Annotated in this window: 52 protein-coding genes and 1 pseudogene; 19 read left to right on the top strand and 34 right to left on the bottom strand. The window is 68.9% G+C overall.

The window, feature by feature from the left end; genetic code table 11:
* Nucleotides 1–195 precede the first annotated feature (195 nt).
* Complete coding sequence (locus tag ACFWFI_RS08945; RefSeq protein WP_387387304.1) at nt 196–792, top strand: hypothetical protein; 597 nt, start codon at nt 196–198, stop codon at nt 790–792.
* Between the two features lie 93 nt (nt 793–885).
* Here ACFWFI_RS08945 and ACFWFI_RS08940 read toward each other — a convergent pair whose 3' ends face one another.
* The 8 genes from ACFWFI_RS08940 to ACFWFI_RS08905 form a co-directional block, all read right to left on the bottom strand.
* Nucleotides 886–2,055, bottom strand: a complete 1,170-nt coding sequence (locus tag ACFWFI_RS08940; protein ID WP_387387302.1) for a hypothetical protein — start codon at nt 2,053–2,055, stop codon at nt 886–888.
* Nucleotides 2,056–2,173: 118 nt separating this feature from the next.
* A complete protein-coding gene (locus ACFWFI_RS08935) occupies nt 2,174–3,208 on the bottom strand; it encodes a 2-hydroxyacid dehydrogenase (protein WP_387387300.1) in 1,035 nt (344 codons plus the stop codon).
* Nucleotides 3,205–3,828, bottom strand: a complete 624-nt coding sequence (locus ACFWFI_RS08930) for a histidine phosphatase family protein (RefSeq protein WP_387387298.1) — start codon at nt 3,826–3,828, stop codon at nt 3,205–3,207. Before ACFWFI_RS08930 ends, ACFWFI_RS08935 begins: the two co-directional genes overlap by 4 nt.
* On the bottom strand, nt 3,825–5,321 hold the full coding sequence (locus ACFWFI_RS08925) for an FGGY-family carbohydrate kinase (RefSeq protein WP_387387296.1): 1,497 nt from the start codon (nt 5,319–5,321) through the stop codon (nt 3,825–3,827). The genes ACFWFI_RS08930 and ACFWFI_RS08925 overlap by 4 nt, the downstream gene beginning before the upstream one ends.
* A complete protein-coding gene (locus ACFWFI_RS08920; RefSeq protein ID WP_387387294.1) occupies nt 5,318–6,829 on the bottom strand; it encodes an FGGY family carbohydrate kinase in 1,512 nt (503 codons plus the stop codon). Before ACFWFI_RS08920 ends, ACFWFI_RS08925 begins: the two co-directional genes overlap by 4 nt.
* A 4-nt stretch (nt 6,830–6,833) precedes the next feature.
* Nucleotides 6,834–8,084 (bottom strand): sugar ABC transporter permease, encoded by a 1,251-nt coding sequence (locus ACFWFI_RS08915; protein ID WP_387387292.1) that lies wholly within the window; start codon nt 8,082–8,084, stop codon nt 6,834–6,836.
* Nucleotides 8,081–8,935, bottom strand: coding sequence for an ATP-binding cassette domain-containing protein (locus ACFWFI_RS08910; protein WP_387387290.1), 855 nt, complete (start codon nt 8,933–8,935; stop codon nt 8,081–8,083). Before ACFWFI_RS08910 ends, ACFWFI_RS08915 begins: the two co-directional genes overlap by 4 nt.
* 33 nt (nt 8,936–8,968) lie before the next feature.
* Nucleotides 8,969–10,036, bottom strand: a complete 1,068-nt coding sequence (locus ACFWFI_RS08905) for an ABC transporter substrate-binding protein (RefSeq protein ID WP_387387289.1) — start codon at nt 10,034–10,036, stop codon at nt 8,969–8,971.
* 324 nt (nt 10,037–10,360) lie between these two features.
* Between ACFWFI_RS08905 and ACFWFI_RS08900 the strand changes: the two genes are divergently transcribed.
* Complete coding sequence (locus ACFWFI_RS08900; protein ID WP_387387306.1) at nt 10,361–11,149, top strand: DeoR/GlpR family DNA-binding transcription regulator; 789 nt, start codon at nt 10,361–10,363, stop codon at nt 11,147–11,149.
* A gap of 117 nt (nt 11,150–11,266) precedes the next feature.
* The gene (locus ACFWFI_RS08895) at nt 11,267–12,550 is read left to right on the top strand and encodes an MFS transporter (RefSeq protein ID WP_387387288.1); all 1,284 of its coding nucleotides are present in this window, start codon (nt 11,267–11,269) and stop codon (nt 12,548–12,550) included.
* 406 nt (nt 12,551–12,956) lie between these two features.
* Here the strand turns inward: ACFWFI_RS08895 and ACFWFI_RS08890 are convergent, their stop codons facing one another.
* Nucleotides 12,957–13,310: a DoxX family protein gene (locus tag ACFWFI_RS08890; protein ID WP_387387286.1), complete on the bottom strand. Its 354-nt coding sequence runs from the start codon at nt 13,308–13,310 to the stop codon at nt 12,957–12,959.
* A 376-nt stretch (nt 13,311–13,686) separates the two neighbouring features.
* Between ACFWFI_RS08890 and ACFWFI_RS08885 the strand changes: the two genes are divergently transcribed.
* Nucleotides 13,687–14,553 (top strand): sigma-70 family RNA polymerase sigma factor, encoded by an 867-nt coding sequence (locus ACFWFI_RS08885; protein WP_387387284.1) that lies wholly within the window; start codon nt 13,687–13,689, stop codon nt 14,551–14,553.
* Nucleotides 14,554–14,727: 174 nt separating this feature from the next.
* On the opposite strand, the gene ACFWFI_RS08880 is transcribed toward ACFWFI_RS08885, so the two are convergent.
* The 3 genes from ACFWFI_RS08880 to ACFWFI_RS08870 form a co-directional block, all read right to left on the bottom strand.
* Nucleotides 14,728–15,276: a GNAT family N-acetyltransferase gene (locus ACFWFI_RS08880; RefSeq protein ID WP_387387282.1), complete on the bottom strand. Its 549-nt coding sequence runs from the start codon at nt 15,274–15,276 to the stop codon at nt 14,728–14,730.
* A 181-nt stretch (nt 15,277–15,457) separates the two neighbouring features.
* On the bottom strand, nt 15,458–16,420 hold the full coding sequence (locus ACFWFI_RS08875) for an SDR family NAD(P)-dependent oxidoreductase (RefSeq protein WP_387387280.1): 963 nt from the start codon (nt 16,418–16,420) through the stop codon (nt 15,458–15,460).
* Nucleotides 16,421–16,656: 236 nt separating this feature from the next.
* Nucleotides 16,657–18,054 (bottom strand): NAD(P)-binding domain-containing protein, encoded by a 1,398-nt coding sequence (locus tag ACFWFI_RS08870; RefSeq protein ID WP_387387278.1) that lies wholly within the window; start codon nt 18,052–18,054, stop codon nt 16,657–16,659.
* A gap of 228 nt (nt 18,055–18,282) precedes the next feature.
* Between ACFWFI_RS08870 and ACFWFI_RS08865 the strand changes: the two genes are divergently transcribed.
* Nucleotides 18,283–18,639, top strand: a complete 357-nt coding sequence (locus ACFWFI_RS08865; RefSeq protein ID WP_387387276.1) for an ArsR/SmtB family transcription factor — start codon at nt 18,283–18,285, stop codon at nt 18,637–18,639.
* 536 nt (nt 18,640–19,175) lie between these two features.
* Here the strand turns inward: ACFWFI_RS08865 and arsB are convergent.
* Both arsB and ACFWFI_RS08855 read right to left on the bottom strand, forming a co-directional pair.
* Nucleotides 19,176–20,300 carry an ACR3 family arsenite efflux transporter gene (arsB, locus tag ACFWFI_RS08860; RefSeq protein WP_387387274.1) on the bottom strand — a complete coding sequence of 375 codons (1,125 nt, stop codon included), beginning with the start codon at nt 20,298–20,300 and terminating at the stop codon, nt 19,176–19,178.
* Nucleotides 20,297–20,605: an ArsR/SmtB family transcription factor gene (locus tag ACFWFI_RS08855; protein WP_387387272.1), complete on the bottom strand. Its 309-nt coding sequence runs from the start codon at nt 20,603–20,605 to the stop codon at nt 20,297–20,299. Before ACFWFI_RS08855 ends, arsB begins: the two co-directional genes overlap by 4 nt.
* Nucleotides 20,606–20,697: 92 nt before the next feature.
* On the opposite strand from ACFWFI_RS08855, the gene ACFWFI_RS08850 reads away from it, so the two are divergent.
* The 7 genes from ACFWFI_RS08850 to ACFWFI_RS08820 all read left to right on the top strand — a co-directional run bounded on the left by ACFWFI_RS08850 (nt 20,698) and on the right by ACFWFI_RS08820 (nt 24,813).
* The gene (locus tag ACFWFI_RS08850) at nt 20,698–21,108 is read left to right on the top strand and encodes an arsenate reductase ArsC (RefSeq protein ID WP_387387270.1); all 411 of its coding nucleotides are present in this window, start codon (nt 20,698–20,700) and stop codon (nt 21,106–21,108) included.
* 65 nt (nt 21,109–21,173) lie between these two features.
* Entirely contained in the window at nt 21,174–21,422 is a 249-nt protein-coding gene (locus tag ACFWFI_RS08845) for an aldehyde dehydrogenase family protein (protein ID WP_387387268.1), read from the top strand.
* Between the two features lie 128 nt (nt 21,423–21,550).
* Nucleotides 21,551–21,922 (top strand): hypothetical protein, encoded by a 372-nt coding sequence (locus ACFWFI_RS08840; RefSeq protein WP_387387266.1) that lies wholly within the window; start codon nt 21,551–21,553, stop codon nt 21,920–21,922.
* A gap of 10 nt (nt 21,923–21,932) precedes the next feature.
* Nucleotides 21,933–23,516, top strand: coding sequence for a peptidoglycan-binding protein (locus ACFWFI_RS08835; RefSeq protein WP_387387265.1), 1,584 nt, complete (start codon nt 21,933–21,935; stop codon nt 23,514–23,516).
* 13 nt (nt 23,517–23,529) lie between these two features.
* Nucleotides 23,530–24,006, top strand: a complete 477-nt coding sequence (locus tag ACFWFI_RS08830) for a protease inhibitor I42 family protein (protein WP_387387263.1) — start codon at nt 23,530–23,532, stop codon at nt 24,004–24,006.
* 46 nt (nt 24,007–24,052) lie between these two features.
* Entirely contained in the window at nt 24,053–24,463 is a 411-nt protein-coding gene (locus ACFWFI_RS08825) for a hypothetical protein (protein WP_387387262.1), read from the top strand.
* Between the two features lie 32 nt (nt 24,464–24,495).
* On the top strand, nt 24,496–24,813 hold the full coding sequence (locus ACFWFI_RS08820; protein WP_387387261.1) for a hypothetical protein: 318 nt from the start codon (nt 24,496–24,498) through the stop codon (nt 24,811–24,813).
* Nucleotides 24,814–25,314: 501 nt separating this feature from the next.
* On the opposite strand, the gene ACFWFI_RS08815 is transcribed toward ACFWFI_RS08820, so the two are convergent.
* Nucleotides 25,315–25,941: a TetR/AcrR family transcriptional regulator gene (locus ACFWFI_RS08815; RefSeq protein ID WP_387387259.1), complete on the bottom strand. Its 627-nt coding sequence runs from the start codon at nt 25,939–25,941 to the stop codon at nt 25,315–25,317.
* A 105-nt stretch (nt 25,942–26,046) separates the two neighbouring features.
* On the opposite strand from ACFWFI_RS08815, the gene ACFWFI_RS08810 reads away from it, so the two are divergent.
* The gene (locus tag ACFWFI_RS08810; protein WP_387387257.1) at nt 26,047–26,781 is read left to right on the top strand and encodes an SDR family NAD(P)-dependent oxidoreductase; all 735 of its coding nucleotides are present in this window, start codon (nt 26,047–26,049) and stop codon (nt 26,779–26,781) included.
* 87 nt (nt 26,782–26,868) lie between these two features.
* Nucleotides 26,869–27,492 (top strand): NADPH-dependent F420 reductase, encoded by a 624-nt coding sequence (locus ACFWFI_RS08805; protein WP_387387256.1) that lies wholly within the window; start codon nt 26,869–26,871, stop codon nt 27,490–27,492.
* A gap of 141 nt (nt 27,493–27,633) precedes the next feature.
* Here ACFWFI_RS08805 and ACFWFI_RS08800 read toward each other — a convergent pair whose 3' ends face one another.
* From ACFWFI_RS08800 to ACFWFI_RS08735, 14 genes are read right to left on the bottom strand one after another with little or no spacing between them, the layout of a single operon-like run.
* The gene (locus tag ACFWFI_RS08800) at nt 27,634–28,425 is read right to left on the bottom strand and encodes a DUF6390 family protein (protein ID WP_387387255.1); all 792 of its coding nucleotides are present in this window, start codon (nt 28,423–28,425) and stop codon (nt 27,634–27,636) included.
* Entirely contained in the window at nt 28,426–29,532 is a 1,107-nt protein-coding gene (gene hypE / locus ACFWFI_RS08795) for a hydrogenase expression/formation protein HypE (protein ID WP_387387253.1), read from the bottom strand.
* Between the two features lie 8 nt (nt 29,533–29,540).
* Nucleotides 29,541–30,644, bottom strand: a complete 1,104-nt coding sequence (hypD, locus tag ACFWFI_RS08790) for a hydrogenase formation protein HypD (protein WP_387387252.1) — start codon at nt 30,642–30,644, stop codon at nt 29,541–29,543.
* Nucleotides 30,641–30,937, bottom strand: coding sequence for a HypC/HybG/HupF family hydrogenase formation chaperone (locus ACFWFI_RS08785; protein WP_387387250.1), 297 nt, complete (start codon nt 30,935–30,937; stop codon nt 30,641–30,643). Before ACFWFI_RS08785 ends, hypD begins: the two co-directional genes overlap by 4 nt.
* Nucleotides 30,938–30,985: 48 nt before the next feature.
* Nucleotides 30,986–33,541: a carbamoyltransferase HypF gene (hypF, locus tag ACFWFI_RS08780; protein ID WP_387387248.1), complete on the bottom strand. Its 2,556-nt coding sequence runs from the start codon at nt 33,539–33,541 to the stop codon at nt 30,986–30,988.
* Nucleotides 33,542–33,543: 2 nt separating this feature from the next.
* Nucleotides 33,544–34,065: a hydrogenase maturation protease gene (locus ACFWFI_RS08775; protein WP_387387247.1), complete on the bottom strand. Its 522-nt coding sequence runs from the start codon at nt 34,063–34,065 to the stop codon at nt 33,544–33,546.
* A 7-nt stretch (nt 34,066–34,072) separates the two neighbouring features.
* Nucleotides 34,073–34,285, bottom strand: coding sequence for a hypothetical protein (locus ACFWFI_RS08770; RefSeq protein WP_387387245.1), 213 nt, complete (start codon nt 34,283–34,285; stop codon nt 34,073–34,075).
* Nucleotides 34,286–34,322: 37 nt separating this feature from the next.
* A complete protein-coding gene (locus ACFWFI_RS08765; RefSeq protein ID WP_387387244.1) occupies nt 34,323–34,442 on the bottom strand; it encodes a DUF6893 family small protein in 120 nt (39 codons plus the stop codon).
* Entirely contained in the window at nt 34,439–35,842 is a 1,404-nt protein-coding gene (locus tag ACFWFI_RS08760) for a hypothetical protein (RefSeq protein ID WP_387387242.1), read from the bottom strand. The genes ACFWFI_RS08765 and ACFWFI_RS08760 overlap by 4 nt, the downstream gene beginning before the upstream one ends.
* Nucleotides 35,839–36,480 (bottom strand): DUF6084 family protein, encoded by a 642-nt coding sequence (locus ACFWFI_RS08755; protein WP_387387240.1) that lies wholly within the window; start codon nt 36,478–36,480, stop codon nt 35,839–35,841. The genes ACFWFI_RS08760 and ACFWFI_RS08755 overlap by 4 nt, the downstream gene beginning before the upstream one ends.
* Nucleotides 36,477–37,130, bottom strand: coding sequence for a DUF5947 family protein (locus ACFWFI_RS08750; protein ID WP_387387238.1), 654 nt, complete (start codon nt 37,128–37,130; stop codon nt 36,477–36,479). The genes ACFWFI_RS08755 and ACFWFI_RS08750 overlap by 4 nt, the downstream gene beginning before the upstream one ends.
* Nucleotides 37,127–38,068, bottom strand: a complete 942-nt coding sequence (locus tag ACFWFI_RS08745) for a NifU family protein (protein ID WP_387387236.1) — start codon at nt 38,066–38,068, stop codon at nt 37,127–37,129. Before ACFWFI_RS08745 ends, ACFWFI_RS08750 begins: the two co-directional genes overlap by 4 nt.
* On the bottom strand, nt 38,068–39,861 hold the full coding sequence (locus tag ACFWFI_RS08740; RefSeq protein ID WP_387387235.1) for a nickel-dependent hydrogenase large subunit: 1,794 nt from the start codon (nt 39,859–39,861) through the stop codon (nt 38,068–38,070). The genes ACFWFI_RS08745 and ACFWFI_RS08740 overlap by 1 nt, the downstream gene beginning before the upstream one ends.
* A 45-nt stretch (nt 39,862–39,906) precedes the next feature.
* Nucleotides 39,907–40,962, bottom strand: coding sequence for an NADH-quinone oxidoreductase subunit B family protein (locus ACFWFI_RS08735; protein WP_387387233.1), 1,056 nt, complete (start codon nt 40,960–40,962; stop codon nt 39,907–39,909).
* Nucleotides 40,963–41,224: 262 nt separating this feature from the next.
* Here ACFWFI_RS08735 and ACFWFI_RS08730 point away from each other — a divergent pair, with 262 nt between their 5' ends.
* Together ACFWFI_RS08730 and hypB are read left to right on the top strand one after the other, a co-directional pair.
* Nucleotides 41,225–41,554, top strand: coding sequence for a hydrogenase maturation nickel metallochaperone HypA/HybF (locus ACFWFI_RS08730; RefSeq protein WP_387387232.1), 330 nt, complete (start codon nt 41,225–41,227; stop codon nt 41,552–41,554).
* 54 nt (nt 41,555–41,608) lie between these two features.
* Nucleotides 41,609–42,337, top strand: coding sequence for a hydrogenase nickel incorporation protein HypB (gene hypB, locus ACFWFI_RS08725; RefSeq protein WP_387387230.1), 729 nt, complete (start codon nt 41,609–41,611; stop codon nt 42,335–42,337).
* Nucleotides 42,338–42,359: 22 nt separating this feature from the next.
* Here the strand turns inward: hypB and ACFWFI_RS08720 are convergent, their stop codons facing one another.
* The 5 genes and pseudogenes from ACFWFI_RS08720 to ACFWFI_RS08700 form a co-directional block, all read right to left on the bottom strand.
* Entirely contained in the window at nt 42,360–44,039 is a 1,680-nt protein-coding gene (locus ACFWFI_RS08720) for a hydrogenase maturation protein (RefSeq protein WP_387387229.1), read from the bottom strand.
* 417 nt (nt 44,040–44,456) lie between these two features.
* Nucleotides 44,457–45,125 (bottom strand): peptidase E, encoded by a 669-nt coding sequence (locus ACFWFI_RS08715; RefSeq protein ID WP_387387227.1) that lies wholly within the window; start codon nt 45,123–45,125, stop codon nt 44,457–44,459.
* Between the two features lie 129 nt (nt 45,126–45,254).
* On the bottom strand, nt 45,255–46,244 hold the full coding sequence (locus tag ACFWFI_RS08710) for a CehA/McbA family metallohydrolase (RefSeq protein WP_387387226.1): 990 nt from the start codon (nt 46,242–46,244) through the stop codon (nt 45,255–45,257).
* Between the two features lie 381 nt (nt 46,245–46,625).
* A pseudogene (locus ACFWFI_RS08705) lies at nt 46,626–46,890 on the bottom strand (transcriptional regulator); the annotation flags it as partial.
* A gap of 22 nt (nt 46,891–46,912) precedes the next feature.
* The gene (locus ACFWFI_RS08700; protein WP_387387225.1) at nt 46,913–47,578 is read right to left on the bottom strand and encodes a TetR/AcrR family transcriptional regulator; all 666 of its coding nucleotides are present in this window, start codon (nt 47,576–47,578) and stop codon (nt 46,913–46,915) included.
* 109 nt (nt 47,579–47,687) lie between these two features.
* On the opposite strand from ACFWFI_RS08700, the gene ACFWFI_RS08695 reads away from it, so the two are divergent.
* The 3 genes from ACFWFI_RS08695 to ACFWFI_RS08685 all read left to right on the top strand — a co-directional run bounded on the left by ACFWFI_RS08695 (nt 47,688) and on the right by ACFWFI_RS08685 (nt 50,993).
* Nucleotides 47,688–48,635, top strand: coding sequence for an SDR family NAD(P)-dependent oxidoreductase (locus ACFWFI_RS08695; protein WP_387387223.1), 948 nt, complete (start codon nt 47,688–47,690; stop codon nt 48,633–48,635).
* A 1,061-nt stretch (nt 48,636–49,696) separates the two neighbouring features.
* Nucleotides 49,697–50,314 carry a hypothetical protein gene (locus ACFWFI_RS08690; protein ID WP_387387221.1) on the top strand — a complete coding sequence of 206 codons (618 nt, stop codon included), beginning with the start codon at nt 49,697–49,699 and terminating at the stop codon, nt 50,312–50,314.
* 232 nt (nt 50,315–50,546) lie between these two features.
* On the top strand, nt 50,547–50,993 hold the full coding sequence (locus ACFWFI_RS08685; protein WP_387387219.1) for a hypothetical protein: 447 nt from the start codon (nt 50,547–50,549) through the stop codon (nt 50,991–50,993).
* Nucleotides 50,994–51,111: the final 118 nt, after the last annotated feature.

The raw sequence follows: 51,111 nt of genomic DNA, 5'->3' as shown, positions 1-51,111 counted from the left end.
GCCCTGCCGGTCCTCTGGCGCCTGCCGGAGACGGCACCGGCGCGGCCAGCATGGCCACCGCGGGCACTGGTCGCCAGGGCCTGTTCTGAGCCCGGACCGCGGGGGTGGCCGGCAGTCGCCGGCATAGCCGGCCTCTTGTCGGACACCGCTGTTACGTTGACGTGAGGATCTTGCTTCGACCTCTGGAGAGGGCGTATGTACGACGAACGGCTCGCCGAGTTCTCCCGCGAGCGGCTGGACGGCCGTCCGATACCCGACGATCTGCGCGTTCTGCTGGTGGCGCAGTGGGAAGGCCGCACCGACTTCACCCGCCTTCTCGACCTCGACTTCTTCGAGGTGGGAGAGGTCCACCCGCTCCTGGACACCAGCTATCTGAGCGACAAGGAACTCGCGGACCCGGAGCTGCAGGCCGTCAACGCCGCAGCCGCGGAAATGGCCAAGTACGTCAAGCTCGTGGCGAAGGGCGGAAAGGGGTGGATCGGCTACTGGCTGCACCCCGACGAGCCCGCGGACCGTGCCTGGCACCTCATAGAGCTGGACACCGAGTTCACCTTCTGGAGCCTGGTCGGCCTCACCCTGACCGATGGGGCCGGTGCGGAGCGGGCAAGCTACCAGGATGAGCCCGACGAACGAATCGCGTTCACACAACTGGCCGCCGAACTTGCCGGGTTCGGCCTACCGCTGAGCACCCAGGACTACGACGCGCTTGATGACACCGAGTACAGGGTGGACCCGGAGGGACTCATGGAGGAGCTGGTCGAAGCCGAGCGCGAGAAGCGCGGTCTTCGCTGAGCGGGGGACGCCGGCGCCCCGGGCAGTCGCATGCTCTTTGCGCCTTGCACCCGTGCAGGCGGAGGGCCGGTGTCCCGAGCCCGGCGGGTACCGTCAGCCGAGGGGATCGAACGGGCCCGGGGTCCCGCCCGTCCAGCGGTGCAGACGGATCTCGCCCTCCTGCTCGATGACGCCGTCCTCCTCCACGGTCCGGCCCTCCGCCACGTAGTAGCGTCCGTCGCCCAACGCGTCGAATCCGTAGCTGCCGTGGAACTCCCAGCCACGGATGCCGGTCGCGGCATCGCGCAGGCCTGCCTCGCGGAGGGTGAGGAGGTTTCCGGTCTCCGGCTTGGGCTGTCCCTCGATCTCGCCGCGTACCGGCTCGGCGGAGCCGTCGACGGTGAAGAAGGAGTAGTTGGGGAACCCCTCCTTCCTGCCCTTGTAGACCGCCATCATCCAGTTCCTGGTGTACGGGTCGTACTGGAGGTTCTGCACGCCGTAGGTGGTGTTGCCGGTGTGGACGAAGAACTTGCCGTCGTGGTGCCCGGGGCCGCTGTGGTGCGGGGCGTCCTGGGAGAGCGGTCGCGCGTACCTGCCCCAGGTGCTGATGTCGTACTGCAGGATCACCTGGTGGTCGTTGTCTGTCCGGCCGGTGTGGGAGTAGATGCCGTAGGCGACCTTCAGTGTCTGCTTGCCGCCCCGCTTGCCGAACTCGGGGCCGAACGAAACGCCGTCGATGCCACTGCACCCGTAGCGGTGGTCGGGGGTGTCGGCGGTGTCGCCGTCGAACACGCCGTTGCCGTCCATGTCGGCGGTGAAGTCCTCAGCCACCTCGTCGAGATGGACCGTGGTCATCACGCCGTCCCGCTCGGCGTTCATCCCCGTCCGGTCGATCTCGTGGGCGTCGAAGACGGCGATGTAGAACGATTCCGCCGCCTTGTACTCGAGCGATCCGTAGACCCTGCCGTCCCGTTCGTCGACGTCGATGTCGCCGAGGTGGCCGGTGAGGCCCTCGACGGTCCCGACGACCTTGCCGCCGAGATCGGTCTTGACCAGCATCTGGGTGAACGACCAGTAGACGAAGCCGCGTTTGCGGTCCACGGTGACGCCTTGCAGATGGCTGGTCGGCCAGGCACCGCCGTATACGTAGGAGGGCAGCTCGGGCAGTCGGCCGCCGAGGTCGCCCCCGGCGGCGATGCCGGGGGAAGGGGCAGCAAGGAGGAGGACCGGGACACTGATCCCGGCGACGAGAGCGGTTCGGAACGTCAGGAGCTTGCCGCGCACGCGATTTCCTTTCCACGAGATCAGGAGTTGTGCTCCACCGGAGCGTCCCGCCGCGTCCGAGGGGCGCGCACGAGGCGAGCGGGTGGTGCCCGAGCCGGGAGCACTCTTCGTGTATCGGTCAGGAACAGGTCCGCAGCACCTCCGGGTTCGCGCAGTGGGCCGGGGCGCGGCCGGCCAGGAACCGGGCGACCTCACCGGCCACGAGGGCGGACGCGTTATGGGCGGTCTGCTTGCTGGCGCCGGCCAGATGCGGGGTCATGACGACGTTGGGGGTACGCCGCAGCCGGGAGCCGGCCGGGAGCGGCTCCTCGGGGAAGACGTCGAAGGCGGCGCCGAAGAGCCGGCCCTCGTCGAGGGCGTCGCAGACGGCGTCGTAGTCGAGCAGGGAGCCGCGGGCGCAGTTGACGAGCACACCGCCGGGAGGCATGAGGCCGATCAGTTCGCGGGAGAGCAGCCCCTCGGTCTTCGGGGTGGCCCGGGCGTGCACGGTCACGAAGTTGGACCGGCGCATCAGTTCGGGCAGCTCCACCCGGTCCGCCGGGGCCGGGTCGGTCCGGCCGATGTACGGGTCGGCGACCAGGACACGGGCGCCGAATCCGTGGACGATGCGAGCCACCCGGGAGCCGATGGCGCCGTATCCCACGATGCCGACCGTGCTGCCCTCCAGTTCGGGGCCGACGCGGTCGTAGCGGTAGTAGTCGCCCCGCCAGATGCCCTCGGCGAGGTCCTGGTGGGTGGCGGGGACCCGGCGGGTGGCCGCCAGCATCAGGGCGACCGTGTGCTCGGCGGTGGCGGTGGCGTTGCGGCCGGGTGCGAAGGTGACCGTGACACCGTGCCGGGTGGCCGCCGCGAGATTGGCGTTGACCGGGCCGCCCCGGCCGACGCAGAACAGGCGGAGCCCGGGGCTCGCATCGAGGACCCGTTCCGTCAGCGGTGCCATCTGGGTGACGCAGATGTCCACACCGTCCAGGGCCTCGATGAGCTGGTCCTCGGTACCGGAGGCCTCGTGGACCTCGGCCACCGCGCCGAAGGGCTCGACCGGCCAGGGCAGGGTGAGTTCACGGAAGCCTGCCTCGGGTGCGACCGGCCGGAGGTGGTCGGTGAACAGGGAGTTGCGGACGAAGTGGTCGCCGGCCGCGAGGATGATGGTCACTCCGGTACTCCTGGGGTCACGTGCTGGTTCAGCGTCAGCAGCGAGGGTGTGCCGTCGCGGAGGATCAGTTCGTTCAACGCGCAGTTGGCCAGGTGGGGGAAGACACGGCGGTAGTCCCGCAGCGGCACACCGAGCAATCGGCAGAGGGTGAGCCGGATCGCGGTGGAGTGGGCCACGACGAGGACGCGTCCCTCCTGGTGACCGGCCCGCAGACCGGTGAGGAAGTCGGCATAGCGTTCGCCGGCGGCGACGGGATCCTCTCCCTCCGGGAAGTGGCTGCCGACCGGGTCGGCCTCGAAGGCCTTGAGCGTGCCGGGGAAGCGCTCCCGCATCTCGGCGCGGGTCATCCCCTCGGCGATGCCGAAATCGAGTTCGCGCAGACGTGGTTCGAGGATCAGGGGCAGGCCGGTGAGGGTCGCGCTCCCCTCCGCGGTCCGGCGGCAGCGCCGCATGGGGGAGGACCACACGGCCGTGAGATCCGCCCGCGCCGCCCAGGAAGCGAGCCGCGCGGCCTGGGCACGGCCGTGCTCGGAGAGATCGATGTCGGTGACCCCGGCGTAGCGGTTCTCGTCGTGCCAGACACTCTCACCGTGCCGGACGAGGAAGACATGGAGGCTCATTGGGCGGTCCTTTCTCGTGCGTGCGCCGAGACGGTCTCGGACAGCCAGCCACGCTGGACCAGCAGACCGAGCAGCCGGGCGTAGCCCTCGTCATGGGCGGATCTGTGCGAGAGCCGCGGCTCCAGGACCCGGTCGGGCCGCACCATCGCCGCGGCGGCACGGTCCAGACCCCCCGGATCCCCGCAGGCGGAGGCGGCGAGCACGGCCATGCCCAGCGCGGGCTGGGCATGGCGGGGCAGAGAAAGAGGCCGGCGCAGCACATCGGCGCGGAGCTGGTTCCACACCGGATTGCGGGTCGCGCCGCCGGTGAGGACGACGGCACCGTCTGTGGGGGCGCCGAGCAGGTCCACGTAGTCGAAGCAGAGGCGTTCGAGGTACGCGACGCCCTGCATCAGGGCGGCGAAGTCCTCGGCTCGGCCCGCCGGTTCCCGGCTGCTGAAAGCGATGGCGTCCGGGGCGACGAAGGGGAACCGCTCTCCGGGCGAGACCAGCGGATAGCGCAGCAGCCCGGTGGGCAGAAGGGGCGCCGCCTCGTCGGTCAGCCGGTCCAGGCCGGCGTCGGCGAACTCCCGTGCGACCAGGCCCGCACCGGTGCTGGAGGCACCGCCGGGCAGCCAGTGGCCGGACGGCGAGCGGTGGGAGTAGACGACGCCGTTCGGGTCGTGCAGCAGGTCCTCGGTGACCCCCTTGAGGACGAGCGTGGTGCCCAGGGCCGAGTTCCAGCTGCCGACCGCGGTCGCTCCGGAGCCCAGTTGGGCCGCACAGCCGTCGGTCATTCCGGCGACCACGGGAATGCCCGGGACGAGCCCGCACTCCGCCGCGGCACCGGCGCAGACCTCGCCGATCAAGGTGCCTGGCATCACCAGGCCGGGCAGGATCGCGGTGGGGATACCCAGCGCGGCGAAGACCTGTTCGGGCCAGGTCACCGCCGCGGCGTCGGCCCCGGACTTGAGGGCGTTGCTGGTGTCGGTGGGTACCTCGTGCCCGACGAGATTGCGGTTGATCACGTCGTTCTGGTGGGCAAGGCGCCAGCCGTCCGCCACCGCGTGCGGGTACCGGTCGAGCAGCCAGCGGAGCTTGGGAAGCCCCCAGGAACGCTGCATCCGCCGGTAGCCGGCCTTGGCCCACTGCTGTTCGCCGAGCGCGTTGACCTGCTCCGTCTCCACGGTGGCGCGGCCGTCGTCGTACATGAGGCCGGGGGCGACGCACCTGCCGTGCCGGTCGGTCAGAGTGAGGGTTCCGGAGGTCGCGTCGACGGCCACGGCCCTGATACGGCGCGGGTCGGCGCCCGCGGCGCAGGTCTGCCCGACGGCCGAGCAGACCGCACGCCACCACTGTCCTGGGTCCTGTTCATGGCGTTCGCCCCGGCGGTGACTGGTCAGCGGCGACGACCCCGTGCCGAGCAGCCGGCCGTCCGAGGTCACGGCGACCGCGCGGACTCCTTGCGTGCCCAGGTCGATGCCCAGCCACACGTCCGGGTCGGCGCCGGTCACGCGCCGGCTCCGTCGGCGAGGCCCGCGCCACCGCGGCCGAGGGCCCAGATCGGCCGGTGCAGCTCCCGCAGCCGCAGGAACTCCGCATAGCGGTCGCCGACGGCGCTGCCCTTGGCGGGGTCCGGCTCGCAGGTGGCGGAGATCCGCACGTGCCGTGCCGCCGCGGTGGCGAAGTCCGGCTCGCGGCCGGTCGCGACCATGCCGGTCAGCCAGGCGCCTCGGGCCCCGGTCTCCGTGTCGGCGGGGATCGCCACCGGCAGGCCGACGACGTCCGCGATCAGCCGCGTCCAGTACGCGCTCCGGGAACCGCCGCCGCTGAGGGTCAACAGTTCCGGGGTGGCCGCGGAGGCGGCGAGACAGTCCCGGATGGCCATGGTGACGCCCTCCACCACCGCGCGGGCAACGTCCTCCCGGCCGCTGTCCAGCGACAGACCGGACAGGGAACCCCGGGCTCCCGGGTCGAAGAACGGGGCGCGTTCCCCGGCCGAGGAGACATAGGGCAGGAACCGCACTCCGGCCGTGTTCTCGGCGCCGCGCTCGGCCAGGACCATCAGATCGGTGACGGAGTCGAGTCCGAGAAGCCGTGCGCCCCAGTGCAGCATGTCGCCGCCGCTCATGGTGGGGAAGGCGCGCAGATAGTGCCCGGGGACGCCCAGGGTGACGGTGATGCCCACCGGTTCGTCGGTGAGCGCGCAGCCCGCGGAGTCGGTGACGATCTCGGTGGACAGCGTGGTGCCGAGCACGGTGCAGGCCCGGCCGGTGCTGACCGCGCCGGAGCCGATGGCGGTGGCGCAGATGTCGTAGGGCGCCAGCACCACCGGGATGCCCGCGGGCAGCCCCGTCTCGGCGGTGGCGCTGGCGCTGAGCGCGGTCACACGGTGGTCGTCGTCCCGGAGCGGAGGCAGCAGGTCACGGGCCCACTCCACGCCGTACAGCTCGAACAGCCGCTCGGACCATGTGCGTTGGCCGATGTCCAGGAAGGGAGCCGACGCCTCGGACTCGTCCACGGCCGCTTCTCCGGTGAGCCTGAGGAAGAGCCATCCGCCACAGGTCAGCAGGTGCCGGGAACGGCGTGTCCGGTCCGGGTCGTGCTCCCGCATCCAGGCCAGTACGGCGTTCGGCATGCCGGTGGACAGCCGGGAGCCGCAGATCCTGAAGGCCTGCTCCAGGGTGCCGTCGCGCTCCCACATGGTGACCAGGTCGGCGGCCCGGCCGTCGTTCCACAGCACGGCGGGCCCGGTGGGGCGGCCCCGGTCGTCGACGAGCCACGCTCCGTCGCCCTGCCCGGTGACAGCGACGAGCTCGGGCGGCTCGGGCAGCGCGGCCACCACCTCGCGGGTGGCGGAGGCGACCGCCTCCCAGACGTGGCCCATGTCCTGCTCCGCCCAGCCCGCCCGGGGCCGCAGTACCCGGGTCGACCGGTGACTGACCGTCAACTCCGATCCGTCCGAGCCGTATCCGACCACCTTGACCGTGGTGGTGCCCGCGTCGATGGCCAGCGAAGTCATGCCCTCAGCCCCTTCCGTGTGCCTGCCGCGAGCGGCGGGCGGCGGAGTCCAGGGCGACGGCGACCAGCAGCACGCAACCCGTGATGATGAAGCGGTACGAGGAATCGAGATTGAGCAGGGTGAGCCCGCTCGAGATCGACTGGATGACGAGGACGCCGAGCAGGGCGGCGAAGGCGGAGCCACGGCCGCCGAAGAGGCTGGTCCCGCCGATCACCGCGGCGGCGATGGCATTGAGGTTCACGTCCGCGGTGCCGGTGCTCTGGTTCGCCGCCGCGAGCCGTGCGGCGGCCAGGACCCCACCGGTCGCGGCGAGCGTGGAACACATGACGAACGCAGCGGTGTACACGGCGCGTACGTCGATCCCGGCCCTGCGGGCCGCCTCGGCGTTGCCGCCCACCGCGTACAGGGACCGGCCGAACCTGGTGCGGGTGAGGACGTAGTGCAGGATCAGGACCAGGGCGACGAAGAGCACGAACATCCACGGCACACCGCGGGTGCGGTTCAGGTAGTACACCGCGAACAGCAGCGCCGCCGCCAGCACGAGGGACTGCACCGCCAGCCACCGCGGTGAGACGGACGACAGTCCGGCACGGCGGCGACTTCGGGCGCGGACCAGGCCGACAGCGAGGAAGCCGCCGGCCGCCAGGAGCATGAAGGCGTAGGCAAGCGCCTCGGGGACGAACCACACCTGGGCGAACTTCACCAGGGCGGAGTCGTACGGCAGGTTGATGGCGTTCTGGCGGCGCAGGAGCCAGAGTTGGGTGCCGAGGAACGCCAGCAGGCCGCCAAGGGTGACGACGAAGCTGGGCACTCCGAAGCGGTTGAGCACCTGCCCGTAGAGCCAGCCGATCAGCGCGCCGACGCCGGCCGCCACAAGGATCGCCAGCCACACCGACTGTTCATGACGGACCATCACCACGCCCGTGACAGCGGCGGCCACACCGCTCACGGAGCCGACCGACAGGTCGATCTGGCCGACCAGCAGGACGCACACGATGCCGAGCGCGATCACGCCCAGGGACACCATGTCGAAGGCCAGGTTCACCAGGTTGGTGCTGGACAGGAAGGTCCGGTTCAGCGACTGGAAGATCGTCCAGATCACCACGACACCGGCGACGACCGGCAGCATGCCCAGGTCGCCGTCCCGGGCCCGGCGGACCGTACCGCGGACGCTGTCGCGGAAGCCGTGCTGTGCCGCCGGTGGTTCGTCCTGCCGGCCGGTGGCCGCCGCCACCGGAGAACCGAGAGAGGTCACGGCTGTTCCTCCTCTTCCCGAGAGGTGGCCGCGCGGCGCGCGGCACGCTGTGAAACGGCGTTGTCGGCGGCGCCGGTGATCGCGGCGACGACCTCTTCGGAGGAGACCTCCCGGGCGTCGAACACACCGTTGTTGCGGCCGAGCCGGAGCACGGCCACCCGGTCGGCGACCGCCCGGACGTCCTCCATGTTGTGGCTGATCATGACGACGCCGAGCCCGTTGCTCTTCAGCCGCTCGATGAGGTTGAGCACCTCGGCCGTCTGCGCGACACCGAGTGCGGCCGTCGGTTCGTCGAGCAGGACGACCTCCGGCCGGCCGAGCAGAGCCCGGGCGATCGCCACCGTCTGCCGTTGGCCGCCCGACAGAGCGGCCACCGGGACGTCGAGCGTGGGAATCCTGGCCCGCAGCTCACGCAGCAGCTCCCAGGACCGCTTCTCCATGGCGACGTCGTCCAGCATCCAGGGCCGGAGCTCCTGGCCCAGGAAGAGGTTCGCCTTGACGTCGAGGTTCTCGCACAGCGCCAGGTCCTGGTAGACGGTCGCGATGCCCAGTGCGTGCGCGGCGCTCGGAGAGTCGAACGAGACCTCCCTGCCGTGGAAGAGCACCGTCCCGGCGTCGGGGGCGTACACCCCCGAAAGGACCTTCACGAGGGTGGATTTGCCCGCGCCGTTGTCCCCGACCACGGCGACCACCTCACCGGCCGTGACATCGAGGTCGATCCCGCTGAGCGCGGCGACGGCGCCGAACTGCTTGCTCACACCGCTCAGCGACAGCACGCCGGTCCCGTCGGTTCCAGGGGGCGTACCGGTGGACGTACCGGGGGCCGTTCCGGGGATCGCGGAGCTTGTCATGGGCACCCTCTCTCGCTCGGGCACAGGACGCCGCTACTCGATGCCCAGGCGCCGGCAGTCGTCGGCGTACACGCGGGTGCAGACGTCCTCGGCCTTGAGCACCCCATCGGGGCCGAAGACGACCTCCTTGAGGTTCTCCCGCGTCACCACCGTCGGTTCGAACAGCTGCGAAGGCGTGTCGAAGAGCGTCGAGTCCGCCTTGGGCGTCTCACCCTCCATCAGCTGGTGGGCGGCCTCCGCCGCCGCCTCCGCGACCGTCTTGATGGGCTTGGAGATCGTGTTGTACTGATCGCCCGAGACGACCCGCTGGACCGCCGCCAGCTCGGCGTCGTTGCCGGTGACCGGAGGGACTTTCACCTCGGCACCCTTGAAGGCCGCGATCGTCCCGCCCCCGGTGCCGTCGTTGGCGGCCACCACACCGGCGATCCGGCCGGGATACTGGGCGATCTGTCCGCTCACCCACTGCTGCGCCTTCTCCGGTGACCAGTCCGGGGTGTCGTACTCGGCGAGCAGATCGAACCCGCTGTCGTCGACAGCCTTGTGGATTCCCTTCTTGATCAGCCCGGCAGCGGCGTCGGTCGGAGAGCCGTTGACCTGTAGCAGTCCGCCCTTCGCTCCCGTCTTCTCGAGATAGCCGACCAGCGACCGGCCGATGGATTCGCCTATCGCCTCGTTGTCGAACGAGACATAGAAGTCCGCAGGCTTCTTGGTCACCGGGCGGTCGTAGGCGATCACCTTGACGCCCTGGGAATGTGCCATCTGCACAATGGTGGACGCCGAGTCGGAGTCGACCGGGTCCAGCACGATGACCTTGGCGCCCTGCGCCATCGCGGAGTTGGCCTGCTGCTGTTGCAGCGACGCGTCGCTGTCGGCGTTCTGGTAGATGACCTTGCATTCCTGGCAGAGCGCCCCCATGCGCTTCTTGAAGAGTGGGGCGTCGTACTGCTCGTACCGGGTGGAGGCGAGGTCAGGCATCAGGAACGCGACCTTGCCCACGCTGCTGCCGCCGCCGGAGCCGGTCGTGCCGGGTTCCTCCGCGCACGATACGAGCGCGCCCATGGCGAGGATCCCGGTGAGAGCAAGACGGGCCGGTCGTCTCATGTTCCACTCCTTGCTCTTGGACGCTGAAGGCAACGCTCAGGAAACTCAGATGTTTCATTTGTGTCAACGGACCGCAGTAATTGAACAATTGCCGTGCTGCTTCTCCAGCCGTCGATGTTCGCTCGGCGTGCGGGACCCGGGATGCGGGATGCGGAGTCCGGCCGACGGTCATCGTTACGAAGCGCGGCGACAGTGTCGGCAGCCGCACACGCGGCTCTCCGGAAGGAGTGACGAACGAGGCGGAGGGGGCAGGTCCGGGGATGTTCACTTCACAGAAAATGAACAGGAGCATTTATGGGAGCAGAGGACAGGCAGCCGGCCGACATGAGCGGCAGGAAACCCCGCGAACGGAGGGAGCGGATCAAAGGCCGCGTCGTGGACCGGGGTTTCGTCCGGATCGATCAGCTGGCCGACGAACTGGGTGTGACAGCCATGACCATCCGCCGGGACCTCGACTACCTCCAGGACCGGGGCTGGCTGAGAAAGGTCCGCGGGGGCGCGACCGCTCAGCCTTCGACCGCCTTCCACGGCGACGTCCGCCATCGTGCCCGCGCCATGACAGCGGAGAAGGACGCCATCGCCCGCGCCGCCCTGCCTCTGGTCAAGCCCGGGCAAGCGGTCGTCATCGACGACAGTACGACGGCTCTGGCGCTCACCCGTCTCCTGGACCGGCACGCCCCGTTGACCGTCATCACCAACTTCGGCCCCGTCACCCAGGCGCTGGCCGGAAGTCCGGGCATCGAGCTCATCTCCCTGGGCGGTACCTACTACCCCGCCTACGACGCCTTCCTCGGCCTGCGCACCGTGGACGCCGTGACCAGCCTCAGCGCCGACACGCTCTTCGCCTCCACGACCGCAATCACCCGTGGCCACTGCTACCACCAGTCGCAGGAGACGGTGGCGGTGAAGCGGGCTCTGATGGATGCCTGTGCGCGCAAGGTCCTTCTGGTCGACCACACGAAGTTCCGCCGCCGCGGCCTCTACCAGCTGGCCCCCGTGACCGCCTTCGACCTCGTCATCGTCGACTCCGGTATCCCGGCTTTCGACCTCGACGCACTCCAGGCCGACGGCGTCGAGGTCATCGTGGCCCGCCAGGAGCACCCGCGGCCGTAGCCATTACCCGGGACCGGCATCCGCACCGGCACCGGACCGCATATGGGGTTGAGGGCCACCGGCATCCCTGTTACAAACGAGGGCCGGCCACCACGTGACAGGGCGGCGGTGCATCTCATGGCAGGGGCCACGGCGGGCGACGGTACGGGCCGAGGCGGCTCAAGGCGGTGGCCGCTCTTGGCAGCGGTGGCGGTCGATTCAATGGGCACGGGCCTTTATCTGCCGCTGTCACTGCTGTACTTCCTGAGGGTTACCGATCTGGACCTGGCGGCGATCGGTGTGCTCACGAGTGTGAGCACCGCGCTGACCTCGCCCCTGCCGTTGGCTGTCGGACGACTGGTCGACCGGCTCGGTCCGCGGCTGGTGGTTGCCTGCGGTCAGGCGCTGCAAGGGTTCGGTTTCCTGCTCTACCTGGCGGTCTCCGGCGCGGGTTCGCTGGTGGCCGCAGTCCTGGTGACGACGGCAGGCCTTCGGGTCTACTGGTCCTCGGTCTTCACGCTCATCGCCGACCAGGCCGACGCCGAGGGGGCGGACGCAAAAGATCACTGGTTCGCCCGGACCGGGATGATCCGGGAGGCAGGCGCCGGTGCCGGGGCGCTGCTCGCGGGCACGGTGCTCGCCGTTGACTCCGCGCGCGTCTACGACGGGCTGATCCTCGCCTGCGCGCTGGCCTTCCTGGCTGCCGCGCTGGTCGTCGTCCTCGCGGTGCCCTCCATCCCGCACGCCCCGCCACCGACCGAGGGCCACTTCGGTCACCGGGCCCTGCTGCGGGACCGGCCCTACCTCGCGCTGATCGCGATATGCACGATCTTCGCCCTCTGCAGCTCGTTTCTGGCCCTGTCTCTGCCCGTCTACGTCGTCCAGGGCCTGTCCGGACCGGACTGGGCGCCCGGCCCCCTCCTGGCCCTGAACACCCTGCTGCTGGCCACCTGCACGGCCGCCGTCACCCGCTTCGTACGTCGTCGCTGGACGCGTGCCCGGGCCATGGCCTGGGCCGGCGGCCTGTGGACACTCTGGTGCGGTGCGTCCGCGGCGGCCGTCCTGCTGCCGCCCCGGGCGCTGGTGCCGTTCCTGGTGGCAGTGGTGGTGTGCTACACCGTCGCGGAGATGGTCTATGGACCCGCGTCGATCGCCCTGGCCGCGGACGCGGCGCCACCCGGGTCACGGGGCACCTACCTGGCCGCGTTCCAGTACTCGTTCGCCGCCGCGAACATCCTGGCGCCCTCGCTGTTCGGCCTGCTCTTCAGCCACAACCGCCTGCTGCCCTGGCTGGCCGTGGGCCTCCTCGCCGCGGTGGGCGCAGCGCTGATGCTGCGCCTGGAGCGCCGGCTGCCACAGGAACAGCGATCACCGCAGCGCGGAACCGGCACCCGGAACGAGGCGCCGGAAAACGCGATCTGAAGGACTGCTCGCTCAGGCCGCGACTGCGCCGGCCGGTATTCCGGCCGAGCGCCGCGGCGTCAACGCCCTGGGCCTCTGGCCGGCCGCCGTCGACGAAAGGCTGTGACCACCGAGGCAATGCCTAGATGTACGAGGCCATGACGTTGGTGACGGGTGGGTCGAGCGCCGCGGCGGGTGGCTTGCCGCCAGCAGCGCCGTGGGGCCGGTGGTAGTTGTAGTGCACGTTCCGGACGGCGACGGCATCCGACCATTGCTGGACCTGGCTCCGCTCGGGCTTTGTCGGAGTAACGGCCGTGGGCGCGCCACCCGCCGCCGTTCGGGAGCGGCGACGTGCGCAATCGGACGCGTCTTACAGCGATCGGTCAACCGGCGCGGCCTTCCACGGAGAGGGGTGCGTTGGCGTGGGTCATAGTTCGCCCACGAAGAAGCTGGTGCTGGCGACTGCGAGTAGCAGGTAGCCGCCCGGGAAGGCGATGTTGTGGAAGACACGTGCACGGACGTGAGCCAGGACCGCGCCGACGAAGAAGGCGATCAAGCCAACTCCTGCCGCCAGGCCCAGCCAGTGGAATCCGAGAAGTCCGGCGAGAAGGCCGGCAGCGCCCGCGAGCTTGAGGGTTGCCAGGTACGGCATTGCAGCTGGGGGGAGTCGAACCTCTGCGGAGTTCGCCAGCACGAACGATGCTCGCGCGTAGTCCGCGATCGCGATGAACGCGTTCGCGACGACGCACCCGACTGTGGCGATGATCAGTACGGAGCTCACGAGTTGTACGACCCCACGACGGTAAACGGTTCTGGTGGAACCGGTGCTCCCACGGCGCGGCCGATCAGGTCTCGCGGCTGAGCGGCTTGCGGCAGTCCCACCAACGGATTCTCTGCTGCCTCCTCCATATCGAGGGCCAGGATGAAGTCCGGCCTCGACTCACTGGAAGGCGCCGTGCAGACCGCGCCCTGGGGTGATGCCGCGTGGAGGGCGGCGAACACCCTCGCACGTTGCGACCGGACCTCGGCAGCTGTGCCGCTGTGGGTGCGGAACCGCACCAGCTGTAGGCTCATGACGTTGTCATCTCCTCGGGATGCGAACAGGAATGGGTTGAACCGACCGTCCTGACGTCCGCAAGCCCGGAAAGGTGACACCCATGCCGATCACGGTCGAAGAATTCGAGACCGCACGACCGCATCTGCTGTCGGTTGCCCACCGCATGCTCGGCTCGGCTCATGACGCCCAAGACGCCGTCCAGACGGCATGGTTGCGGGCCATGACTGCCCGATCCTCACCATCGATCGAGAACCCGTCAGCCTGGCTCACGACTGTCACCGCCAGGGTCTGCTTGGACGAGCTGCGTGCCCGACACCGTCGCAACGAAGCGCCACTGCTCGCGGACGCCATCCCGGCCGCGGAACTGGCCGCGGACGAAGCAATCCTCCGCGCGGAGGACGTCTCCCGGGCGCTCCTGGTCTTGTTGAACCAGTTGACCCCGCATCAACGGGTCGCGTACGTCCTGCATGACTTGTTCTCCATGCCGTTCGGCCAGATTGCACACGTGCTGGGCGGGACAGCGCCCAGTGCCAAGAAACACGCCAGCAGAGCCCGGCAACGCCTCGACAGCGCCCAGCATGCGCCAGAGCGGAACAGACGACCGGACCAGCAGATCGTCGAAGCCTTCATGACAGCAGCCCAAACCGGGGATACGCGCAGAATGATCCAGCTGCTCGCGCCCGACAGCGTCCGCGACGCCGACGCTGCGCTCCTGCCTCGCGGAGCCCGCACCGCCGTCATCGGTGCTGTCGAGATTGCCACCGAGACCGTGCACTTCCGCGATCGCATTCAGTCGGCTTGCAGACTCACTGTCAACAACAAATCTGTGTACCTCATCGCCCCGGGAGGACATCCCCTCGCCACGATCGAGATCAGCACAGCCAATCAGAAGGTCACGAGAATCGCGCTGCGATTGGCCCTAGCCGACGACCACTTCGCGGCCGCCCTACCGTTAACAACCTCCTGACCCGCAGCACCCAAGGGCTGTCCCGTAATGCCCGGTGGATCAGCGCGCGGCGTCGGATGCGGTGCATCGCAAGGCGGAGGGGCGTCCTCATACTGGGCGTATTCGGGCGACCCGACAACGCGGCGAGGCGCCGTAGCTGTCGTCGTGCGCCCGCCGGGTGTTACGGGACAGCCCTCAGACCTCGGGCAGGGAAGGATCGGGCGTCCAGGGGGATGGTGCGGTGATGGACCAACGTTCGTGGTCGCGCCAGGCTCCGTCGATGTAGAGATAGGCGGGCGACAGACCTTCGTAACGAAAGCCCAGGCGCTGGACCAAGGTCAAAGACGCCTTGTTCGTCGGCTGGATGTTCGCCTCCAGCCGGTGCAGCCGCAGCTCGTCGAAGGCATGCCGCAGGGCGACGGTGAGCCCTTCGGTCATGTAACCCCGCCCCGCGGACGGGACGAACGCCGCATAGCCGAGGGACGCGCCCTGGTAACGGCCCCGGATGATCGAGTTGATGTTGACCATGCCGGCAGCCGCACCGGTCTCCCGAACGCGGATCACGAAGCCCTGGTTGGTGCCGTCGCTGAAGCGAGGCATCCACCTCTGGAACTCCTCCGCTGTAGCGGGCAGTTGCATCCACGGTGCATGGAGCTCGGTGCTGGCCCTCACGAGCGAGCAGAACTCATCCTGGTCGGCGAGGGTGAGTGGGCACAGTTCGACTCGTGACGGCGTATTGGGCATGGGGCAATGTTAAGGGCTGTCCCGTAGTCCCCGGCGGGCGCACGACGACAGCTCTACGGCGATCACCGCGACCATTCCCGACAAGCCTGAGGCGGCACAGCCACACACGGGAGCGGATGACGGGTGGCACGGGGGCCGGCGGGCCACAGACCTGAATCGGTGGCCCGCGACCGTCCAGGGGCTAGGGTGCCGTCGCGAAAGCGTCGACGCCCGTGAGGTCGGCCGACAGCGCCCACAAGCGCGCGGCCTCCTCGGAGTCGGTCGCGTGTGCGTGCACGCCGCCTTCCGAGCCGTCGCCGGCCGGCTCGGCCACGTCGCAGTCCTCGCAGTACACGCCGCCGATGCCCGCCAGTTGGGGCGAGGTCGCCGCCCACACCTGCGTCGCCGCCCCTTGCCCGGGCGTCTTGAAGGTGGGATCGGTCGGGTTGCCGTTCTCGTCGATCCAGCCCGCGTCGACCATCTCCGCCTTCGCGAGGTGGCGCTGCAGCGGGGTGAGGATGCTGCCCGGATGCACCGCGAACGCCCTGACTCCGGCGTCGCGGCCGAGCGCATCGAGCTGCACGGCGAACAGCACGTTCGCCGCCTTAGCCTGCCCGTACGCCTGCCACCTGTCGTAGCCACGCTCGAACTGCACGTCGTCCCAGCGCACGCCGGTGATGCCGTGGGCGCCGGAGGACACGGCGACCACGCGCGCGCCACCGTGGGCGATCGCCGGCCAGAGATGGTTGATCAACGCGAAGTGGCCGAGGTGGTTGGTGGCGAACTGCGCCTCCCACCCCGGGCCGACCCTCGTCTCGGGGCAGGCCATGATCCCCGCGTTGTTGATCACGATGTCGACCTTGCGATCCGAGGCCAGGAACCGCTCGGCGAAACCGCGGACGCTTTCCAGGTCGGACAAGTCGAGGTCGTCGGTCTCCACGCCGTCGATGCCCTCGACCGCCTCCTGGGCGACCGCCCGACGCCGTGCGGGGACCACGACGCGGGCTCCGGCACCCGCCAGGGCGCGGGTCGTCTCCAGGCCAAGTCCCGAGTAGCCACCGGTGACGATCGCGGTGCTGCCGGACAGGTCGATCCCACTCAGGACGTCGTCCGTGGTGCTCCGGGCACCGAAGCCCGATCCGATCTTGTGCTGAGGTGTCGTCATGACGGAGACGCTAGGTGCTGGACCGCGCTCTAAGTCAAGGGCCGGTGATGGCGAACGTCCGGGTGCAGCCGTTGCGACTGTGGTGGCTCACCACAATCGCCGACGGTGGCTGTCCCGGTACCGGACTTGTCATGCTCCACAGGCGGCACAAGGACAATGGTGTGGCCGGCTCGAAGACAGGGCGGGCTGACCGCACAAGTCCCCTCAGCCCGCCGGGTCCTCCCAGGGGATTCGAGTCACGCGCAGCAGCCGCCGGACGGCGCGGGCTCCTCGGCAGCCGCGGTGGAGATCGGTGCGGCAGCGGCGATCTGCACCGGAGCGGGCGCCGGAGCGCAGCAGCCGCCGCCGGCAGCGTCTCCCGCAGAAGGTTCGTCGAAGAGCCCGGCGCCGCCGCAGACTCCGGTCTCGGGGAGGGTGAGCTCGACGCGGTCGGCGGACTCCACGTCACCGGCGAGGGCGGCGGTGACGGAGCGGACCTGTTCGTATCCGGTCATGGCGAGGAAGGTGGGGGCGCGGCCGTAGGACTTCATGCCGACGAGGTAGATGCCGGATTCGGGGTGGGACAGCTCGCGGTGTCCGTGCGGGTAGACCGTGCCGCAGGAGTGCTGGTTGGGATCGATGAGCGGGGCGAGCTCCGTCGGTGCCTGAAGGCGCTCGTCCAGGCCGAGGCGGAGCTCGGACAGGAACGACAGGTCAGGGCGCAGGCCGGTCAGGACGATGATCTCGTCCACCGGGTCGAGACGGCGCCCGTCCTCAGCCACCAGGATCAGGCGCTCGTCGTCACCGCGTTCGATGACGTCCGTGCGGAAGCCGGTGATGGCATCGGCATGTCCGGCGTCGACGGCAGCCTTTGCCGCCAGGCCCAGGGCGCCGCGGGCGGGGAGTTGGTCGGCGGAGCCCCCGCCGAAGGTGGAGCCGCTGATGCCACGTCGCAGGATCCAGACGGAGTGGGTGCCGGGCTCGTCCTTCGCGACATCGGCGAGTGAGGCGAGAGCGGTGAAGGCGGAGGCGCCGGAGCCGATGACAGCGGTGCGCTTGCCGGCGTACCGGGCGCGGACGGCCGGGTCCGTGAGATCGGGGATGCGGTAGGAGATGTGGGCCGAGGCCGCGTGCTCGCCGAGGGCGGGAAGCCCGTCGGCACCGACGGGGCTCGGGGTGGACCAGGTGCCGGAGGCGTCGATCACGGCGCGGGCGAGGATCCCCTCCTCTGTGCCGTCCGCGCTCTTGATGCGGACGGTGAAGGGCTGCTGCTCACGGTCCGCGTCGACGATGCGGTCGCGGCCGCGGCGGGACACGCCGGTGACGGTGGTGCCGTAGCGGACCTTGTCACCGAGAAGGTCCGCGAGCGGCTGGAGGTACTTCTCCGCCCAGTCCGCGCCGGAGGGGTAGGTGCCGCCGTCGGGTGCGGTCCAGCCGGTGGGGGAGAGGAGCTTCTCGGCTGCGGGGTCCACGACCTCGGACCACGTCGAGAACAGCCGCACGTGCCCCCACTCACGCACCGCGCTGCCCGCTGCGGGGCCGGCCTCCAGGACCAGGGTTTCCATACCGAGCCCGGTGAGGTGGGCGGCGGCAGCCAGGCCGGTGGGGCCGGCTCCGATCACCACGGTGGGCAGGGCGGTGATGGGCGCGTTCACGGCGACTCTCCAGGTTGTTTCGACGTTCTTCGATGTCTGACACCGCCAGCATGGCATTTGTATTGATGAACGTCAACATAGACGATCGTCGAAATATGATCAGGCGGGGTGTGGGGTCTTTCCGTCGGAGGGGGATGACGGCCCCGCCCGTCATCGGCCCGGCCGTCGGGCTCTGGCTGTCGACCGTGACTCCTCGCTCACTGATTCGACGTGTGTCAACATAGGTGTATGTCGAATACCAGGTCGTTGCCTGTGCTGGAGCCGGTTGTCGTGCCGTGCTGTCCGCCGTTGACCGAACGGCCGTTGAGCGCGGAGGAGGCCGAGCGGACGGCGAAGATGTTCAAGGCGCTCGGTGACCCTGTCCGCCTGCGCCTTTTCTCCGCTGTCGCCTCGCACGAGGGCGGTGAGGCGTGCGTCTGCGATATCTCCGACGTGGGCGTCTCCCAGCCGACGGTTTCCCATCACCTGAAGAAGCTGCGGGAGGCCGGCCTGCTCAGCTCCGAGCGGCGCGGGACGTGGGTCTACTACCGCGTGGAGCCCTCCGTCCTCGCGGCCATGGGACAACTACTGTCTTCCGCTGCCTGACGTCCCCAGCAGGCTGACGAGCTGTACTCGCCTCCCGACCCACCTGGTGCGGTCGTCCTGAGCAGCCGCCTGGCCATCCGTTGTACAGGTCGCGAGATCGCGGCCGGCGCCCAGGCCGTGGAACAGGTGCTGGACCGGTCCTGCCGCGATGGCGTACCGCAGTTCCCGACGACCGAACAAGGTACGTAGCCATGTGAGCGAAACCGCCCCGTTCCAGGGCGTGTTCTCCAAGGCCGTGGCCAAGCCCGGTCAGCCTCGCCTACGTCCGATGGCGGACGAGGCAGTGACACCGTCCGCAGTAGACATCGTGGTGCGATGTCCTTCGTCGAGGGCGCCGTCGCGGACATCCGGAACCCCAACAGTCATGAGGACGGGCTGACCACGACTGCATCCACATCCAGGCATCACCAGATCGCCGATGTGCCGGCGGTTGGCACCTCGGCTCCCGCCGCGTGCGCAGTGCCGCTTCCGCCCTATGGCCGGTGGCGGGGCCGGGGTATGGACGGCGGTGTGCGGGCAGGAGTCGAGGCTGCGCTTCAGCGTTGCGTGGTGCTGGTGCTGGTGCTGGTGCTGGTGGCGAGCGTGGACGAAGTGAACTTCTTGCGCCAGGCCAGGGCCACGTACACGAGGGCGATCAGGACCGGGACCTCGATCAACGGACCGACGACCCCGGAGAGAGCCTGGCCGGAGGTGACGCCGAAGGTGGCGATGGCCACGGCGATGGCCAGCTCGAAGTTGTTGCCGGCCGCTGTGAAGGCCAGCGTCGCGGTGCGGTCGTAGGCCAGACCGATGGTCTTGCCGATCAGGAAGCTGCCGAAGAACATGATCGCGAAGTACACGAGCAGCGGCAGCGCGATGCGGACCACGTCCAGCGGCTGCGAGGTGATCGTCTTTCCCTGGAGGGCGAAGAGGATGACGATCGTGAAGAGCAGGCCGTAGAGGGCCCAGGGGCCGATCTTCGGCAGGAACTTCGCCTCGTAGGACTCGCGGCCCAACTTCTTCTCACCCACGCGACGGGTGAGGAAGCCGGTGAGCAGGGGCACGCCGAGGAAGATGACGACGTTCAGGGCGATCTTCCACATGGAGATGTCGAGCGTCTCGCCTTCGCCCAGGCCGAGCCAGCCGGGCAACAGGTCGAGGTAGAGCCACCCGAGCAGACCGAACGCGATGACCTGGAAGACCGAGTTCAGGGCCACCAGGACGGCGGCGGCCTCGCGGTCGCCGCAGGCCAGGTCGTTCCAGATGATGACCATGGCGATGCAGCGGGCGAGGCCGACGATGATCAGGCCGGTGCGGTACTCGGGCAGGTCCGGCAGGAAGATCCAGGCCAGCGCGAACATGACGGCCGGGCCGATGATCCAGTTGATGACCAGCGAGGAGACCATCAACTTGCGGTCGCCGGTGACCGCGTCGAGCTTGTCGTAGCGGACCTTGGCCAGGACCGGATACATCATGATCAGCAGGCCGACGGCGATCGGCAGCGAGATGCCGCCCATTTCCACCTTCGCCAGCGCGTCGTTCAGGCCGGGGACCAGACGTCCGAGACCGAGGCCGAGGGCCATGGCCAGGAGTATCCAGACGGCGAGGAAGCGGTCAAGGGCCGACAGCTTCCGGACGACCGAGAAGTCCTCGGCCGTCGCGGTTACTTCGGTCGGGGTCACGGACAGGCCCTCTTGTTCTCTGCGGCGTTACGGGCGGAGTCGGCCAGGTCGGCGAACTGGCCGGCGAGCTGGGCGATGACGTCCGGCCGGAGCTTGTAGTACGTGAAGCGCCCGCACGGTTCGGTCTCCACGACCCCCGCCTCGCGCAGGACCCTCAGGTGGTTGGAGAGATTGGTCTGCCGGGCACCGGTCTCCTCCACCAAGTGGCTGGTGCACAGCGTCTCGCGGGCGAGCAGGGTCACGATCTGGAGCCGGAGCGGATCTCCCAGCACCCGGATCAGTTCAGTGTCGACTGACGTCATCATGCGCTGATACTCTCACATCAGTGGCCACTGACGTCACGAGGTGCTGATGTCACTTGCACCTGATTCAATCGTGCGACGAGAGAGATCTCCTGATGTCCGAGAAGCCCTCTGTGCTGTTCGTCTGTGTCCACAACGCCGGCCGCTCCCAGATGGCCGCCGCGTGGCTGACCCACCTCGCCGGGGACCGCGTCGAGGTTCGCTCCGCAGGATCCGACCCGGGCGACGCTGTGAACCCGGCCGCCGTCGAAGCGATGGCCGAGGTCGGTATCGACATCTCCGCCGAACAGCCGAAGATCCTCACCGTCGACGCGGTCAAGGAGTCGGACGTCTGCATCACGATGGGCTGCGGTGACAGCTGCCCCGTCTTCCCCGGAAAGCGCTACCTGGACTGGAAGCTCGAAGACCCGGCGGGCCAGGGCGTGGCAGCCGTGCGCCCGATCCGTGACGAGATCAAGGCCATGGTCGAGGGTCTGATCAAGGAGATCGGCGTCCCGGCTTGCTGACCTGGTGACCGCCACGGCGGGATCCGGGCGCGGATGCCTGGCTCCCGCTCCGGTAAGCAGCGAGGATGCCGGTTTCGGCACTCAGGGCGACACGGTGCATACGCGGAACTGGGGCCGCGATCGTGGCGAGGCAGGGCGCGGCGGCCTTCCGTGCAGCCCGGTGGCTGCGGGCCGGCAACGTCGGTGTGAACGCCACCAGCCGCAACGTGGAGGCGTCGATTCGGGGTTCGAGGAACAGCGGGGTGTGCCGTGGTGTCAGCTCGTACGCGCTGCACACCTACGGCGAGTTGCATCCGATCGCTGAGCCGGGATGAGCGCTCAGGCGTGCCGTTGAGTGGGTGATGTCGAGGAGGTGTGTGCGGCGGATGGGACGTGACCTTCTTATATGCAGAGAGTGTTAGCCTGCCTGCGGTCATGATCGAACGCATACGGGGGAGGCGCGGTGGGCTTCGACGGCTACCAGGTCAAGGCAGGAATGACCGGCCAGGCCCAGCAACTCGACGACGCCGGTACGGATATGGACGGCGTCAGCTCGGCCGTCAAGCCCCGCACGAGTTACTCGTACGACCATGCCGGCGGAGATGACGCCGCGTCGGCGCTCAACGCGTTCGTGAAGGCATGGGAAGCGGAGGCCAAGACACTGGCGTCGGCGTTGCACGAGCTCGGTGGCAAGGTGCAGTTGGCCAAGCAGGCCTACCGCGGCACCGACGGGCTCGTGAGGACGAGCGTGGACAGTGTCTCCGTCGGTGGCACGAGCAGTCTCGCCGACACATCGACGCAGGGCGAGCGCAGCTCGGCCCTGTCGAGCTACTGAGGTCGGGCCGGTGTCGTTCTTCTCCTCTCCTCTCGATTCCCCATCCTTCCGCCTCGCGTGGCTCGCCGGTCTGTCCAAGAAGATGCTCGGCGCCGGGAGCAAGAACGAGGTTCTCGACCTGATAAACGATGCCCTCTCGGTGCCCGCACCGGGTGGGGACCAAGGCGTCCTTGTGGGCCTGGCAACCCTCTACCGAGGCCAGGTGGGCAACGTCGGCAGCGTCTTCGACCAGGTCGACCGGGTGGGCCGCAAAAGCCTTCCGGAAGTATGGGTCGGCGACACGAGCGTCCTCGCCTCCGACGCGGTGAACGCCGCCGCGCGGTCAGCGACCCAGATGAGCGAGGCGTTCCACGAATGCGCGACGGTGCTGCTGACGCTGGCCGACGCGATCGGCGCCGCGCAGCGCGAGGATGAGCGGGGCCGTGGGCAGCTGTTGGAGCAGAGGAGCATGCTCGGCGGCAAGGACGGGTTCTTCGACGATCTGCACGAGAACGACGAGGAGGAGTGGGACCGCAAGAACGCCGCCCACCTCGGCTCCTACGCGGTCGACCTGATGCACGCCGCCGTCTCCGACGCGCAGGAGGCCACCCGCGTCGCGGCCCGGGACCTGAACAAGTGGGCCGCCGAGGCACGGGCCGGGAAGATGGGGACCAGCGAACTCACCGCCGTCGACAAGCTGATGCTCGCCGACACCGGCGTCGCGGGCGCCGACACCGAGCTGAACGAGATCCTCAAGGCCGGCGAGCTGGAGCGCGCGTCGACGCGTATGGACGGGCTGAGCCTCGACGACGAGATGGCCATGGAGCGGATGCTGGCGAAGTCGGAGAACCCGCAGGAGCGGGCCTATCTGATGAAGGCCCTGGCCGCCGGCCACAGCGTCGCCGAGATCGGGGAGTTCCAGGACAAGATCCACGGCAAGGACCCCGACTGGATGCGCCGGCACCTCACTCCGGTGGTCACCGCCGCGGACAGCATGGACGACGAGGGCCTGGCGGCGAACGGCTCGAACAACAACACGGACTCCGTCACGTTCAACGGTCAGCGGTGGGTCCAGGGCGGCGACGGCTCCGAGGGCACCTGCGTGGCCTCGTCCACCGTCACGTCCCGCGCCATGGTCGATCCCCTGTACGCGCTCGACCTCACCGGCGGCCCCGACGGGCAGCAGGACGACCCCAACGCCTTCAAGCAGCGACTGGTGGCCGAACAGCACCGGCTGCACACCGAAGGTGACGGCGGCGAGAACTGGGGCGGCATGGGGTCCGAGGGGCAGGAACGGATCAATGACACCGCCGTCGGCAGTGCCACCGGCAGTGACTACCAGCGCCAGGACCTGGACAGCGACGCCGACCGCAGGGCGGTCCTCACCGAAGTCGAGAAGTCGGTGGCGCAGGGGCATCCGGTGCCGGTCGACGTTTCGGGCAAGGACGGCGCCCACGCGATGACCATCATCGCCCAGGAGGGTGACATGCTTCAGGTGTACAACCCCTGGGGCTCGACCACTTGGGTCAGCGAGGACGACTTCATCAACGGCCACATGGGCAAGGCTTCCCAAAATGATCTCCCTGACGCGTACAGTGTCTATCTTCCGCGGTAGCAGGGGCGGTGCCGTGATCGCGGCGGCCGCGCTCCTCGCTCTGGCCACGGGCTGCGGCTCGGGCACCGACGAACCGTCCGGCGGCTCCGCGAGCACCACGAGCCACCCGGTGAAGGACACCGACATCACCGCCGAGCCGGGCGAGCGCTTCACGCTCACCGTCGACCAGAACGCCTCCACCCGCGAGTACTGGTACCTGGTCGACCCCGGCCCCGACAACACGGTGCTCGTCAGCCGCGGCCGGGACTACGCGTCGGACTCCGGCGACGAGTCGGTGGCCGGTGCCGGCGGCAAGCTCACCTTCACCTTCGAGGCCAAGGGCAAGGGGACCACCCGGTTCACGCTGCTGCACTGCACCTTCACCACGTGCCAGGGCAACACCTCCACGCTGCCCCCCGAGACGACCGGGCCCTCCGCCACCCCGACTGCGGGGGCGGCCTCCCCCTCCCCGGCTCCCGAGCGCATCACCTACACCGTCACCGTCAACTGAACCGCAGCGGACCAGTCAGCTGAGACGAGATACCCGAGGCCCCGCCATGAACGACGCCCCGTACCTGCCGGACCGCACGGACGACGAGCTGGCACAGCTCGACATCACCGTCCTGCTGCGTTACGGCCTCACCGCCGAGCCCGGCCCCCGGCGGACCGCCCTGATCGGCGACGGTGCCGCGGCCGCGGCCGTCATCCTCGACCGCCTCGGCACCGAGCCCCGCTCGGTCGCCTTCCTCGCCGACACCGTGCGCGCCGGCGGACTCGCCCGCGCCGCAGAGCTGCCCGAGCCCCTGCCCGGCCGGGAGGCGGCAGTTCTCGTACGGGAGTGGCTGCGGGCCGGCGCCGAACTCGTGGGTGGGATCGCCGCCGACGACACCGCGGCAACCTGGCTGCGCGCCGTCGCGACCATCATCGAAATGAAGCAGCTGACCCGGGCGCGCGGCCGGAGTACGTGATCTGAGCAGCCGATCCGAGTGCGGCGGCGGGTGTGGGGCCACCGGGCGCCGAGCTGACCGGGGGCTTTACGGAGAGGACCCGTCCCGCCCCCGAACCCGGCGCCGGCCATGAGCGCACCTCGCACAGTGGTCGGCCCGACCGCAAGCCCTCGGTCAGCCCGGCGCCCTTTACCCGTTGCTGGACGGCGGGGCGTCTGACGCTCACGGGCGACGGCGCGGCGCTGGAAGTGGGTGACTCGCAGATCCTGTTCGACGTCGCCGATCCGCCGCCACCGGCTGCGGTTGACGGAACGTGGGTCGAGGTCCGTGTCGAGCGCGACAGCGTCAGCCTGTATCCCTGCCTGCTGTGATGCACGCGAGGGCGAGGCGGCTCTGCCGCCGTTCAGATACCTCGCCAGTTCGGGGTTGATTCGCGGGTGAGTCTGCGGTTCGTGAGGTCGATCATCGCTAAGTCTCTGCGCGTCCAGAACGCCAAAGTGGCGTCAATATCCAAGTAGCGGACTGCGGTTCAACAGCAGCAGCATCAGGCAGATCACCGCGGCCGGCTTGTCGGCGTCACGGCGATAGCCCCAGTCGGCCAGGACCTTGAAGATTCGTCGGACGGCACCGTCGATGAGATCGTCCCCGAATACCCGACGGGCCAGGGCGCGTCATCCCGCGCTACGGACCAGCATCCGACCCATCAGCGACCGAACATCGCGTGGACCTCTGAACGAGCGAGTCACGAGGCCTCGACCAGGCGGGGCCGGCCCTGGGGAATTACGTGAACTTGCCCCTGGAGAAACCGTGATCGTCGACGATCTACACCCTTACGTCGGTCGGGTAGCCCGAGGGGGAGTCGCACTCTCGGGCTACCCGGCCGTTGCATCTTCGCTTCCCCGGTCCCGGTCTGTCGCGGGGAGGGCGTTGTCGATGAGGACGGCGGCGATGGCGGCGGCGGCGGGGAAGGATTCGGCGTTGAGGACTCGGGTGCGGGCCGAGGCGCCATCGAGGAGCAGCGCCAGTTGTTCGCCGAGCTGTTCGGGGTTGGTGGCGCCGGCTTCGCGGGCCGTATCGGCGAGCCGCGCGGCGATGGCGAGCTTGTAGTCGCGTGCGTATTGGGACGCGGGGTGTTGGGGGTCGTGGATTTCGACGCTCGCCGCGATGTAGGGGCACAGGGGCGTGAGCTCCTCCGGGCCGGATGTGGGGACCTCGAAGGCGGCGAGGAGTCGTTCGCGGGGCGTGAGGTCGGTGCGGTCGAACACTCCGGCCATGATGTCGGGATCGAATCGGCGCAGGTATTCGGCGACCAGGTCGTCCTTGCCGGTGAAGTGCTGGTAGGCCGTGCGCTTCGAGACCTGGGCCACTGCGCAGAGTTGGTCCATGCCGGTGCGGTTGATGCCCTGGGCGCGGAACAGTTGCTGTGATGCGCTGAGGATGCGCTCGCGCGCACCCCTGCCGCGGCGCAGGCCCTGGGGGCCCTTCTCCAGCTTCGTCATGACTCCATCATAGCCCAGTGCGGTACTGGTCGGTATACATAGCTTGCGTTCCCACTGCTCGGCGGATACGTTTAAGTACACAACTCGGTGTACAAAGGAGTGGTCGTGGGAAAGCTCGATGGCAAGGTAGCGGTGATCACGGGCGGGTCGACCGGCTTGGCGCTGGCCGGCGCGAAGCTGTTCGTCGAGGAAGGGGCTCATGTCTTCATCACGGGCCGGCGGCAGGAGGCGCTGGATGACGCCGTCAAGGTGATCGGCCGGAACGTGACCGCCGTGCAGGGTGATGCGGCCGACCTGGACGACCTGGACCGTCTGTACGAGACGGTCAGGCGGGAAAAGGGCTCGATCGACGTGCTGTGGGCGAGTGCCGGCATGGGTGAGCAGGGCAAGCTCGGCGAGATCACCGAGGAGCAGTTCCATCGCACGTTCTCGCTGAACGCGCGCGGCACGCTGTTCACGGTGCAGAAGGCGCTGCCGCTGCTCAACGACGGTGGCTCGATCTTCATGACCGGGTCGAGCGCTTCGCTCAGGGGCTTCCCCGGGTGGAGTGTGTATGCGGGGAGCAAGGCCGTGCAGCAGGCCTGGGCCCGTGTGTGGCTGAACGAGCTGAGGGACAGGCGGATCCGGGTGAACGTGCTGACCCCCGGCCAGGTCGCCACGGCCAAGCAGGAGGAGTTGTTCGACGAGGAGACGAAGCGGCAGTTCGAGTCCCTGATCCCTCGGGGCGAGATGGGCCGCCCCGAGGAGATCGCGACGGTCGCGCTGTTCCTCGCCTCGGACGACTCGAGCTATGTGAACGGGCTGGAACTGACCACCGACGGCGGCACCACGGTGATCTGAACACACATATGTGCGGGCACACCCGCACATGGCTCGGCACAGACGAAACGAAGCGAAAGTTCGAGAGCAGGGAAGAGAGCGCACCTCATGAGCAGCATCAGCATCATCGGCACCGGGAACATGGCCCGTACCATCGGCGCGCTGGCGGTAGCGGGCGGCAACACGGTCGAGGTCCTGGGCCGCGATCACTCCAAGGCCGCTGACCTGGCCAAGGCTCTCGGCGGCGGCGCCACGACGGGAGAGTGGGGCGCCGTCCCGGCCGGGGACATCGTCATCGTGGCCCTGCTGTTCGACAGTGTCGTGCCGGCCGTCGCCAAGTACGGAAGCGCCCTCGCGGGCAAGGTCATCGTCGACATCAGCAACCCCTTCAATTCCACGCTCAACGGTCTGGCTCACCGCGAGGTCACCTCAATCGCCCAGGAAGTCGCCAAGGTGGCCCCGGCCAGTGCCAGCGTGGTGAAGGGATTCAACACCGTGTTCCGTCATGTCCTGGAGAACGGCCGGCCCGACGTGTTCATCGCTGGCGACAACGTGCAGGCCAAGGCGGACGTGGAGGCGTTCATCAAGAGCCTCGGGTTGCGCCCGCTGGACGCCGGTGGCCTGGAGATGGCGCACTGGCTGGAAGGAGCGGGTGTGCTCACGATGGGCCTCGCCCGCCACGGGGTGGGAGGCTGGGACTTCGCCCTCGGCGTCACGGAACTTCCCGCCTGAGCCGCACCGGAGAGATACTCGCGATGAGGCTTGGAGCTGCTTCGGCGACGTCACCACCGCCGAGTCCACCCCGACATGGCGCGGCGCAAGAAGCACCCGCGGCCACGCAGTCCGGGACAAGACAAAGGGGCTGAACGCCCTCTAAAGAGTCCGCTCGACGGTACATCCGAGGGACAGCGGTGAAACCCCTGGTTGTGGCGTGGTGGCGGACGATGTGCACGGGACGAGCAGGCCCAGCTCGGTGCGTCGGCGCTCCTCGAGGAACTCGATGCGCTGAGCCTGCTCGTCGGTGAGCACATCGCACACCCAGTCCCAGTGCAGTGCCACCTGGTCACCGGGGGAGAGCCGGTCGATCAGCGTCTGCCCATCGGCCGTGTGGCGCACTTCCTCCTCCCGCCACGCGCCGTCGGCCAGTCCCGTACCGTCCCAGCACAGCGGGCGTGAGCGTACCGTCGCCACGTCGCTGTCGGCACGGATGACCACTCCCGTACGGATGCGGCACCGGTCGAGCACGGTGAGGGCGGTCGGGTGCCCGCTCGATCGCAGTATCGGCGCCCAGGGATACACCTCGAACACCTGGAAACTGTGATGGGCCAGCGCGCGCCGCCCGGCCTCGCGCCAGGTGCCGCCGAGCTGCCCCCGGAACCGGTCGGTCATGCGCTCCACGAGAGCGGCGGGATCGGCCAGGTCCAGCAGCTCGTTGCCGATCCAGTAGGCCTCGACCACCCGCGCGTCGAGCGGGTCCTGCACCCCGGCCGTCTCCGCGAGGAACTGGAGATAGCACCAGGCACCCTCGAACTGCCTGGCCCGCCGCTCGATGTCGGCGGTCGCGTCACGGCGCAGGAGAGCCGCCGCGTCGGCGGGGCCGCAGTAGCCGAGTTCATTGGGCGGGTAGGCGTATCGCGCGAACAGCAGCGCGCCCTCGGCACTCACTCAGCAGATCCTCGGTAGTTGTTCGCCGATCGGAAGCCCGATCACCCGGCTCCCGCCCAACGCGGTCTTCGCGACCACCATCCCGGCGTGGTCCGGAACGCAGCTGCCGACCCTGCATGCGGACCTGCCCAGGGGGTGGGACTGCATCGCGGCCAGTACCCGGTCCGCGTCCTCGGCGGGGACGATCGCGATCAGCTTGCCCTCATTGGCCACCTGGAGCGGGTCGAGCCCGAGCAGACTGCACGCGTCCCGCACCGTGGGCGGCACGGGCAGCAGCCGCTCGACCAGTTCGATGCCCACGTCCGAGGCGCGGGCGATCTCGTTGAGCGAAGCCGATACGCCCCCGCGCGTGGGGTCCCGGAGCGTATGGAGGTCCGCACCGGTGGCGAGCATCGCGGCGACCAGTCCGTGCAGCGGAGCGGTGTCGCTCTCGACCGTCGTACCGAATTCGAGTCCCTCCCGACAGCTCATCACGGCCACGCCGTGCACGCCGATGTCGCCGCTGACGAGCACGGCGTCGCCGGGACGCGCCCGGCGGGCGTGGATGTCGACACCGGGAGGGACCACGCCGATGCCCGAGGTGTTGATGTAGACGCCGTCACCACTGGCGCGCTCCACGACCTTCGTGTCCCCGGTGACCAGGCGTACGCCGGCGGCCTCGGCGGCCCGTCCCACGGCCTGGGCGATCCGGCCGAGGGCGCTCAGTCCGGTGCCCTCCGCGAGGATGAAGGCGGTCGAGAGGAACAGGGGCGTTGCGCCGGACATGGCCAGGTCATTGACCGTACCGTTCACCGCCAGGTCACCGATCGACCCGCCGGGGAAGAACATCGGCTTCACCACGAACGAGTCCGTGGAGAAGGCGATGCGGGTTCCCGAGCCGATCCGCAGGACGGCGGAGTCACCGAGGTCGGCGGCTGCCGCGGCACCGTACGCGGGCAGGAACAGGTGCTCGATCAGCTCGCCGGACATCGCGCCGCCGCCCCCGTGGCCCATGACGACGGACGGGGTGTCCCGTAGCGGTACGGGACAGGTCCATCCCTCGAAGTCGAGGTCGGGCACTTCTGCCGTCACGTCGGTCGCTCCGAACCGTTCGGTCACGTCTTGCATCGCGTCAGTCACTTCGCATCGACCAGTTCGAGCCGGCGGTGGGTGTAGTACGCGGCGCACGCGCCCTCGGACGACACCATGGTCGCGCCGAGCGGGTTCCTCGGCGTGCACTCCTTGCCGAACGCCTCGCACAGGTGCGGCTTGATCAGGCCCTGGAGTACCTCGCCCGACCGGCAGAGCGACGACTCGGCGGTGTGGATGCCGGTCACGTCGAACCGCTGCTCCGCGTCGAACGCCCGGTACTTCTCGGAGAGCCGCCAGCCGCTACGTGGAATCGCCCCGATGCCCCTCCAGGTCCGGTCCGTCACCTCGAAGACATCGGCGAGCATCTCCATGGCGGGTAGGTTGCCCTCGTCGCGAACGGCCCGGGGGTAGGCGTTCTCCACCTCGTACCGGCCCGCCTCGAGCTGGATGATGGTCCGGCGGACGCCTTCGAGGATGTCCAGGGGCTCGAAGCCGGTGACCACGATCGGCACCTTGTACTTCTGGGCCAGCGGCGGGTACTCGGCCGTTCCCATCACGCTGCACACATGACCCGCGGCCAGGAACGCCTGCACCCGGCAGGTCGAGGATTCCATGATCGCGGCGATCGCGGGCGGGACCAGTACGTGGGAAACCAGCAGGGAGAAGTTGCGCACCCCGAGCTTCTTGGCCTGGTACACCGTCATGGCGTTCGCGGGGGCGGTGGTCTCGAAGCCGATTCCGAAGAAGACGACCTCGCGGTCGGGGTTCTCGCGGGCCAGTTTCAGCGCGTCGAGGGGCGAGTACACCACGCGTACGTCGCCGCCGGCGCTCTTGACGGAGAACAGGTCCTGGCTGCTGCCGGGCACGCGCAGCATGTCACCGAACGAGCAGAAGATGACGCCGGGGCGGGCTGCGATCGCCAATGCCCGGTCGATCATCTCCAGCGGGGTGACACAGACGGGACACCCAGGTCCGTGGATCATCTCCACGCTGTCCGGCAGGAGTTGGTCGATGCCGTGTCGGATGATCGAGTGGGTCTGGCCGCCGCAGACCTCCATCATCGCCCACTTCCGGGTGGTGGCCGCGTGGATCTGGTCGATCAGCTTCTTCGCGAGATCCGGGTCGCTGAACTCTTCGAGGTACTTCACAGGCCGGCTCCTTCGGGGGATGCGCTCTGCTGAGCTGCGCGTTCGAAGCCGTCGCCGAACTCCTCGGCGAGGATGCCGAGGCGCTCGAAGTTGGCGAGGGTGTCCTGTGCCGACCGTTCGTCGAGTCGCTGGATGGCGAATCCGACGTGCACGACGACGTATTCACCGACGGTCACATCAGGGATGTACTGGAGGCACACCTCCTTGCGCACCCCGCCGAAGTCGACCTCGGCCATCACCGTGCCGTCGACTTCGGCGGTACTGAGGACACGCCCCGGAACAGCCAGACACATGGTCCCTCTTCTCTGTGGATCCCTCTTGGGGTACGGGTTGCCGCGGCGTCAGCCCGATGCGGCGATCATGAGCTGGCCCAGGGCGATCCCGCCGTCGTTCGGCGGGAGCAACCGCGGCCGCAGGACGGTGAAGCCTTGCTCCCTCAGGCCGCGTTGGGTCGCTTCGAGCAGTACGGCGTTCTGGAAGACGCCGCCGCCCAGGGCCACGGCATCGAGGCCGGTGTCCGTGCGGCACAGGTCCGCGAGGTCGACCACCAGAGCGGCGACCGCGGCGTGGAAGCGCGCGGCGATCAGCGCGGCGGGAACACCGGCCCTCACGTCGGACACCACGGCCCGCACGACCGGGCCCGGGTCGGCGACGGTGGGTTCCTTTCCCGTACCGGGCCGGATTCCGAAGCGGTGGCCGCCCTTCGGCGTTGCGAAGCCGGCTGCCGCGGAGCGGGCCAGGGCCTCCAGTTCCATAGCTGCCTCCGCCTCGTAGGCCACCTCGTGCCGTACGCCGGCCAGGGAGGCGACCGCGTCGAAGAGCCGGCCCATGGACGACGTGGGCAAGCAGCCGAAGCCGGTGGCGAACTGGTGTGCCAATACGCCGCGTTCAGCGGGTGGGCAGGCCCGGACCGCGGGCAGGTCCTCGTCCCAGGGGATGCCCGCCGCGTGCAGATGCGCGAGGGCCATCCGGTACGGACGGAGGACACTCGCGTCGCCTCCGGCCAGCGGTACGTAACCGAGGTGCGCGGCCCTGTGGAACGACGCGTAGCCGGCCACCAGGACCTCGCCGCCCCAGGCCGCCCCGTCGTCGCCGTGGCCGGTGCCGTCGAAGGCGATGCCGATCACGCGCTCGTCCGCACCGAGGCCGTGCTCCGCCATCACGGACGCGATGTGCGCGTGGTGGTGCTGCACCGTGCGGACCGGCCGTCCGGCCGCGTGGGCGCGGGCCCAGTCGCCGGAGCGGTAGCCGGGGTGGCGGTCGGCCACCAGCCCGGCAGGCGCGACCCCGGTGAGGTCCTCCAGGTGCTTCTCGATCCGGGTGAGCGCGTCGACCGTGGACAGGTCGTCCATGTCGCCGATGTGCTGGCTCAGCCAGGCGTAACGGCCTTCGGCCACCGCGCAGGTGTTCTTCAGATCGGCGCCCACGGCGAGCGTCGGGGGAACGTCGAAGGGCAGCGCGAGCGGCAGCGGGGCGTATCCGCGCGAGCGGCGGAGCGGCAGTTCCGCGCCGGCCGCGAAGCGGCTGACCGAGTCGTCGCACGGCACATGGATCCGCCGGTCGTGCCGGAGCCAGGCATCGACCAGCGGGGCGAGGACGGTCAGCGCGTCCCCGTCGTCCGTGACGATCGGCTCGCCCGACAGATTGGCCGACGTCATCACCAGTACGTCCGGGCCCGGCCGGTCGTCACCGATCCCGAAGAGCAGGACGTGCAACGGGGTGTACGGAAGCAGCAGTCCGAGCTGGGGACTGCCGGGTGCCACGGCTTCGGACACCCCGGCCCCGGGCCGGTCAGTGTGCCGGGGGAGGAGCACGATCGGCCGGCGGCCACAGGTCAGGAGCTCTTCCTCGTCCACCGTGAGGCTCACCAGTTCCCGCGCGACGTCGAGGCCCGGGACCATGACCGCGAAGGGCTTGCCGCCGCGCCGTTTGCGTCGGCGCAGCTCGGCCACGGCGTCGTCGTTGCGGGCGTCGCACACCAGGTGATAGCCCCCGAGGCCCTTGACCGCGACGATCCTGCCGTCGGCGAGGAGCTCCCGCGCGGTCCGCAGCGCGTTCGCATCGTGGGACGGGGACACACCGTCCTTGCCGACGAGTTCGAGCCGTGGTCCGCAGTCGGGGCAGGCGATCGGCTGGGCGTGGAAGCGCCGGTCGCGCGGATCCTCGTACTCCGCCCGGCAGGTCCCGCACATCTCGAAGTCCGCCATCGTGGTGGCGCCCCGGTCGTACGGAAGGCCGGTGACGATCGTGAAGCGGGGGCCGCAGTGCGTGCAGTTGATGAATGGGTGGCGGTGGCGCCGGTTCGTCGGGTCGCCGAGCTCGTCGAGGCAGTCCCGGCAGGTGGCGATGTCGGGCGAGACGAGCGTTCTGGCCCGGTCGGATGTGCTGGTGGAGCGCTCGATGGCGAAGCCCGTACCCCCGCGCGTCGGCTGTTCGCTCGTGCGCACGTCCTCGACGACCGCGAGCGGCGGGGCGTCGGTACGGAGCCGGCGGCCGAACTCCTCCACGGCCTCGGCCGGTCCCTCGACCTCGGCGAGCACTCCGTCGCCGGTGTTGGTCACCGAACCCGTGAGCATCAGCTCCGAGGCGGTGACGTAGACGAAGGGCCGGAAGCCCACGCCCTGCACGACACCGCGCACCTCGAACCTTCGCCGGATCCGCTGCTCCCGGCCCCGGCCCATCATCTCCAGGCCCGACAGGGCCTCCCGGGCCTTCGCGCGGTCGATGAGCTCGACGGCGAAGCCCATGTGGAGAAGCACCCAGTCGTCGCAACCGGGTGCCTCGTCGAGCATGCCGATGTTGACGCGGCGTCGGGCGCCCTCCACGTCCACCAGAGCCAGCTGGCCCGCATACCCGTCCACGATCTCCACGACGCGGCCAGGGATTCCTAGGCACATGATCAGGGTCTCCGGGGTTCGGCGCTGTTCAGGGACGCGGCCGGCACGAGCTGCCGGACCAGGGTGTGCACTGCCTGGATCGCCTCGGGCACCGCCTTGTCGACGGCTTCGCTGAGCCCGATGCCCTCCTCGACACCGGCGGGCGTGCAGCCGACGAGGTAGGTGAGCGGAAGAGTACCGCCCAATTGATCCAGGTTTGCAAGGACAGCTACCGGATTCATCCCATGAGCGTCGAATTCACCCGTACCGAGGTCCTCCACGCCGATGCGGAGCACCGTCACCTCCCCGGGTACGCCGCCCCCCGGGTACGCGTCGACGAGGACCAGCGCGTCGTACCCGTCGAGCAGGTCGTACGCGAGATGCATGCCGCGGATCCCGTAGTCCACCACCCGGGCCTGCGGGGGCATCCCGTCGGCGCGGGCCAGCCGGCGTACGACCTCCGGGCCGAAGCCGTCGTCGCCGAGGAACAGATTGCCGATGCCCGCCACCAGCACCCGGGCGGCCGTGTCCGGTTCCTGCGTCATCCTCGGCTCAGCCGCCACCGGACTGGAGGTCGGGCGATTCCGGGTCCTGGGGCTTCTTCGGCTGTACGGAGGTGTCGGAGCGCTCGTCCGAGGTGCCCGAGGGGCGGTCGGCCGGGCCGGCCGACGGTTTGTCCGAGCCGGTGTCGCGGGACCCCTTCGGGCCCCGTTCCTCCTGTGGCTCCTCCTCGACGCTGCTGTTCTTCTCCGGTGTGTCCGCCATGGGGTGCTCCTCACTCACATCATTCGGATCGGGGGATTCACATCGAACGGATTCGCAGGTAGCGGCGGATGTCGGGGATCGACCTGATCCCGACCCCCACGGCGACGAGCGCCACGGCCGCCGCGACGCCGACGGTGATGATGCCCAGGTTCTTCACGATTGGTTCTCCTCTCGGTGCTGCGCCGTCTCCTCGACGGACAGGGGTGTCAGCTCGTCGGGCGCGAAGTAGAAGTAGCGGCCGTACCAGTCGTGCAGGTCCGAAGCCGGGTCGTCGACAAGGACCAGGGCGACGTGCGTACCGCCGTCCACGTCCGCGAGAACCGCGGTCACCCGGGCCACCTGGCCGGCGAAGAACAGGTCCTGTGCGTCGGCACGCCGGGAGGGATGGACCCGGACCAGGCTGCCCTTGGCCACCCTGACCCCGTCGATCATCACCGCGTCGCTTTCGGGCCGCACCGAGGCATCGGCCGCCGGGTCCCACCAGGGTGCGCCCGCGGTGTCGAAGGCGGCGGGCTCGACGTCCCGGACGTCGGCCGCCTGCCCCGCGAGCGCCGCCGGCTGGGGCGGGTGGGGGTCGCGCAGCAGTCCGTGCAGCTGCTGGAGGTCGGCGGGCGACATGCCGTCGCACCGGTCGATGATCTCCCGGGCGCGGGGATCGGTGGCCCGGGCCTCCGCCTTCTCCTCCTCCGTCATGGTCATGACTCGGAGGGTGAGGATCTCGTCGATCTCGGTCGAGTCGAACAGGGCACCGGGGCTCTGCTCGGCGACCTCCGGGTAGTCGTACAGGATGATCGGCGCGCCGAGCAGGGTGTCTGTCGTCCCCTTCGGGCCGACCAGCACGGGCCAGCACCTGCGCTGTCGGCAACGGCCGGCGGCTGCCGCCGCCCCGGCGGGCGGTTCGAGCAGTGAGACGAACTCGGCGTCGTGCGCGCGGATCAGGAGATGCGCGCCGATCAGCGAGGACCGGATCGCGGCGTCCTTGGTGGCGGCCGGCTCCGGGTGCTCGTTGCGCACCGCCACGGAGAGGCGTACGTATCCGCCGTCGACGACGGGTCGCGCACGGACCCGGAACGCCAACGGCAGTCGGCGCCGCACGATCCGGCCCACCTCCACGCCCTGCGCGTCGGTCACAGGCTCGATGTCCTCACCGCCCGGGACCCGGTGGACGGCGTCCGCCTCCTCCGCCAACGGCAAGGCCGTCAGGACGACTTCCTGTTCGACCGCCTCGTCCCAGGACATCACCGACACCCCGTCGACGGTGAGGTGGTCGACCGGTGCCTCCACTCCGTCCTCGCCCATGGTCCGTACCTCGCGGACCTGGAGCTGGAGGAAGCGCAGATGCACGGTGACGGCCGCCGGCCAGTCGTTCGGTGCCAGCAGGCACTGCATCTCCATCTCCGGCTCCTCACTGAAACTCGCCCCCGTGGCGTGCGGCGGGCCGAGGACCCCGAACTGCCAACGTGAGCGGTTCTTGTGCGAGCTCGCTCGGTACGGGTAGAGGAGGTACCCCTCGTAAAGGACGGCGTCGGCGATCGAACGCACCTGGTCAAGGCTCACAGGACCACCTCGTCGTGCTCGGCCAGGAGGGCCTGGACCGTCTCGTCCCAGCTGATCAGCCCGCGCCGGGCCCGGAAGTCCGCGAAGCGCGCGAGCACCTCGTGGTCCAGCCTGATCCACCCGGTGTTCGGGAAGTGCGCCGCCACCATGCGCCGCCACACCTCGACCGGCATCGAGTACCGGGCTTCGCAGTCCCACGGCACCTGCTCGACCCCGAAGCCCTTGCTGCCGCGGGTGAAGACCGTGCCGGAGAACATCAGGGCAAGGGGGACCGAACCCTCTCCCAGTGCGTGCAGATAGCGGGAACCGATCACGTCGAAGTCGTATGTGCAGGGCAGGGCGAGGTCGACCTCGGTCGTGCCGCTGAACCCCTGCACCGTGGTGTCGCAGCTCATCCACTGGAACGGCTTCAAGGTGTCCGTCCAGCGGTCCCGGCCGCCGAACAGTGCCACCAGCCCGCTCTGTTCGGCATCGTCGTAGTGGCGTCGCTGCGGCTCGATGCGGACCTGGCAGTGCAGCGCGATGGCGTGGATGCGCCGGCCCGTCCGCTCCTCGATCCGCAGTCGAGCGGTCAGCTGCGGCGCGGCCGTGTACGGCTCGGCGAAGACGTCGAGCACGGAGAACGCGAAGTCGTTCACTGCGCTCCGATCCCGGCGGCGGGCCGGCTGCGGTCCGCCACCCGCGCGAAGAAGTCGTCCGTCGCGGCCCGCGCCTCGGAACCGCCGTCGAACCCGCGCCACAGTGTGCGCAGTTGCCCCACCAGTTCGTAACAGGCGTCGATCGGCACCAGATGGCACGATCCGCCGCTCCCTTCCGTGCGCCGGATCAGCAGCGCCTCCACGTCGGGACGCAGCACGGTGAGTTCCGGGCTCGACTCGACGACGGCCGCCCAGGCGTCCAGCGGCAGCTCCGACTCGGTGGCCCCGGCGGGGCCCGGGTAGAACGCGACCATGCGGTCCATGACGGAGTTGTGGAACAGGAAGGCGAGCCCCACGGGAATCTGTAGTTCGTCCCAGGCACGCCCGTCCACGGTCAGCCCGTCGAAGTGCAGATAGCGCTCGGGGACCGCTCGGTAGCGCAGCTGTGCCCCCTCGTCGGTGAACAGCAGATAGCAGGCCCGGCAGCCGCACATCAGGGCGCGGCTGTCGAGGTTCACCACATGGGGGTGGCCCTCTCCGATCGGCGCCGCACACATCTCGCAGCGCTCACCGGCAGGCGGCTGCGGCCGGTTGCGTGTGAGGCGCAGCAGGGTTGATGCCGGGGAGGCGGAACGGCCGGCCGCGATCACGGCGCCACCGCCGCGGGCACCGACACGGAGACCGTGGCACCGTCCGACAGCAGCGGCAGCGGGGCCAGGTGCACACCGTCCTCGTCGAGGCAGACCCCGGCCCGCCGCACGTCGTAGTGCGCACGGCACACGGCGCAGCGAAGGATCGCGTCCCCGGGCCCACCGCCCAGCCGCCGCGTCAGCGTGGCGCCCTCGAACGGCCGCTCGCAGCGCGCGCACCGGTCCTCGAAGGCGAGGAGGTCCGCGCCCACACGGCAGACCACCACCGGCATCCTGCCGACTTCCACCCGGATCACTGCGCCGGACTCCAGCCCCGACAGCTCCGGCACGACTTCCCAGGAGGCGCCGTCGTCGCCGGCCGCAGCGTCCGCGTGCAGCCGGGCGAACAGAGAGTCCACCGGCACCAGCGGCCCCGCCGCACCGGCATCCTCGTCGGCCGCGGTCTCGACCTCGATCGATGTGATCTCCGGAGCCGCCGCCTCCACCGCCCCCTGCACGGCCAGCTTGAGCGTGACCGAGGACGAAGGGCAGCCGTCGCAACTGCCCAGCAGCCGCAACCGGACAGTGCCGTCGTCGGTGACAGCGAGCAGCTCGACATCACCGCCGTGCGACCCCAGATACGGCCGCACACTCTCCAGCGCCTGCTCGACCCGGGTCTCCACGCCGTACGGGTGCAGCCCGTGGACCAGCAGGACGCTGGCCACCAGGTCGTCGCCGGCCAGGGCGGCCAGGACGTCGTCGTCCAGCCGCCCCTGCTCGTGCACGAGGTCGAGCAGCCGTTCCAGCCCGGCGCCGTAGAAGTCGGCGACGAGCCGGACCAGTTCCTCGCTGCGTTCGCGGGCGACCGCGCCGCCCGAGCCGCTGGCGGCGATCAGGGTGTCGATGCGATCACCGGTCGCCCGCCAGTCGGGCGCGGCCGGGGATTCCTCCTGCGCCATCACTCACTGCCCGCGGACTGGGTGGGGGAGTGCAGGAGTTCCAGCTTCTTGCCCTCGCCGAGATACATGTGCACGCCGCAGGGCAGACAGGGGTCGAAGCTGCGCACCGTGCGCATGATGTCGATGCCCTTGAAGTGCTCCCGGTCGTTCTCCTCGAAGATCGGTTGGCCCTGCACGGCGTCCTCGTAGGGGCCGGGAGTGCCGTACGTGTCGCGGGGGCTGGCGTTCCAGGGAGTCGGCGGGTACGGGTGGTAGTTGGCGATCTTGCCGTCCCGGATCACCATGTGGTGCGAGAGGACACCGCGTACCGCCTCGGTGAACCCGCAGCCCACACCCTCTTCGGGCACCTCGAACTTCTCCCAGGTCTTGGTGTTTCCCGAGCGGATCTCCACGAGCGCCTTCTCCGCGAAGTGGAGCGCGCAGGCGGCCGCGTACGCCTGGAAGTAGCTGCGCGCCCGGTTGCGCTCGATGGTGTTGCTCCACTTCGGGACGTGCCACTCCAGCTCCACCGGCCCCTTGAGTGCGGTCTTGGGGAGGTTGATCTTGACGCTGTGGCCGGTGGCCTGGATGTAGCCGATGTCGACCAGGCCGGCCAGCGCGGTGGTCCACAGCCGCGCGAGCGGCCCGCCGCCCGTGTCGAGAGCCAGGTAGTCCTTGCCGTCGAACCACCGGGGTGACATGACCCAGCTGTACTTGTCGTCCAGGTCCCGCTTCTGCGGCTGCGGGTTGGTGTGCTGGTTCCACGGGTGGCGCCGGTCGACCGGATTGCCGAGCGGGTCGTGGGAGACGAAGGTCTCCTGCTCGTCCCAGTCGTTGTAGTACGACGAACCGAGCAGGATCCGGATGCCGAGGTTGATCTTCACCAGGTCGGTGGTGACCAGCTTGCCGTCCACGACCACACCGGGGGTGACGTACATCTTCCGTCCCCAGTCGGTCATGTCCTTGTACTCGAAGTTGCAGTACTCCGGGTCCTGGAAGGAGCCCCAGCAGCCCAGCAGGATCCGCCGGTTGCCGACCTGCTCGTACCCCGGCAGGGCTTCGTAGAAGAAGTCGAAGAGATCGTCGTGCATCGGCACGACCTTCTTCATGAACTCGACGTACCGCTGGAGCCGGGTGATGTAGTCCGTCATCAGCTGAATGGTCGCCACGGTGCCTACGCCGCCGGGATAGAGCGTGGAGGGATGGACGTGCCGGCCCTCCATGAGGCAGAACATCTCGCGGGTCATACGGCTGACCTGGAGCGCCTCGCGGTAGAACTCGCCGGTGAACGGGTTCAGCGACCGCATGATGTCGCCGATGGTCTTGTACCCGTGGGCGTCGGCGTGCGGTGAGGGGGTGCGGTTGGCCTGCTCCAGCACCCCGGGGTTGGTCTCCGCGACCATCTTCTCGCAGTAGTCGACCCCGACCAGGTTCTCCTGGAAGATGTTGTGGTCGAACATGTACTCCGCGGCCTCGCCGAGATTCACGATCCATTCGCCGAGGTGCGGCGGCTTCACCCCGTACGCCATGTTCTGCGCGTAACAGGAACACGTGGCGTGGTTGTCACCGCAGATTCCGCAGATGCGACTTGTGATGAAGTGAGCGTCCCGCGGATCCTTTCCCTTCATGAAGACCGAATAGCCGCGGAAGATGGAACTGGTGCTGTGGCACTCCGCGACCACCTTCTGCTTGAAGTCGATCTTCGTGTAGATGCCCAGGCTGCCGACGATCCGGGTAATGGGATCCCACGCCATTTCGACCAGGTCGTTCTTGCCCCGGCCTCCTCCGGCACCCTTGTGCTGCGTCGCGGTCATTTGTGCCGCCTCATCTTTCTGTCCGTTGCGGTGACCAGCGGTCACTTACCAGGTGCGTGTGGCGCCGGTCTTGAGTTCCCTGCCGGGCTTACGCCATTTCGGTTCGCGGTCCAGGGTGTGGGTGGTGATGTGGCGCAGGCGCCGCATCGTCGACCCGTACAGGCCGACCGCGTTGGTCGAGAGCTTTCCGCCGGGGGGTTCGTCCATGAACGGCATGAACTTGTCCGGGAACCCGGGCATGGTGCAGCCGATACAGATCCCACCGACGTTGGGGCAGCCGCCGATGCCGTTCATCCAGCCGCGCTTGGGCACGTTGCACTTGACCGCGGGACCCCAGCAGCCGAGCTTGACGATGCACTTCGGTGAGCCGTACTCCGTCGCGAAGTCGGCCTGCTCGTAGTAGCCGGCCCGGTCACAGCCCTCGTGAACCGTCGACCCGAACAGCCACGTCGGCCGCAGCGCGTCGTCGAGCGGGATCATCGGAGCCTGGTCGGTGGCCATGTAGAGCAGGTAGGTGAGCGTCTCCGACAGGTTGTCCGGCTGGATCGGGCAGCCGGGGACGCACACGATCGGGATCCCGGCCTTGGACTTCCAGTCCCAGCCCAGGTAGTCGGGGACCCCCATAGCGCCGGTCGGGTTGCCCGCCATGGCATGGATGCCGCCGTACGTCGCACAGGTACCCACCGCGACGACTGCTGTGGCCTTCGGGGTGAGCCGGTCGAGCCATTCGCTGGTGGTCATCGGCTGACCGGTGGCCGGATCGTTGCCGAATCCGCACCAGTACCCGTCGTCGTGCAGTTTCTCGTTCGGGATGGATCCCTCGACCACCAGGACGAACGGTTCCAGCTCTCCGCGATCGGCCTTGAAGAACCATTCGAGGAAGTCGTCCGCACCGCCGTTCGGGCCGCACTCGAAATCGATGAGGGGCCAGTGGACAGCGATCTTTGGAAGGCCGGGCAGGGCGCCGAGCGCGATCTCCTCGATGCTCGGCTGAGTGGCAGCAGTCAGCGAAACGGAATCGCCGTCACAGCTGAGTCCTGCGTTGATCCACAGAACATGGATCAGTGTGTCCTCGGCCTCTACTGCTTCCTTTGTCGGCATGGCAGAGCCGCCTTTCAGGATGACGGCCTACCGGCCATCGGCCCCCACGGATGGGTTCGCGCACATTGGTACCATCAGGCCTCGAATCAAGCGCTCCGGCAACACGGAGAATTCATCGCTCTGTCCCTGGTATTCGGGAGCCGGATGACCGCACACAATGGGCCGGTCGGGTGATCCGGCCGGGATATCGGTCCGGTCGGAAGGCGATACGGGCCCGCCGGAGCCCTACGGTCGGAGCCACCCGCGGGAGAACGAGGCACTGGTGCACGAGCTGGCAATCACGCAGAGCGTCGTCGACTCGGTGTGCGAACGCGCCGCGGGGCGCCCGGTCCGTTCGGTCCGTGTCCGCGTCGGCGTGCTCACCGCCGTGGTGCCCGACTCGATGCAGTTCTGCTTCGGCCTGGTCGCTGAGGGAACGGTCGCCGAGGGGGCGCGGTTGGAGATCGACCAGCCGCCCGGGGCCGGCCGCTGCCGCACCTGTGCCATCGAGTTCACCCTGACCGACCTGATTCTGCTGTGTCCCTGCGGCAGCGCGGATGTGGAGATCACATCGGGACAGGAACTGCAGATCGTTTCCATGAAAGTGGGCTGACCCATGTGTGGTAACTGCGGCTGTTCCGGGGAGTCCGGCGGGACCAGGATCGTGATGCTGCGGCAGGACGATGCACCCGCTCACACACATCCGCATCCGCACACTCATCCGCACGAGACTCTTCAGCCGAACGGCGACGGTGAGACCGTCACCATCGAGCAGAAGGTGCTCGCCAAGAACGATCTCCTCGCGGACCGCAACCGGACGTGGATGACCGGCCGCGGCGTGGTGGCCGTGAACATGATGAGCTCACCGGGCGCAGGCAAGACCACCCTGCTCGAACGCACCATCAGCGACCTCGACGGCCGCCGGCCCATGGCCGTCATCGAGGGGGATCAGGAGACCGGACTCGACGCCGACCGGATCAGGCGCACGGGCTGCGCCGTGGTGCAGGTGAACACCGGGGCGGGATGCCACCTGGACGCGGAGATGATGCGGGACGCCCTCACGGCGCTGTCCCCGGCCGAAGGCTCACTGCTCATGGTCGAGAACGTCGGCAACCTGGTGTGCCCCGCCCTGTTCGACCTGGGGGAGCGCACCAAGGTTGTGATCATCTCGGTCACCGAGGGCACGGACAAACCGCTCAAGTATCCGTACATGTTCGCCGCCGCCGACCTGATCCTGATCAACAAGGCCGATCTGCTGCCCTACGTGGACTTCGACGTCGAACAGTGCGCGCAGCACGCGCGCTCGGTGAATCCGGACGTGCGCGTGCTGACGGTCTCCGCGACCACCGGGGAGGGCCTGGCCCACTGGTACGACTGGCTGGCGGAACAGTGGTAGCCGCTCCACTGTCGGGGCGCGGTCAGCCTCGTGGGGGGCGCTGAACCGCGATGCCGGACGCTGGGCGTTCCTTGCGTACGAACGCCCGGCGCAGGCCATGGTACGGATGGTGCGGGTCCGCGAAGATGCGTCGCATGCGGACGAGCTCGGCCTCGCGGTACGGGGCCAGGTCGACCCGGTCCCGCTCCGCCTTCTTCGCGTTGATGCGGGACGGCAGCGCGGGCAGCGCGGTCAGGTGTGAGGCCAGCGCCCCGACCTCGGAGTCGAACGACCGTGGGTCGCATGCGATCACCCTGTCGATCAGCCCGAGCCGGCAGGCCGCCGTGGAGCTGACCGGCTGAGCCTCCTGCATAAGCCGGTCGGCTGTTGCTGCCCCCACTCGCCGTGGCAGCGTGTATGTCCAGTACTCCGATCCGTACAGCCCCATCAGGCGGTAATGCGGATTGAGTACCGCACCCTCCCTGCACCACACCTCGTCGGCGGCGAGAGCCAGCATCACCCCGCCCGCCGCGGCATTTCCGGACAGGGCGGAGACGACCAGCCGGTCCGTGGTGGTCAGAACCGCTTCCACCAAGTCGTCCATGGCATTGATGTTGGCCCAGGACTCGGCGCCGGGATCCGACGACGCCTCGATCACGTTGAGGTGGATGCCGTTGGAGAAGAAGTCCCGGCCACCGCCGATGACCAGCACCGAGGTGGGCCGAGAACAGGCGAACCGGTAGGCGCTGAGCAGGCGTTGACACTGCTCCGTGCTCATCGCGCCCCCGCGGAACGAGAAGGACAGGAAGCCGGTCCCGGCCTCCTCCCGGTAGCCGATCTCGGACCAGGTGTCCTCGTGCCCCGCCCTGTGCAGCGGAGCCGGCCGCACCGGTACGGCGGACAGTCGCCCGGCCAGCGCAGACGTGGCAGGGAGCTTGAAGGTGGCCGGACCGCCCGGCGCACGCCGGGGCCGCAGCTCGGGGATCCACACCGCGCCATCGGTGGTCGCCCGGCAGATCGCACCGTCCCGGGTGGCCACCAGTTCCCCCGGCCGTCCGCTCAGCCGGGGCTCGGGGTGCCCGCCGTGCAGGAACCACTCGTCGCCGAGCAGTTCGTCCAGTACGCCGGGCTGGGAGTCCGCCGCCCTGAGCTTGCGGACCACTGTTGCTGTGGAGTCCGACCGCCAGTCGATGCGGCGCGAGGACTGGCGGAACAGGGGGCGGAGGCCTTCGCCGGCGCCGGAGGTCTGCGGAGCCGGGGTGTACGTTCCGGACGCGAAGCGACCGACGGCCAGGAGCACCGCCTCCGCGGCGGCGTCCGAGACTTCGTTGCGGTACAGATCGCTCTTGCCCACCGGGGGCAGCGAGCAGGAAGCGGTGGCCCATACGTCGCCGGCGTCCATCTCCGCATTCGCCTGCAGGACGGTCACGCCCCAGTCGCTCACGCCCTCGTGGACGGCCCAGTCGAGGGAGGAGGGCCCTCGGTCGCCGACCGGCCCCGGATGAACGATGAGACAGGTGTGAACCGACCACACGTCCCTCGGAAGCGCAGTCTTGAGGTACGGCGCCACTACAAGGTCCGGGCATTCCCGGTGCACGGCCTCCCGGACGGGGTCGTCCCCGTGCGCGAGCTGCACGGCCACGGAGTGTCCGTGGTCCCTGAGCTCGGCCTGAACACGTTGGGTGAGGCTGTTGAATGCGCTCGCGACAAGCAGGATGTGCACGGCGATCTCCCGGTGGCTGCGGTCGTCCCGATCGAGGGTGAGCGTGCATTGCTGCTCGCCGGGACGGACCCGGCCGGAACATGCCGGGATTTCACTCGAAAGCGCACGCAGCGGAAGGGAACGAGGTCCGTCCGTCAACCGATTCGCTGTCGGCGACGTGGTAACGGCCACCGCTGGGCTGCCGAGCCGTCGAGGGTGTCACATGCCGTACGGAGCCGGGTGGGTTCCGACGCTCCTGCATACTCCGGCGGTGCAGGCGTCCGACCCGCCGCAGGACCCGGCCTGCCGAACGGCTCGACGTCAGCCCGTACTACCTCACGCAAGCCGGCTGACACAGGTGCTCACCCCGGCAGCTCCGCATCAGCGCGCACCTGGGCGCCGCACTGCCCTGTCCGGGGCTCCCCACCACGCGTTGAGTCACGGATGGAACCGCCACCGGCCTTCAGAAATGACATCCACCTCGCCGTCCCTGACGCGAACGGCCGTCTCGTCGTCGATGAAGTAGATCGGGAAGTCCGCCCGCGCGGCGATGCGATCAGCCCAGGCGTCGCCCCGCTCGGGGAAATCCGGCGAGTACAGGTGGGGCTTGAGATACCAGTCGAAGAGGCCGAACGGCGGCTCCACGGTCGTCGCGCCGAGCACGTGGAGGTCCGTGGTGTCCCCGATGACGTCGGCGGAGTGTCCGGTGAGATTACGGCTGAAGATCATTGATCCGGCGCTGACCCCCACATAGACCCGGCTCGACAGCGCCTCCAGGAAGCCGTCGGCCAGGCCGTTACCGGTGATGCTGCGCGCGAGGTGGTATTGGTTGCCGCCCTCGACATAGATGACGTCGGCGTGGAGCAGCCGGTCGAGCACCATCTGCCGGGGCAGGCCGTTCAGCTCCAGGACGTCGAACTCCCGCCAGCCGAGGCCGTGCAGCCGGTTCATGTCCGCGACGAACCACCCGTGGTCCCCGGGCTCGGCGACTGATGCCGTGGGAACGAACACGATGTTCGCCGATCCGAACGGCTTTCCCAGCATGTCCCGCAGCGCATCCCGCAGCGTCTCGTTGCGCAGGCCACTCGCCGTCAACAGAAAGTTCATCGGGCGAGCCAAGCACGGCTGACGGACGCGCGCAAACGAACCCAGGATCCACCGATACCGTCATGGCATGGCCGCATCAGGAACGCGCACTGCCTCCGTCGCCTGCACACGTCACGATGGAGCGAGCGGTCAGTCGAGGATGATCGGATTGGTGAGTGCGGCGACGTGCCCGTTGGGATGGCGGACCTCAATGCGAACGAACGCCGAGTGCTCCGGCGTCGTGTCCCACTGCACCACGCCCGCCCCGTCAGCAGGGAGAGACGCCCGGTGAACCTTCCCCCGATCGGTGTGGAAGCTGACGGTCCCCGCCGGCGCACCTCGTACTGCTGCCTGCACTTCCGCCTGCCCACCAAGAGTCGCGAGCCGTTCTCCCACCCCGACAACGCGGCCATCGGCATTGGCGGTGAACGACACGTCCACGTCTGCCGACTCGGCGATCCAGCTGCGGCCGGCACGAATTCCGGCCAGGACCGCCTCGGTGCTCAGCTCTTCAGCGAAGACCACGGTGTGAGGGATGCCGATCTGCCCTTCCAAGTGGGTGTCGCTGTTACCCATCGCCGGCCGCCAGGAGCCCGTGCGGATGTCCGCCGCGAGGCTCCGCCCCCACTCCGCCAGAGCCGCCTCGTTGTCAGCATTCCAGGGCCGGTCCGAAGTCCACAGTCCGTTCCACACCTCCACCACGTCGAAGCCCCGAAAGGGGAACATGAAGTCCCCCGATGGGTAGGGCGCATGCGGGTGCGCGGCCACGCACAGGCCCTCTACTCGATGGACCTCGTCCAGGCGCTTATCGACCAATCCGTCCCTGACCTGGTGGTTCCAGTCGACGACCTTGCCTGGATCGATGCCGAGCGCGAGCCAGTGCCCGGTCTTCGTGGTCACTTCCTCACCGAGAACGATCAAGAAGTCATCGGTGGCCAAATGTCCCCATGCACCCGGGGCCGCGGCTGAGTTGTGCTCCGTTGTCGCGATGAAGTCGAGCCTGGCGGCGTGCGCCCGAACGGCCAACTCTTCAGGGGTGAGTTCCCCGTCCGAGTGGACGGAGTGGACATGGCAGTCCCCGCGGTACCAGGCCGCCCCGCGTCCGACCGCCCGCGCCGACGGGAAGCTCAGGCTCGACAAGGTTCTCCCCTCAAAGTCCTGTCGAGCCAACGCGCAGGCAGGGCAAGCGGTTCCGTCGCACCACTGAGCACCATCTCAGCCGAAAGATCAGACCGAGATCTCATTTTGAAACGATCAGTTGGTCAGCAGTCATAATCAGGAGCGAGGGCAGGCAGCGACGCCGGTGCCCCGGTGTTGCAACTCATGCCTGATCGAGCCGGCTTGCAAGGTGAGGGCGTTCGACAGCGAACCCAGCCGTTTCGGCTTTTGTGACAGTGAACCTAGTCGTGCGAAGTGTGCACGCGGGGGGTGTTGTACGGCCGTACTGGCTGGGAGGGGTACGCCATGACAGTCTCGTTGTGACGGGCTGCCCCCGGAGAACGTGATCCCCGAATGCTGGGCTCAGCTCGTTGTGGAGGGTTGTGTGGCGTCGGCATCTTGGGTGGCGGCCCAGGACGCGAGGAGGCGCAGGCCCTCTTCAGAGGTGGAACCGGGTTCGGCGGTGTAGATGGTCAGAGTGAGGCCGGGTTCGGCTGCCATCTCCAACCCTTCGTGGGCGAGGGGCAGCTCGCCGACGGCCTGGTGGGGGAAGCGCTCGGTGCCGATAGCCGGTGCCGTGGTGGCGGACGTTGTGGGCGCCCCAGCGGGTGCGGAAGTCGTCGCTGCGGCAGCGTCCAGTGCAACCCAGGTCAGCGGCGGGGTAGCACGCCCAGGAGGGTTGCGGTCAGGGCCAGCTTCAAGTAGTCCCTCAGCTCCAAGTGGAAGCGGGCCAGGTCGGGCTCGGCCTGGTAGGCCGCCTGCAGGCTGGGTGGAGGTGTGCTGTACGCCGACAGCGCGCCGGCCATGACCATGGTTTGCAGGCTGAACAGTGTTGCGTTCTCGCCCAGCTCCGGCAGGTACTTCTGGATCAGCGCGGTCATGGTTGTCAGGCGGTCCAGAGAGGCGCGCTTGTAGCGTGCTACGACCTCGACGGAGACGTTGTGTTCCAGGACGCTGCCCTGTGCGCCGAAGAGGTCGCACAGCACCACTCGGCCGGAGAGCGAGCGGCTGAGGATCTCGGCCACCGCTGCCGCTCGCTCGGTCATGGGTAGATTTTCGTCGATGCCGGCGGCCAACTCGCCTGCCAGTTCAGTCAGCCACTCCTGCAGGAAGTGGTCCAGCAATTCCAGCAGCACCGCCTCGCGAGACTCGAAGTAGCGCAGCACGTTCGGCTTCGCCAGGCCTACCCGGCGGCTGAGCTCGTTCAGGGTGACCGCGGCCACAGGCATCTCGTCGAGCATCGCCGACGCCATGTCGAGGATCGCCCGTCGGCGGATCTCCCGCTGCTCTTCGGTTCGCGCCCGCTGGAAAGTCACGATCGCCAGCCTAACTTAGGTACCTGCGGTACGTTGACAACATACCGAAGGTACTTTAACGTTGTCGGCACAAGATACCTTCGGTACGTTAGCTAGTTGGGGGCCTGACATGAGCGAGAAGTGGAAGACGGCGAACATTCCGGACCAGCGCGGGCGGGTGGCCGTGGTGACCGGGGCCAACACCGGACTGGGGTACGAGACCGCCAAGGCGCTCGCCGAGCGCGGGGCGTCCGTGGTGCTCGCCGTGCGCAACGTCGAGAAGGGTGAGCAGGCCGCGGCCCGCATGACCGGCGACGTGACCGTGCAGGCGCTGGACCTGACCTCGCTCGACTCCGTCCGGACCGCGGCGGCGGCACTGCGGTCCCGGCTCGACCGGATCGACCTGCTGATCAACAACGCCGGCGTGATGTACACCCCGAAGCAGACCACCCGGGACGGCTTCGAGATGCAGTTCGGCACCAACCACCTCGGCCACTTCGCGCTCACCGGGCTGCTGCTGGACCTGATGCTGCCGGTGCCCGGCTCGCGCGTGGTGACGGTCAGCAGCACCGGCCACCGCATCCGGGCCGCGATCCACTTCGACGACCTGCAATGGGAGCGGTCGTACGGCCGGGCCGGCGCCTATGGTCAGTCCAAGCTGGCCAATCTGATGTTCACGTACGAGCTGCAGCGCCGGCTCGCCACGCACGGCACCACCGTCGCGGTGGCCGCGCACCCCGGCATGTCCAGCACCGAGCTCGCCCGCAACACCCCCGCGGCACTCCGGCTTCCGCTCACCTGGCTCGCGCCGCTGATCACCCAGACGCCGGCGATGGGCGCGCTGCCGACCCTGCGCGCCGCCACCGACCCCGCCGCGCTCGGCGGCCAGTACTACGGTCCCGGCGGACGCAACGAGGTCATGGGCCACCCCCGGCTGGTCACCTCCAGCCCGGAGTCGTACGAGATAGCCGTCCAGCAGCGGCTGTGGGCCGTCTCCGAAGACCTCACCGGGGTGAAGTTCCCCGTCGTTCAGTCCAAGCAGGCCTCGTTTCCCTCCGGATCGGCCACCACGATGTAGCCCGCGCTGCTGTCCGTTCTGGACACTGTCCGGCTCGGGTAGCCGCAACTACCCCGGACCACGACAGCAGGGGATTTCGTCAGCGAACGCGGGCGCGGCCGTTGCGCCGGCACGACCTCACCGACCACGCCTTGCGCGGCATGGCCCGTTGGTCGCTTCCCCCGAAGCCGGACTCAACGTGCAAGCGACTACGGTCCTGGCGTCGCTGCCGCTTTGGGATCCGCAGCGTTCAAGTCGCGCACGCCTACCGCCGTTACCTGCCAAGCCATTTGGTGATCGATCGGCCACGGTCCTTCGGGGCCCGCGCTCCCTCTGTACGCCTATCGTCCGGCGGGAGCGTGGGAGACCGTCAGGAACCGCTGTGTTCGGGTTCGGAGTTTTCGGCAGCGGGCCTCCCACGCTTCGCGTTGAGCGGATATCGGGGGGAGGGATGCGATGGCTTCGATGGGCCGACCTTGCCTGATCAGGAACACTGTCAGAGCATTGGGCGTGTCGGGACCGTGCCCGGTCGAGCGCCGGTCCGGCCCACGACTGACTCGGACTGGTAGGTCCAAGACGCGCAGCGTCGTTCACAGCGCCGGAGGTGGTTCGACCGCCGAGGAAGCCGCGATCGTGGGTCCGGCTGGAATGACTCCCGTCATGACCTCCTACCCGCCCGCACGTGCCGAATCCCCACGGGCCCGGAACAGCACGAGGGGTTCCAGGAAGTCTGGCAGGCCCGGGCCCGTGGAACCCGGCGTCATCCGGCACGACAGCCGACGCGCGCCCCTGACCGGCACCGCCCCGTACAGGGATCAACGCGACATCACGCAAGACCAACCGGCAGTCGCGATGCAAGGCACCCCAATGGCCCCAATTTTGGCCCTCTGTTGAGCACGTCGCCATCACTGTCATTAGCGTCGCCCCTAGACGGAGGGTCCGTCGTGATCAATTCGGACGGAGTTCGTCACAACCTCAGGTGCCTTGCCTTTGTGATCCCACCCAACGGGTCGCCGTCCGGCGGCTTCGGACAGACCTGGGCGGCCCTGACTTTGTGCACTCCCACAAACATGGAGGCGACCATGGGCTTCGCCGGCCGGCCCTTCGTATTCCTCGCCCTTACGGTTCTCGGCGGCTCTGCCGGGCTGGCTCTCATCGGACCGGCGTCGGCCGACGTAGATCCGCAGAAGACGGCCGCGACTGCGACAACCCACCCTGCCGACGGTTCCTCGGCGAAAAGCCGCACCATCCGCTTGGAGGCCCGGCTGCAAGTCGGCGAAGAGCTGGACCTGGGTGCAACCGGCCGCAGCGTCGGCGACCAGTTCATCTTCAGTGGGAATCTGGTGTCGCCCGAGGGGCCAGAAGAACGCCTTGTCGGACGCTTCGGCGGGTTCTGCGTCATCATCGACCTCGAACGCAACGCGGGACAATGCTCGTCAACCGCGGTGCTGCCGGAAGGACAGATCACCCTCCAGGCCGAGCAAGCCGGAATTCCGGTACCGAGCCCGGTCGTCAACGCGATCACCGGAGGCACCGGGGAGTTCCGTAAGGCGCGTGGCCAGGTGACACAGCGGGTGCTGACGTCGGCGACCTGGCAACTCACATTCGAAGTCTTCGACGTGCAGCCTCATCGGACCGGGGACGGTCGCAGTCCGTCCGAGGTGCCGATGCCCATGCCTCCGTCCTTCCCCGGCAAGTAGTTGCTCAGGCGGTATCGACGCCGCCCGGGATGCAGTGGCGTGAGAGCAGCAGTTTTCGCCCGCGTCAGGTATTCGACAGTCCCTGTCATAGGCCCGTCCTGTCATGGCGCTTTCCAGAAGTCAGCGCCACACCATGCGGAGGTGCGTCATTTCGAATCAACGTCGGCATAGCCCACTGGCCTTCCGCACACTCACGAGCTGGGGCGTCGCCCTGGCCACCGCCACGGCCACCATGGTCACGATCGGCGCAACCACCGGTGGCCCGCCGAACCCTCTGCCAGACGACCCCCAGACCCGCCCGACGGCCGGTCAGGGGAAGGAACCGCAGACCGAGCCCCAGGCGACAGAGCGCCGACGGATCGCCACATCGGTCCTGGACAGGGACTTCAAGTTCACCCTCACCGCTCTGAGGTCGCAGAACGATCCGCTCGCGGCATCCGTGCGCCTCCAGGTCTTCACCTTCAAGGACGGTGCGTGGAGAGAATCGGACCGTGCTCTGGTCGGCGAGGTGGACGCCTGGTTCTGGTTCCCGCTGACCGGCCGCCACGCGGTGTGCGAGTTCTCCACCGCCGGCACGGAGCCCGCGCCGGTTGCCGTCAGCCTGCTGATCACGCCATCGATCGGTTGCTCACCGACCGAGAACTTCCAGATCGAGAACGGGCAGATCATCCCCGCCTGACCCGCAGTGCAGCAAGACGTAGCTGGGGCGGGCCGGCGCAAGCTGCGGCATCTACGACGCCCAAGCGATGCACAAGAGCAGCTCACACCGAAGGGCCCCGATCCTGGGGGATCGGGGC

This window comes from Streptomyces sp. NPDC060209 (assembly GCF_042728155.1).
Classification (GTDB): Bacteria; Actinomycetota; Actinomycetes; order Streptomycetales; family Streptomycetaceae; genus Streptomyces.
This window is presented reverse-complemented; position numbering and strand designations above follow the sequence as displayed.

Bases quoted from the DNA above. Each gene is read 5' to 3' on its own strand.
- ACFWFI_RS08785 (WP_387387250.1), bottom strand. From the start codon at position 30,937: ATGTGTCTGGCTGTTCCGGGGCGTGTCCTCAGTACCGCCGAAGTCGAC.
- ACFWFI_RS08805 (WP_387387256.1), top strand. From the start codon at position 26,869: ATGAGCAGCATCAGCATCATCGGCACCGGGAACATGGCCCGTACCATC.
- ACFWFI_RS08930 (WP_387387298.1), bottom strand. From the start codon at position 3,828: ATGAGCCTCCATGTCTTCCTCGTCCGGCACGGTGAGAGTGTCTGGCAC.
- ACFWFI_RS08895 (WP_387387288.1), top strand. From the start codon at position 11,267: ATGGCAGGGGCCACGGCGGGCGACGGTACGGGCCGAGGCGGCTCAAGG.
- ACFWFI_RS08685 (WP_387387219.1), top strand. From the start codon at position 50,547: ATGGTCACGATCGGCGCAACCACCGGTGGCCCGCCGAACCCTCTGCCA.
- ACFWFI_RS08885 (WP_387387284.1), top strand. From the start codon at position 13,687: ATGCCGATCACGGTCGAAGAATTCGAGACCGCACGACCGCATCTGCTG.
- ACFWFI_RS08865 (WP_387387276.1), top strand. From the start codon at position 18,283: ATGTCGAATACCAGGTCGTTGCCTGTGCTGGAGCCGGTTGTCGTGCCG.
- hypE (WP_387387253.1), bottom strand. From the start codon at position 29,532: ATGCAAGACGTGACCGAACGGTTCGGAGCGACCGACGTGACGGCAGAA.
- ACFWFI_RS08920 (WP_387387294.1), bottom strand. From the start codon at position 6,829: ATGACTTCGCTGGCCATCGACGCGGGCACCACCACGGTCAAGGTGGTC.
- ACFWFI_RS08815 (WP_387387259.1), bottom strand. From the start codon at position 25,941: ATGACGAAGCTGGAGAAGGGCCCCCAGGGCCTGCGCCGCGGCAGGGGT.
- hypB (WP_387387230.1), top strand. From the start codon at position 41,609: ATGCTGCGGCAGGACGATGCACCCGCTCACACACATCCGCATCCGCAC.
- ACFWFI_RS08735 (WP_387387233.1), bottom strand. From the start codon at position 40,962: ATGCCGACAAAGGAAGCAGTAGAGGCCGAGGACACACTGATCCATGTT.
- ACFWFI_RS08850 (WP_387387270.1), top strand. From the start codon at position 20,698: ATGTCCGAGAAGCCCTCTGTGCTGTTCGTCTGTGTCCACAACGCCGGC.
- ACFWFI_RS08945 (WP_387387304.1), top strand. From the start codon at position 196: ATGTACGACGAACGGCTCGCCGAGTTCTCCCGCGAGCGGCTGGACGGC.
- ACFWFI_RS08905 (WP_387387289.1), bottom strand. From the start codon at position 10,036: ATGAGACGACCGGCCCGTCTTGCTCTCACCGGGATCCTCGCCATGGGC.
- ACFWFI_RS08775 (WP_387387247.1), bottom strand. From the start codon at position 34,065: ATGACGCAGGAACCGGACACGGCCGCCCGGGTGCTGGTGGCGGGCATC.
- ACFWFI_RS08770 (WP_387387245.1), bottom strand. From the start codon at position 34,285: ATGGCGGACACACCGGAGAAGAACAGCAGCGTCGAGGAGGAGCCACAG.
- ACFWFI_RS08900 (WP_387387306.1), top strand. From the start codon at position 10,361: ATGAGCGGCAGGAAACCCCGCGAACGGAGGGAGCGGATCAAAGGCCGC.
- ACFWFI_RS08855 (WP_387387272.1), bottom strand. From the start codon at position 20,605: ATGATGACGTCAGTCGACACTGAACTGATCCGGGTGCTGGGAGATCCG.
- hypF (WP_387387248.1), bottom strand. From the start codon at position 33,541: ATGTGCCTAGGAATCCCTGGCCGCGTCGTGGAGATCGTGGACGGGTAT.
- ACFWFI_RS08825 (WP_387387262.1), top strand. From the start codon at position 24,053: ATGAACGACGCCCCGTACCTGCCGGACCGCACGGACGACGAGCTGGCA.
- ACFWFI_RS08695 (WP_387387223.1), top strand. From the start codon at position 47,688: ATGAGCGAGAAGTGGAAGACGGCGAACATTCCGGACCAGCGCGGGCGG.
- ACFWFI_RS08745 (WP_387387236.1), bottom strand. From the start codon at position 38,068: ATGGCGCAGGAGGAATCCCCGGCCGCGCCCGACTGGCGGGCGACCGGT.
- ACFWFI_RS08910 (WP_387387290.1), bottom strand. From the start codon at position 8,935: ATGACAAGCTCCGCGATCCCCGGAACGGCCCCCGGTACGTCCACCGGT.
- ACFWFI_RS08715 (WP_387387227.1), bottom strand. From the start codon at position 45,125: ATGAACTTTCTGTTGACGGCGAGTGGCCTGCGCAACGAGACGCTGCGG.
- ACFWFI_RS08845 (WP_387387268.1), top strand. From the start codon at position 21,174: ATGCCGGTTTCGGCACTCAGGGCGACACGGTGCATACGCGGAACTGGG.
- ACFWFI_RS08875 (WP_387387280.1), bottom strand. From the start codon at position 16,420: ATGACGACACCTCAGCACAAGATCGGATCGGGCTTCGGTGCCCGGAGC.
- ACFWFI_RS08880 (WP_387387282.1), bottom strand. From the start codon at position 15,276: ATGCCCAATACGCCGTCACGAGTCGAACTGTGCCCACTCACCCTCGCC.
- ACFWFI_RS08690 (WP_387387221.1), top strand. From the start codon at position 49,697: ATGGGCTTCGCCGGCCGGCCCTTCGTATTCCTCGCCCTTACGGTTCTC.
- ACFWFI_RS08740 (WP_387387235.1), bottom strand. From the start codon at position 39,861: ATGACCGCGACGCAGCACAAGGGTGCCGGAGGAGGCCGGGGCAAGAAC.